Origin of the sequence: Pseudomonas sp. LJDD11 (assembly GCF_024584215.1) — a bacterium.
Lineage (GTDB): Bacteria > Pseudomonadota > Gammaproteobacteria > Pseudomonadales > Pseudomonadaceae > Aquipseudomonas.
This window is the reverse complement of record NZ_JANJFL010000039.1, coordinates 1-41,136: the sequence shown is the minus strand read 5'-3', so window position 1 is coordinate 41,136 and position 41,136 is coordinate 1. Positions and strand designations below refer to the sequence as shown.

40 protein-coding genes and 1 pseudogene are annotated in these 41,136 nt (G+C 62.1%); 25 read left to right on the top strand and 16 right to left on the bottom strand.

The genetic code is table 11. From position 1 onward, the window contains the following. Positions 1–78: 78 nt before the first annotated feature. A complete protein-coding gene (locus NRB16_RS27510) occupies positions 79–582 on the bottom strand; it encodes an SMI1/KNR4 family protein (protein WP_257107426.1) in 504 nt (167 codons plus the stop codon). Between the two features lie 83 nt (positions 583–665). After that, positions 666–1,913, bottom strand: coding sequence for a D-amino acid dehydrogenase (locus NRB16_RS27505; protein WP_257107425.1), 1,248 nt, complete (start codon positions 1,911–1,913; stop codon positions 666–668). Between the two features lie 97 nt (positions 1,914–2,010). On the opposite strand from NRB16_RS27505, the gene NRB16_RS27500 reads away from it, so the two are divergent. The 3 genes and pseudogenes from NRB16_RS27500 to NRB16_RS29895 all read left to right on the top strand — a co-directional run bounded on the left by NRB16_RS27500 (position 2,011) and on the right by NRB16_RS29895 (position 5,050). Next, complete coding sequence (locus NRB16_RS27500) at positions 2,011–2,874, top strand: LysR substrate-binding domain-containing protein (RefSeq protein ID WP_257107424.1); 864 nt, start codon at positions 2,011–2,013, stop codon at positions 2,872–2,874. Positions 2,875–2,989: 115 nt separating this feature from the next. Beyond that, positions 2,990–4,192, top strand: a pseudogene (locus NRB16_RS29900) (methyl-accepting chemotaxis protein); the annotation flags it as partial. Continuing rightward, a complete protein-coding gene (locus tag NRB16_RS29895; protein ID WP_373568518.1) occupies positions 4,178–5,050 on the top strand; it encodes a methyl-accepting chemotaxis protein in 873 nt (290 codons plus the stop codon). The pseudogene NRB16_RS29900 and the gene NRB16_RS29895, both read left to right, overlap by 15 nt. A 112-nt stretch (positions 5,051–5,162) precedes the next feature. Here the strand turns inward: NRB16_RS29895 and NRB16_RS27490 are convergent, their stop codons facing one another. Together NRB16_RS27490 and NRB16_RS27485 are read right to left on the bottom strand one after the other, a co-directional pair. Beyond that, positions 5,163–5,792: a glutathione S-transferase family protein gene (locus NRB16_RS27490; protein WP_253142550.1), complete on the bottom strand. Its 630-nt coding sequence runs from the start codon at positions 5,790–5,792 to the stop codon at positions 5,163–5,165. A 104-nt stretch (positions 5,793–5,896) separates the two neighbouring features. Then, positions 5,897–6,730, bottom strand: a complete 834-nt coding sequence (locus tag NRB16_RS27485) for an EamA family transporter (RefSeq protein WP_257107422.1) — start codon at positions 6,728–6,730, stop codon at positions 5,897–5,899. A gap of 108 nt (positions 6,731–6,838) precedes the next feature. On the opposite strand from NRB16_RS27485, the gene NRB16_RS27480 reads away from it, so the two are divergent. Continuing rightward, positions 6,839–7,315, top strand: coding sequence for an Lrp/AsnC family transcriptional regulator (locus NRB16_RS27480; protein ID WP_257107420.1), 477 nt, complete (start codon positions 6,839–6,841; stop codon positions 7,313–7,315). A 53-nt stretch (positions 7,316–7,368) separates the two neighbouring features. Then, on the top strand, positions 7,369–7,845 hold the full coding sequence (locus NRB16_RS27475) for a hypothetical protein (RefSeq protein ID WP_257107419.1): 477 nt from the start codon (positions 7,369–7,371) through the stop codon (positions 7,843–7,845). Between the two features lie 95 nt (positions 7,846–7,940). Here the strand turns inward: NRB16_RS27475 and mqo are convergent, their stop codons facing one another. Then, positions 7,941–9,587, bottom strand: a complete 1,647-nt coding sequence (mqo, locus tag NRB16_RS27470) for a malate dehydrogenase (quinone) (protein ID WP_257107418.1) — start codon at positions 9,585–9,587, stop codon at positions 7,941–7,943. Positions 9,588–9,925: 338 nt separating this feature from the next. Between mqo and NRB16_RS27465 the strand changes: the two genes are divergently transcribed. Together NRB16_RS27465 and NRB16_RS27460 are read left to right on the top strand one after the other, a co-directional pair. Then, positions 9,926–10,096 carry a hypothetical protein gene (locus NRB16_RS27465; RefSeq protein WP_173426702.1) on the top strand — a complete coding sequence of 57 codons (171 nt, stop codon included), beginning with the start codon at positions 9,926–9,928 and terminating at the stop codon, positions 10,094–10,096. A gap of 59 nt (positions 10,097–10,155) precedes the next feature. After that, on the top strand, positions 10,156–10,530 hold the full coding sequence (locus NRB16_RS27460) for a hypothetical protein (protein ID WP_052483517.1): 375 nt from the start codon (positions 10,156–10,158) through the stop codon (positions 10,528–10,530). A gap of 241 nt (positions 10,531–10,771) precedes the next feature. Here the strand turns inward: NRB16_RS27460 and NRB16_RS27455 are convergent, their stop codons facing one another. Continuing rightward, the gene (locus NRB16_RS27455; RefSeq protein ID WP_045492176.1) at positions 10,772–12,412 is read right to left on the bottom strand and encodes a methyl-accepting chemotaxis protein; all 1,641 of its coding nucleotides are present in this window, start codon (positions 12,410–12,412) and stop codon (positions 10,772–10,774) included. Between the two features lie 174 nt (positions 12,413–12,586). After that, positions 12,587–13,627 carry a zinc-dependent alcohol dehydrogenase family protein gene (locus NRB16_RS27450; protein ID WP_253116674.1) on the bottom strand — a complete coding sequence of 347 codons (1,041 nt, stop codon included), beginning with the start codon at positions 13,625–13,627 and terminating at the stop codon, positions 12,587–12,589. Positions 13,628–13,772: 145 nt separating this feature from the next. Here NRB16_RS27450 and NRB16_RS27445 point away from each other — a divergent pair, with 145 nt between their 5' ends. From NRB16_RS27445 to NRB16_RS27430, 4 genes are all read left to right on the top strand, one after another. Then, on the top strand, positions 13,773–14,255 hold the full coding sequence (locus tag NRB16_RS27445) for an Lrp/AsnC family transcriptional regulator (protein WP_045492180.1): 483 nt from the start codon (positions 13,773–13,775) through the stop codon (positions 14,253–14,255). Between the two features lie 96 nt (positions 14,256–14,351). Further along, positions 14,352–15,062, top strand: coding sequence for an AzlC family ABC transporter permease (locus NRB16_RS27440; RefSeq protein WP_257107427.1), 711 nt, complete (start codon positions 14,352–14,354; stop codon positions 15,060–15,062). After that, positions 15,059–15,370: an AzlD domain-containing protein gene (locus NRB16_RS27435; RefSeq protein WP_253116675.1), complete on the top strand. Its 312-nt coding sequence runs from the start codon at positions 15,059–15,061 to the stop codon at positions 15,368–15,370. Before NRB16_RS27440 ends, NRB16_RS27435 begins: the two co-directional genes overlap by 4 nt. Before the next feature lie 10 nt (positions 15,371–15,380). Next, positions 15,381–16,214, top strand: coding sequence for an AraC family transcriptional regulator (locus NRB16_RS27430; protein ID WP_257107417.1), 834 nt, complete (start codon positions 15,381–15,383; stop codon positions 16,212–16,214). A 21-nt stretch (positions 16,215–16,235) separates the two neighbouring features. Here NRB16_RS27430 and NRB16_RS27425 read toward each other — a convergent pair whose 3' ends face one another. Beyond that, complete coding sequence (locus NRB16_RS27425; RefSeq protein ID WP_257107416.1) at positions 16,236–17,573, bottom strand: OprD family porin; 1,338 nt, start codon at positions 17,571–17,573, stop codon at positions 16,236–16,238. 326 nt (positions 17,574–17,899) lie between these two features. On the opposite strand from NRB16_RS27425, the gene accB reads away from it, so the two are divergent. The 10 genes from accB (at position 17,900) to NRB16_RS27375 (ending at position 26,394) form a co-directional block, all read left to right on the top strand. Further along, a complete protein-coding gene (gene accB / locus NRB16_RS27420; protein ID WP_257107415.1) occupies positions 17,900–18,370 on the top strand; it encodes an acetyl-CoA carboxylase biotin carboxyl carrier protein in 471 nt (156 codons plus the stop codon). 5 nt (positions 18,371–18,375) lie between these two features. Then, positions 18,376–19,731, top strand: a complete 1,356-nt coding sequence (gene accC / locus NRB16_RS27415; protein WP_257107414.1) for an acetyl-CoA carboxylase biotin carboxylase subunit — start codon at positions 18,376–18,378, stop codon at positions 19,729–19,731. A 1-nt stretch (position 19,732) separates the two neighbouring features. Then, positions 19,733–20,158, top strand: coding sequence for a hypothetical protein (locus NRB16_RS27410; RefSeq protein WP_253142558.1), 426 nt, complete (start codon positions 19,733–19,735; stop codon positions 20,156–20,158). 4 nt (positions 20,159–20,162) lie between these two features. Continuing rightward, positions 20,163–20,930 carry a LamB/YcsF family protein gene (locus NRB16_RS27405; RefSeq protein ID WP_253116687.1) on the top strand — a complete coding sequence of 256 codons (768 nt, stop codon included), beginning with the start codon at positions 20,163–20,165 and terminating at the stop codon, positions 20,928–20,930. A gap of 131 nt (positions 20,931–21,061) precedes the next feature. Then, positions 21,062–21,805 (top strand): SDR family oxidoreductase, encoded by a 744-nt coding sequence (locus tag NRB16_RS27400; protein ID WP_045492194.1) that lies wholly within the window; start codon positions 21,062–21,064, stop codon positions 21,803–21,805. A 100-nt stretch (positions 21,806–21,905) separates the two neighbouring features. Further along, positions 21,906–22,607, top strand: coding sequence for an amino acid ABC transporter permease (locus NRB16_RS27395; protein ID WP_045494901.1), 702 nt, complete (start codon positions 21,906–21,908; stop codon positions 22,605–22,607). Positions 22,608–22,613: 6 nt separating this feature from the next. After that, positions 22,614–23,372, top strand: coding sequence for an amino acid ABC transporter permease (locus NRB16_RS27390; protein ID WP_257107413.1), 759 nt, complete (start codon positions 22,614–22,616; stop codon positions 23,370–23,372). A 14-nt stretch (positions 23,373–23,386) separates the two neighbouring features. Next, entirely contained in the window at positions 23,387–24,115 is a 729-nt protein-coding gene (locus NRB16_RS27385; RefSeq protein WP_045494904.1) for an amino acid ABC transporter ATP-binding protein, read from the top strand. Between the two features lie 74 nt (positions 24,116–24,189). Next, positions 24,190–25,023 (top strand): transporter substrate-binding domain-containing protein, encoded by an 834-nt coding sequence (locus tag NRB16_RS27380; protein ID WP_045492198.1) that lies wholly within the window; start codon positions 24,190–24,192, stop codon positions 25,021–25,023. 168 nt (positions 25,024–25,191) lie between these two features. Continuing rightward, the gene (locus NRB16_RS27375) at positions 25,192–26,394 is read left to right on the top strand and encodes a pyridoxal phosphate-dependent aminotransferase (protein WP_257107412.1); all 1,203 of its coding nucleotides are present in this window, start codon (positions 25,192–25,194) and stop codon (positions 26,392–26,394) included. Positions 26,395–26,468: 74 nt separating this feature from the next. On the opposite strand, the gene NRB16_RS27370 is transcribed toward NRB16_RS27375, so the two are convergent. From NRB16_RS27370 to NRB16_RS27360, 3 genes are read right to left on the bottom strand one after another with little or no spacing between them, the layout of a single operon-like run. Next, entirely contained in the window at positions 26,469–27,437 is a 969-nt protein-coding gene (locus NRB16_RS27370; protein ID WP_257107411.1) for a biotin-dependent carboxyltransferase family protein, read from the bottom strand. Beyond that, a complete protein-coding gene (gene pxpB, locus NRB16_RS27365) occupies positions 27,434–28,135 on the bottom strand; it encodes a 5-oxoprolinase subunit PxpB (protein ID WP_045492205.1) in 702 nt (233 codons plus the stop codon). Before pxpB ends, NRB16_RS27370 begins: the two co-directional genes overlap by 4 nt. A gap of 36 nt (positions 28,136–28,171) precedes the next feature. After that, positions 28,172–29,692 (bottom strand): MFS transporter, encoded by a 1,521-nt coding sequence (locus NRB16_RS27360; RefSeq protein WP_257107410.1) that lies wholly within the window; start codon positions 29,690–29,692, stop codon positions 28,172–28,174. Between the two features lie 277 nt (positions 29,693–29,969). Here NRB16_RS27360 and nac point away from each other — a divergent pair, with 277 nt between their 5' ends. Next, the gene (nac, locus tag NRB16_RS27355; RefSeq protein ID WP_253116697.1) at positions 29,970–30,887 is read left to right on the top strand and encodes a nitrogen assimilation transcriptional regulator NAC; all 918 of its coding nucleotides are present in this window, start codon (positions 29,970–29,972) and stop codon (positions 30,885–30,887) included. A 33-nt stretch (positions 30,888–30,920) separates the two neighbouring features. Here the strand turns inward: nac and NRB16_RS27350 are convergent, their stop codons facing one another. Then, entirely contained in the window at positions 30,921–31,934 is a 1,014-nt protein-coding gene (locus NRB16_RS27350) for a bile acid:sodium symporter family protein (protein WP_253116700.1), read from the bottom strand. A gap of 238 nt (positions 31,935–32,172) precedes the next feature. On the opposite strand from NRB16_RS27350, the gene NRB16_RS27345 reads away from it, so the two are divergent. Together NRB16_RS27345 and NRB16_RS27340 are read left to right on the top strand one after the other, a co-directional pair. After that, positions 32,173–32,874 carry a DUF3053 domain-containing protein gene (locus NRB16_RS27345; RefSeq protein ID WP_257107409.1) on the top strand — a complete coding sequence of 234 codons (702 nt, stop codon included), beginning with the start codon at positions 32,173–32,175 and terminating at the stop codon, positions 32,872–32,874. A gap of 135 nt (positions 32,875–33,009) precedes the next feature. Next, positions 33,010–34,089, top strand: coding sequence for a metal-dependent hydrolase (locus NRB16_RS27340; protein WP_253142564.1), 1,080 nt, complete (start codon positions 33,010–33,012; stop codon positions 34,087–34,089). A gap of 28 nt (positions 34,090–34,117) precedes the next feature. On the opposite strand, the gene NRB16_RS27335 is transcribed toward NRB16_RS27340, so the two are convergent. From NRB16_RS27335 to NRB16_RS27320, 4 genes are all read right to left on the bottom strand, one after another. Continuing rightward, a complete protein-coding gene (locus NRB16_RS27335; protein WP_257107408.1) occupies positions 34,118–35,764 on the bottom strand; it encodes a BCCT family transporter in 1,647 nt (548 codons plus the stop codon). Positions 35,765–35,940: 176 nt separating this feature from the next. After that, positions 35,941–37,083, bottom strand: a complete 1,143-nt coding sequence (locus NRB16_RS27330) for a hybrid-cluster NAD(P)-dependent oxidoreductase (protein ID WP_257107407.1) — start codon at positions 37,081–37,083, stop codon at positions 35,941–35,943. 6 nt (positions 37,084–37,089) lie between these two features. Then, positions 37,090–38,346, bottom strand: coding sequence for an aromatic ring-hydroxylating dioxygenase subunit alpha (locus NRB16_RS27325; RefSeq protein WP_257107406.1), 1,257 nt, complete (start codon positions 38,344–38,346; stop codon positions 37,090–37,092). A gap of 118 nt (positions 38,347–38,464) precedes the next feature. Continuing rightward, on the bottom strand, positions 38,465–39,421 hold the full coding sequence (locus NRB16_RS27320) for a LysR substrate-binding domain-containing protein (RefSeq protein WP_257107405.1): 957 nt from the start codon (positions 39,419–39,421) through the stop codon (positions 38,465–38,467). Between the two features lie 562 nt (positions 39,422–39,983). Here NRB16_RS27320 and proV point away from each other — a divergent pair. Further along, on the top strand, positions 39,984–41,136 hold a 1,153-nt coding region (gene proV / locus NRB16_RS27315), incomplete at its 3' end, for a glycine betaine/L-proline ABC transporter ATP-binding protein ProV (protein WP_257107404.1).

Below are 41,136 nucleotides of genomic sequence, written 5' to 3'. Positions count from 1 at the left end.
TTTCATTTCAGTCATGAAACACAGAATAGGGGCGGTTTTTGGGGTTTTAACCCCTATGATCGCTTCGCGGTAGCGCTTTCATCCCCCACCTGAAGGAAGGGGCTTTTCGCGCCAGCTTGGTAAATCCAGGTTGCCATTGAACGAGTCCGCCAGCACCACGTATTCATCGCCTTGCTGGCGGCGACCGGTCCAGGCCGGCAAGCCGGCGACCATCGCGCCCACCTCCTGACGCCCTTCGCGCAGATCGAGCAGCAACACGCTGGCCCCGCCATCACGACCGATGGGCAGCAGGCCGGTGGGTGGATAGCCGTCCTGTTCGCGTAGCTGTTCGAGTTCGAAGGGGTTGGACTCGTATTGCTCGGTGGGGTCTAGGCCATACAGCGCGAAGCTCATCAGTTCTTTGTCGCCATTGCTCAGGGTGGCGATGACGTCGTATTCCAGATAGCCGCCGTTGCAGGTTTTCAGGAACTGGCGGTAGTCGTCGGGCAGGCGGGCGCCAAGACTGCTTTCCAGTTGGGCGATGGCGTCGTCGGTCGCGCCTTCGCGGGTGTCGTCAAGGATGAGGCCGCGGTACTCGGTCATAGGTGGGCTCGTTATGAGTGTTGTATGGATTTTGATGCCGCCCTCGCGAGCGAGCTCGCTCCCGCAAGAGCGGCCAAAACCGGTTATGCCAGGCGAAACGGTGCCGTGTCGATCTGCGCAGGCTGGCCAGTCACCAGGCTCGCGGTCAATTCAGCACTGGCGCAGGCCAGGGTGAAGCCCAGTGCGCCGTGGCCAACATTGAGCCACAGATTGCTCAGCGGCCCTGCCCGGTCGATGATCGGTTTACTGCCAGGGGTCGCCGGTCGCAGGCCGGCCCAAGGGCTGGCAGCGGCCAGCTCAAGTGCCGGGAAGACCTCCAGCGCCTGGCGCTTGAGCTGTGCGATGCGTTTGGGGTCGACCACCGCGCCGGGTTGCCCCATGTCGACCATCGCGGCGATGCGCAGTTCATCGCCAAGCGGTGCGTAGACCACCTTGCGTTCGGCGTCGGTCACGCTCAATTCGGGGCGTTTGCACCCGGCTGGCAGAGCACACGTCAGGCTGTAGCCGCGCAGGCCGTAAAGCGGCAGCGACAGCCCCAAGGGCGCAGTGAGGCGCAGGCTGTCCAGGCCGGCGGCGATGACAAAAGCGTCGGCTTCGACATCCCCGTCAGGCAGACGCACCGCGGTAATCCCGGCGCCGCGACGGACCAACTTCAGGATCGGCTGGCCCAGCAGTAACTGCACATTGGGCAGGCCCTGCAGCATCGAGAACAGGCTTTCACAGAACAGGCGGCAATCGCCGGTGGCCTCGGTCGGCGTGTAGATGCCGCCCGCGATGGAGGACGCTACAGCGGCCAGCGCCGGCTCCAGCGCCAGACACTCGGCCGCGTTCAGCAGACGTTGATCGCTGCCCAGTGAACGCTGGTACTCGACGCCCCCGGCGGCGGCAGCAAGGCTGCTGGCGGTGCGATGCATCACCAGTTTGCCGGTGCGCTTGAGTTTGAATGGCAGCTCGTGTTGTGCCAGCAGCTCATCCAGCAACTGGCGGCTGTGCATCGACAGCTGGAGCATTTCCCAAGTGGTCTGCGCCACCTGGCGGCGGTTGCAAGCCTTGAGAAAGGCGTAGCACCAGCGCCATTGGTCCGGGTCCAGCCGGGGCCGAAAACGCAGCGGCGAATCGGCGTTGAGCAGCCAGCCCGGCAGCTTGGGCAGCACCGCCGGGTCGGCCAGCGGGGTCACGAAGTCATAACTTAACTGGCCGCCATTGGCGAAGCTGGTTTCCCGCGCCACCTGTGGCTGGCGGTCGATCAGGGTCACTTGCACGCCTTGGCGGGCGAGATACCAGGCGCTGGTCAGGCCCACTACGCCGGTGCCGATGATGATTACGTGCATCTCTCACCTCCTGTTATGAGCCGGCCGATTGTGAGCCGATGGCATGCCCCGGCGCCAAGGCGTATAACGGCAGCATCCATAACCTTTGGTAATACGCGTGCGAACACGTCACATCGAGATTTTCCGGGCAGCACATCGCACCGGGTCGCTGACCAAGGCCGCCGAGTGGCTGTGTATCTCCCAGCCGGCGGCCAGCAAACTGCTCGCCCATGCCGAAGCGAGCCTGGGCTTTCGGCTGTTTGATCGGGTCAAGGGGCGCCTGCAACTGACCCGTGAAGGTGAGGCGCTGGTGCCTGCGGTTGAGCGGATGTACCGCGAACTCGAAGAAATCAAACGCCTGTCACGCAGCCTGCGCGCCAACCCACAAGGCCAGCTCAAGCTCGGTTGTATCCCGACCCTGGGCCTGAAGGTGCTGCCGCGCACCCTGGCCGCCACTCAACAGGCCAACCCCGGCGTAACGCTGGAGCTGACCACCGCGCACAGCGAGCAACTCGCCCAGGCGCTGCTGACCCGCGAAATGTCCATGGCGGTGGTGTTCAACCCGCGCCCCTACCCTGGCTTGAAGGCCATTGAAGTGGGCAGCATCGAGCTGGTCTGCGTCGATGGTACGAATGCCAGAACGCCGGTCGCGCTGGATCAGCTCGACCCCGCCAGAGTGATCGCCCTGCCGGCAGAAGACCCGCTGGGCACTCTGGTCCAGACCCTGCTCCCCGAACAAAACAGCGCGCTCAAGGTGCAGACCTATTACGTGGCCTGCGCCCTCGCCCAGTCCGGGGCCGGTGTGGCAATCATCGATGAACTGACCGCCCAGGCGTTGCTGGAGCCGGATCAGCATGCGCGGGCGCTGCTGCCGTCGATCCGTATCAGCGTGGCGGTGCTGGTGCATGAGGCGGCTGTGCTGTCGGTGCTGGAAACGCAGGTTCTGGACCGGCTCAGGGCCGTACTGCAAGCGCGAGACTGATAAATCCAGCCGTTACCTCTGTCGACACACACATTCACCCAAAAATGTATAGAACCAATGTGCCATCACTTGGTCTGTGTTGAGTCTCCAGCGCCAGCAAAGCGCCATTACCGCAATGATCAGGCGTGAGGCGGTGTTGTGCCTGCTGCCAGGCGCGGCGCAGGACATTGAGCGTCATGAACGCCTATTCGATAAGAAACCGCTCTGCCACCCCGTTAAACCTTCAGGGGTTTGCACTCCGGGCTCCATTCAGGAAATCAACATGCAAGATAAACGCTCGAATTTTCTAAGTGACATCAGCGTCAGGTCCAAACTGATCCTGGGTTTTTCGCTGCTCATGTGCATGATCCTGTTGATGACCTACACCGGTTGGTATGCCACCGACACCCTGCGCGACCGCAGCGAGCGGATGATCGATATCGCCACGTTCAGCACTGCGACCCGCGATATGCGCATTGAGCGGCTGGTCTACCTCACCAAAGCCGATGACGTGCAGGCCGCAAAGTGGCAAGCCAAGATGGACGAAACCACTCGCCACCTCACCAGCATCGCGCCGAACTTCCAGTCGCCGGCCAATATTCAGTTGCTGGCCGACGCAGATGGCAACCTCAATCACTATCGCGGCTTTTACAACCAGGCGGTCGCCGCGACCCGCGAGCGCGAGGCGTCACGCCTGGCGGCTACCGGGTTGGCAGAGGCGGTCAATGCCGAACTCAAGCGTCTTGCAGCCATCGCCAATGCCGAAACCGGCACGCCACAAAGCCGTGCGGCGCTGACCGAGACCTTTCTCGCCACGCAGAAGATGCTCGCAAGCTTTAGCAGCTATACCGCACTCCCCAGCCCGGCGACGGACGCCGAGGCACACAAGGCAATCGCTGAAGTGATGGCCTTGGTCAACAGCCTCACCGGCACCGCCATACCGGCCCGCGACGTGCAGCAGCTAAGCGCTGAACTGCAACGGTACGAAGCGCAGCTCAACACCATGGTGGCGACCCAGGCCCGTATCGACCAGGCCCAGGCGGGGATTACGCTGACTGTCAGTAATCTGCTGGACATCGCCGGCAAGATGACCGCCATACAGCGGCAGAACCGCGAAGACGATGTCGCCAGCGTCAGGCAGATGCTGGGGCTGTGGATGGTCCTGGCATTGATCTGCGGCATCGTGGCCGCCTGGCTGATTACCCGCTCGATCGTGACCCCGCTCAAGGAGACTGTCGCCATCGCCGAGAAGGTGGCAGACGGTGATTTCACCGCCACGGTGGTGGTCAACCGCAAGGACGAACTGGGCGCCCTGCAGTCGTCCATGCAGCGCATGACCGTGGCCCTGCGCGGGCTGGTCAGCGAGGTCAAACACGGCATCATTCAACTGGCCAGCGCTGCCGAGGAGCTGTCGGCGGTGACCGAGCAAACCAGCGCCGGGGTCAACTCGCAAAAGGTGGCAACCGACCAGATCGCCACGGCCATGCAACAGATGACCGCCACCACCCACGACGTGGCACATAACGCCAGCCAGGCGGCCAAGTCCGCTGTCAGCGCCAGTGACAAGGCCGCGCAGGGCGACAAGGTGGTCAGTCAGGCCGTCGAACAGATCGAAACCCTGTCCAGTGATATGCAAGTGACCAAGGAGGCAATGACTGAGCTGCGCGCCAACACCGAGAGCATCGGCGGCGTGCTGGACGTGATCAAGGCGGTGTCTGACCAGACCAACCTGCTGGCCTTGAACGCCGCCATCGAGGCCGCGCGCGCCGGGGAAGCCGGCCGCGGCTTTGCGGTGGTCGCTGACGAGGTTCGCGGGCTGGCGTTGCGCACGCGGACCTCAGCCGACGAAATCGCTCAGCTCATCGAACGCCTGCAAGCCAGCACCCATCAGATGACATCGGCGCTGGAGCAGAACATCGCGCTGACCGGTAAAAGCGTCGAGCACTCCCGCGATGCGCGCACCATGCTTGGCAGCATCATCGAGTCGGTCAGGGATATCGAGCGGATGAACGAGCAGATTGCTTGCGCCTCGGAACAACAAAGCTCGGCTGGCGCAGAAATAGCCCGCAGCGTGACCGAAGTACGGGACATCTCGGATCAGACCGCAGCGGCCAGCGAAGAAACCGCCTCCTCCAGCATGGAGCTGGCAAGAATCGGCGTACAACTGCAAGCGATGGTCGAGCGCTTCAAGGTGTAATGGCTGGCAACCATGGGACCTGCAGGAGCGGATTTATTCGCGAAGCTTCAGCCGCTAATTCGCCGCTAAAGCGGCTCCTGCAGGTCCTGATGGCCAACCATCACCGCCCGCTTCAGAGGCCGGTCGGCCCCGGCATCAGCTCATATGGATGCTGCCAGCCCGGCAGCTCCTGAATGCGCTTTTTCCAGGCCTGGATATGCGGATAAGCCTCCATCGACAGCCCGGTTTCTTCAGGCATGAACACATAACCGGCCAGCGACAGGTCAGCGATGGTCACACGCTCGCCGACCAGCCATGGCGTCTTGCTCAGGTGGGTATCAACCACCTGATAGGCCGCTGCAGCGCGGTCACGCAGAAAACGCGTCACTTCAGTGTCACCGGTTTTCTGGATGCCATACAAAAAGCGCAGCGTGGCGTAGTAGCTGGTGAATTTGTGATTGTCGAAAAGCATCCAGCGCCAGATTTCCTGTTTTTCTTCCGCCGTGCGGCCGCCAAACTGGCCGGTGTAATCGGCCAGGTAGTCGAGAATCAGCGCCGACTGGGTGAGGCTTTTGCCCTGATGCTCCAGTACCGGGACTTCGCCCTGTTCGTTGACCGTATCGCGCCACTGCCGGGTGCGGGTCTGGCCGTTGAGAAAGTCGACGAACACCGGTTGCCAGGTCTGCCGGGACAGCGCCAGAAACAGCGCGACCTTATAAGCGTTGCCTGATAGGGCAAAGCAGTGCAGTTTGAATTCGGACATTTTCCCGCCTTATCGTTATTGATCCCTGAGCATTGCATAACAATGCCAGCACAGTATCAGGGCTATAAAGACTACAGACCAGCACCAAGCCGTAACCACACTAATCACTGCCTGCGCCCGACCAGCGCCGCTCCCGCACAGGCCGCGGCAATCGCCGCCACTCCGGCACACTGCAACAGGCTCAAGGCCTCGCCCAGCACCAGCCAGCCGGCCAGCGCGGCCATGGCCGGTGAAGCACTGAGCAGAATGCCGAACACCTGCGCCGGCAAATGGCGCATGGCGTACATGTCCAGCAGGTAAGGCACCATGCTCGACAACAGCGCCACACTCAGGCCAATCGCCAATACCCAAGGTTGCAATAGCTGCTCACCCGCCTGCACCACGCCCAGCGGCGCGCCAAACAGCGCCGCCACCAGCATGCCCGAAGCCACCGCCTGCTTGCCGTGGATGGCCACCCGGGTGCCAAGCTTCACATACAACCCCCAGGCCGCCGCCGCGCCCAAGGCGTAGGCAATGCCACGCGGATCAAGCCCTTGCTGGCCACTGCCCCAAGGCAGCAACACCAGGCCGAGCAGCGACAGGCCGATCCAGAGTAAATCGATCCGCCGCCGCGACGCCAGCAAGGCCACCGCCAGCGGCCCGACCACTTCGATGGACACCGCCACGCCCACCGGAATGTAGAGCATGGCGCGGTAGATCAGCAGGTTCATCGCCCCCATCATCACCCCGTAGCCGATCAGGCCCGGCAGGTTGGCGGGTTGCCAGATCCGCCAGGGCCGCAGCAGCACCAGCATGACCAGCGCCGAGATGCCCAGACGCAGTGCCGCGACACCTTCCGGACCGACCAGAGTGAAAATGGATTTGCCCACCGCCGCGCCGGTCTGGACCGAAATGATCCCCAGCATGGCGGCAAGAATGGAAGTGCTTTGCAGGTTCACGGAAAACTCCAGCCCAAGTGCGTGGCAGGATTCTAGGCTTTGCCGTGCGGGCGGTTTGCTGTATATCGCTGCGCAGGACGAGTGAATTGCTTGATTTAGGCCGTAAAAATGAATGAATCACCCAAGCGTGCGCTGGACAGCTTCGATCAGGCAATCCTGCGCATGCTGCAACAGGACAACAAGACCTCCCAACGCGTGATTGCCGAAGCCATCGGCCTGTCGACCCCGGCAGTGCAACGGCGCATCGCGCAACTGGAAGACAGCGGCGTGATTGTCAGCAACACCGCCGTGATCGCCCCGGAGAGCGTCGGCCAGCAGATCACCGCGATTGTCGAGTCACGCCTGTGCGACGACCGCGCCGTGGTGATGAACCGCGCCAAACGCTACTTCGCCGGGGTAAGTGAGGTGCAGCAGTGCTATTTCGTCAGCGGCGGGGTGTCGTTCATCATCGTCATGCTGGCCCGGGACATCGCGCATTTCGATCAACTGGTGCAGCAGCATTTTGCCGGGAATGAGGATATTCATACCTACCGCACACTGATTGTGCTGGACAAGGTCAAGGTGGGGCTGACGGTGCCGTTATAGATGGCGGCGCAAAGCCTTCACCAGCCTCCTCTCTTTCATAGGAAATGAAAATCTTGAATACCCAGCAATGGCTTGCCCTGTTTGAATCGGCATTTCGCGAGATGGATAAAAACCTTGAACAGGTGTTGCTGCTCAGCAGTTGCCGCGAACACTGGATTCAGGCGCAAATCAGTCTGCATGCCTGGTCTGTTCATGGCGTGGACATATGGACAGACCTGCCCATCGGTAACCGACGCAAGGCTGATCTGTATTCGCTCAACGAGGCTGAAGAGCCGGTGATGGTCGCGGAGGTCAAATGCCTGGGAGACTTGTATCAGGCCAAATGTCTGGATGGCGCGTGGTCGGTTCGGGCTGATATCGAGCGGCTACGCTCGTTCCCGTGTCCAGCGCGGCTGTTCGTGCTGGTAATTGCCAAAGACGGTCCGGAAACAGCAATCGGTCGACGTCTTCGTGAGGACGACTGGGACATCACAGAGCCAAGCACCGATGTCGAGTTGGGCCACGCCCGCATTCGTATGTGGTCTCTGTAGGAGCGAGCTTGCTCGCGAAAGGGCCAGTGAACCCACAGCCTCTGTTGTGAATGTCACGCCGCCTTCGCGAGGTCGCTCCTACAGGTTGAACACCCTCAAGGTTTCAGATCCGGATCGCTGTCCTGATTGTCCTGCCCCAACGGGTCGATATCGTCCGGATTGCGTGGATCCTGGCGCGTGTCGATGCCCGGTGCCGGGGCCAGTTGCAAGACCTCGTTGGTGTAGGCCCAAGTCTTTTGCACCTCATCGGGGCGGTCGTTCAGGTGAAAACCATACGAGGGGATAATCTGTTTGATCTTGCTCTGCCAGGCCGGGGTGGCGAGCTGGTCCTTGAACACTTTGCCCAGCAGGTCGAGCATGATCGGCGGTGCAGTGGAGGCTCCTGGCGAGGCGCCCAGCAGGCCGGCGATACTGCGGTCAGCCGAGACCACCACTTCGGTGCCGAGTTTGAGTACCCCGCCCTGGTCTTGATCCTTCTTGATGATCTGCACCCGCTGGCCAGCCTGCCACAGGCGCCAGTCTTCCTTCTTCGCCTGCGGAAAGTAGGTTTGCAACGCGGCAAAGCGATCATCGTCGGACTGGATGACCTGGCCGATCAGGTATTGCACCAGGTCAAACTCACGTACGCCGACCCGCACCATCGGCCAGGTGTTATGCAGGTTCATGCTGCCGACCAGGTCAAACAGTGAACCTTGCTTGAGAAACTTGGTGGAAAAGGTCGCAAAGGGTCCAAACAGAATCATGCGCTTACCGTCCAGCACGCGGGTGTCAAGGTGCGGCACAGACATCGGCGGTGCGCCGGTGGCGGCGATGCCGTAGGCCTTGGCCATGTGCTGCTGGGCGATGGTCGGGTTGTCGGTCACCAGAAACGAGCCGCCCACCGGGAAACCGGCATAGGCTTTGGCTTCTTCGATACCGGACGCTTGCAACAGCGGCAAGGCTGCACCGCCCGCCCCGACGAACAAAAACTTCGCGTCGGTGGCGCCGCTAGTACCGTCCTTGAGGTTTTTGTACTCCACGTGCCAGGAGCCATCGGCGTTGCGGGTGATGTCACGCACTTCGGTCGACAGCTTCAGGTCGAAGTTGGGTCGGCTCTGTAAGTAGCCCACATACTGGCGGGTGATTTCACCGAAGTTGACGTCGGTGCCAATCGGCGTCCAGGTCGCGGCCAGCTTCTGGCTCGGATCGCGGCCTTCCATCATCAGCGGCACCCATTGGCGAATCTGCGCCGGGTCTTCGGAATACTGCATGGGCCGGAACAGCGGGCTGGCTTGCAGCGCCTCGTAGCGTTTCTTGAGAAAACGGATGTTGTCGTCCCCCCATACGAAACTCATGTGCGGCGTGCTGTTGATGAACGAACGCGGGTTCTTCAACACGCCCTGCCTGACCTGCCAGGCCAGGAACTGCCGGGTGATCTGGAACGATTCGTTGATCTCCACCGCCTTGGTGATGTCGATCTTGCCGTCCTTTTCAGGCGTGTAATTCAGCTCGGCCAACGCCGAATGCCCGGTGCCGGCGTTGTTCCAGCCGTTGGAGCTTTCCTCGGCGACCTTGTCGAGGCGCTCGACCATTTCCATCGACCAGCCCGGCTCCAGTTCATTGAGCCACACAGCCAGGGTCGAGCTCATGATCCCGCCACCCACCAACAGCACATCCACACGCCGGGTCTCGGCGGCTTGTGCACTGAGCAGGCCACATGCGAATGCGGTCAATGCCCACTTCAGCCCGGTTTGGTACTTCATATCTGCTCCCGCGAGGCCTTGGCCCCTGTCTGAATACTCCGCCAGCCACGAGGCGGCTGGCTGATGAGCCAGGACACGACATCGGGCGCCAGCACGGGCTGCTGACAAGCAATCAGTGCACATCGGGCCAGCCCTCGCTTGATGGTTCGAGGCACAAAGGCGATCGCAGTTCAACCCGTCGGCCAAGCGGGCGCTTAACGGCACCTGGTTGTATCAGCCAAGTAACACGGCGCGTACCGCAGACCATTTATCCGCCGGGCGATCAGCCGGTTGAACCTCTGCACCGGCGCAATGGCCTTCTGTTTTGTGAGCGGCAACAGCAATATTTCGGAGGCCACATGAACAACACTCCCCGGGAACCGCGTCAGGATTCCAAGCAACCTGAACATACCGGCGAAGCCGAACGCGACAACGACGCCCTGCGTCCGGACGGCTCGACCGGCACGCAGCACGACTCGACCGCGCAGAAAACTGCGCGCGGCAAGGGCAAGCCGCCGGGTACTCGTTGAACCCGATGAGCCTTTGACCGTCTTATCAGGGCGACCCAACTGCCTTTGTGGAGGCCCTGATGAAGTGTTTGAGCGCCGTATTATTGGCCTGTCTGAGCAGCGCTGCGCTGGCCGCCCCACCCGCGCTGGACCTGCCCAGCTGCAACCTGGCCGAGCAACGCGCTTTGCCTGGGGAAACCGGTGGCTCGGTAAAAGATGTCGGCCACGCACATATCTCGGAACGCGCCAATGTGCTGGTGGCCGACATCGGTGCTTCGCGCAAGGCCCGGCACATTACCCAGGATCAGGCGGCGAAGCTGACCAAACGGATTGAATCAGTGCGTGCGCAGACCGAAGGGTTCGTCAAGCAACAGGGGTTTCTCAGTGCAGGAGAACGGGCCAGTTTTGACCGGGAATTTGATGCGATAGCCCACAAGCTGTGCAAGCCTGCGTGATCGCAGACACCCGCAAGAGCGGCTTTAGCCGCGAAGATTCAGCGTCAGAAACCTTTCGCAGCCAAAGCCAACACTATGCCCATGTGGGAGCGAGCTCTGCTCGCGAAGAGGCCAGTAAAAACATTACATCTGCTGTGAATGTGCCGCCGTCTTCGCCAGCAGAGCTGCCTCTCACCGAGATGTGTGTACTTAACCGAACAGTATTGAAGCTAAAGCGGCTCCTACAAGGTAATACCCCGGCCTAACCCACCTTGAACATCGCGACCTTCTCGCTCAGGCGGCTGGCCAGTTCGGCCAGTTCGCTGCTGGCCGAGGCCACTTGCGACGAACCGCTGGCGGTGTGGACGGTCAGTTCGTGAATACGGCTGATGTTCTTCGAAACGTCCTCGGCGACGCTGCTTTGTTGTACCGCCGCACTGGCGATCTGCGCGTTCATGTCGTTGATCGCGCCTACCTCATGGCTCACTTTGGCCAGCGCCGCCTGGGCGTTACGGGTCTGCTCCACGGTGCGGGTGGCCAGTTCGCAGCTGTTGCGCATGTTCTGCGCGGCGGCCTCGGTGCCGCTTTGCAGGGTGCTGATCATTTCACGGATTTCCTGGGTCGACTGCTGGGTGCGGTTGGCCAGCGAGCGCACTTCATCGGCCACCACCGCAAAGCCGCGACCGTGCTCGCCGGCCCGCGCCGCTTCAATCGCAGCGTTGAGGGCCAGCAGGTTGGTCTGCGCGGCAATCGAGTTGATCACCTCAATCACCGACTCAATGTTTTCACTGTCGCGCGACACCTGCTCGACCGTGTCGGTGGTCTGGGTCAGGGTGACTGCCAATTGCTCGATCGATTGCGACGTATCAGTCACCAGGCGGTTACCGCTCTCCACCCCGACATCCGCCTGTTTGGTTGCACTGGCGGCCTGCACGGCGTAGCCAGAGACTTCATTGACGGTCGACGCCATTTGCGTGATGGCGGTGGCAATCTGCTCGGCTTCGCGGGTCTGGCGGCTGATGTGTTCGTTGTTCTGTGCCGAGGTGGCGGTCAGTTGCGCCGACGCATGACTGACCTCGTGGGCGGCGGCACGCACTTGGGTAATGGTCTGCGACAAACGCGCCAGCGCAGACTTGAGCACGCCCATGACGCTGGCCGGGTGCCGGGTGGTCAGGTTTTGCTGCAAATCACCGGCCGCCAGGCGCTCGATCGCTTGCGCCACCTCGGTCGGTTCGGCGCCGAGGGTCGAAGTCACAAAGCCGATGATCTGCCGGGCCAGCAGGATACTCAGCAACAACGCCACACCGCTGGCCAGCAGCATCAGGCCGCGAAACGAACTGGCGGTGTCCTGCACGTCGTTGAGCTTGGCCCTGATCAGCACTTCTTCCGAGTCGATCAGCGCGTTGACGCGCTTGAGCCACTCGCTATACAGGCCAGCGGTGCGTTGCAGCAACAGTGCCTGACTGGCGGCGATATCACCGCTGCGGCGCAGCTCGATCAGGGTCTTGGCCGAGGCCTGGGTCTGCTGTTCGATGTCCTTGATCGCCGCCAGCAGCTTGCGCTCCTCCGGGGTCACGTCGCGGGTGCTGAACAACTGATCCATGCTGACCGCAGCGTCAGCGTAGGCCTTTTCCAGACGGCTGATTTCGGCCAGATGCAGCTCCAGGCTCTGGTTGTTATCGACCAGCACCGCATCGCGGATGGCAATCGCCCGATCGTGCACGCTGCCCCGGAAATTGATCGCATAACGCTGCACCATTGCGGCGTTGTCGCTGACATTGGCCAGGGTGCTGTCGATGTAGCCGACGCGCTGAATCCCCACCGCGGTAATCATCAGCAGCAGCGAGACAATCGCGCCGAAACCGAGGCCGATGCGGGTCGAGAGGGCAAGAGGTTTTTTCATTCGCAGGACTCGGCTGGGCGTCAGGGGAGAAAGATCACGTATATCAGAGTGACATCACTCTACCAAGCGACCATAGCCGATAGCGAAAAGAAATCTGTCATTAATATTTCTTAATGACCCCATAGCTGAACTTGACCTGCCCTGGCATGCATCGGTCGGCGGCGGCCGTAATGATCAGAACTGCGTCACCACCGTCACCCCGGCAGTTTCAAAGCGGTCCATATTGACCAGCGCGTCAATCGACTGCTCCAGGCTGATGGTCTTGCCCACCAGTTTTTCGGGAGCCAGTTTGCCGGAGCTGATCATGTCGAGCATCGCGCCATAGCGGTGCGCCTGCATGCCGTGGCTGCCATAGATTTCCAGCTCATGGGCGATCACCTTGCTCATCGGGATGGCTGGCGTGCTGTGGTCGGCGAGCATCAGCCCGACCTGCACGTGCTTGCCGCGGCGGCGCAGGTTGTTGATGGAGTTGAAACAGGTGGTCGGGTGGCCTAGGGCATCGAGTGACACATGCACGCCGCCGCCGCTGATGTCCTGCACCGCTTCGGTGACGTTGGCCACCTGCCGGGCATTGACCGTGGCCACCGCCCCCAGCGAACGCGCCAGGGCCAGTTTGTGGTCGGCAATGTCGATGGCAATCACGTTGGCACCAATCGCGTGGGCGATCATCACCGCCGACAGCCCCACCCCGCCACAACCATGCACCGCCACCCATTGCCCGGCGCTGACCTTGCCCTGATCGACCACCGCGCGGAACGAGGTGACAAACCGGCAGCCAAGGCTGGCTGCGGTGGCGAAATCCATGCTCTCTGGCAGCGCCACCAGGTTCAGGTCGGCCTGATGAATGCCGACATATTCGGCAAACGACCCCCAGTGGGTGAAGCCCGGCTGGAACTGGCTGTAGCACACTTGCTGGTTGCCGCTGTTGCACTCCGGGCACGCGCCGCAGCCGCCCACGAACGGCACAGTGACGCGATCACCGACTTTCCAGCGGGTCACGTGCCGGCCCACTGCCGCGATGACACCGGCCAGCTCGTGGCCGGGGATGTGCGGCAACTGGATATCCGGGTCGTGGCCCTTCCAGCCGTGCCAGTCGCTGCGGCATACACCCGTGCCGAGCACTTGCACCACGACACCGTGCGCCTCAGGCGTCGGGTCATCGACCGTCATCAGCCGCGGGGCGGCGTTAAAGGCTTCATAGACAACAGCTTTCATGGCAATTCCTCAAGCGGGTGACAGGTCATGACGATGCGAAGAATTATGACCAAACGGCCTGAAATTACTTTTCAGATTACCGTTGACGATCGCGCCCAACTGAAAATAGCCTTCAGTCAACCAGGCAAAAATGAAGAGACCCTCCATGCTGAACCCCCTCGACAAGCTGGATCTTGCAATCACTGACCGCCTGCAACGTGATGGTCGATTATCGAACGTCAAACTCGCCGAGCAGTTGGCAATGAGCGAAGCCTCGTGCTGGCGCAAGCAGAAGCGCCTTGAAGACAGCGGCGTGATCGAGGGTTATCAGGCAATCCTCAATCGCAAGAAACTCGGCCTCGGCGTCATGGCCTTCGTGCAGATTTCCTGCGCCGACCACAGCGAAGAAACCACCGCGCAGTTCGAAAAAATCATTGAGTCGGCCCCGCAGGTGCTGGCCTGCCACAACACCACCGGCGAAGCGGACTTTCTGTTGCAGGTGGTGGCCCGTGACCTGGACCACTACAGCCGCTTCGTCGAGAAGGTGCTGCGCAAATTGCCGGGGGTGACCAGCATTCGTTCGAACCTGTCGCTGCGCGAGCTGAAAACCACCAATCGCTTGCCGGTGACTGACCTGCTGAACATCTGAACAGCACCGCAAGATCGTTCAAGACAGCGCCGTGAGCTCTATAGCACCATCGCTGCCCCGCCCGCTTTGAAGGTTGTGATACACGTGTTGAATACGATGCTGGTTGATTGCAACGCCAACCGGGCGTTCTACAAAGGCGCGATGGCGGTGCTGCCACTGTCGTTTGCCTGCGCCCCCTGGGGTTTGCTGGTCGGCTCGCTGGCCATCGGTGCCGGTTTCAGCCCGCTGCAAGGCCAGAGCTTCTCGCTGATTGTGTTTGCCGGCGCGGCGCAACTGGTGGCGATCGGCATGATCAAGAGCGGCGCCAGCTTGCTGTCGATCCTGATCACCACCCTGCTGCTCACCTCGCAGCATCTGCTGTACGCCCTGCATATGCGCCCGAGCATCGCCCCCCTGTCATCACGCTGGCGACTGGGCCTGGGCTTTCTGCTCACCGATGAGTTCTTTGCCCTCAACAGCCAGCAACGCAGCGCGGCCTTTGACCGCTGGTATGCCCTCGGGGCGGGTTTTACCTTCTACGTGGCGTGGAACATCTTCACCCTGATTGGCCTGCTGCTGGGCCGCAGCATTCCAGACCTTGAGTCGCTGGGCCTGGAGTTTTCGATTGCCGCGACCTTTGTCGCGCTGGTCACCCCCTTGGTCAAATCGGTGCCGGTGGTGGTCTGCGTGGCGGTGTCGCTGATGTGTTCGGTGTGGTTTTCCTGGCTGGGCTGGCAATCGGCACTGGTGCTGTCGGGGGTGGCCGGGATGCTGGCCGGCTTCAGCGTCAAATGCCTGATGCAGGACACGACGGAGCGTCAGCCATGATCTGGGTGGTGATTGTGGGCATGGGTGCGATTGTGTTCTTCAACCGCTATGTGTTTCTTGAACCGCGCCTGCCGCTGCGGCTGGGCAAACACACCCGTGATTTTCTCGGTTTCGCGGTCCCGGGGATGCTCACTGCGATCTGCGGCCCGCTGATTTTCATGCCCGGCCAGCAACTGGACCTGTCGCTGTTCAACCCGTACCTTGTCGGCAGCCTGTGCGCGATCATCTGCATGCTCTGCACACGCCGGGTACTGACCAGCGTGGTGTTGAGCATGGGCGTGTTTTACTTGCTGCGCTGGCTGGGCTGACAGGATCTGTATGACGCTAAACGCTGAACAGACACGCTTCTGGCAATCCCCGGTACTGGGCGGGGTCGAGCTGCTGCGCGCGCAGTATGTGCAGCAGAAATTCGCCCCCCATGTGCATGACAGCTTCGTCTTCACGGTCATCGAGTCCGGGGCCCAGCGGTTCAGGCATCGTGGCGCTGACCACCTGGTGAGCACCGGCGGTATGGTGCTGATCAACCCGGATGAAACCCATACCGGCGCCACCGCCCATGAACAAGGCTGGCGCTATCGGGGCTTCTACCCGCAGCAGGTGCAACTGGCCGGGATCCTCGCGGAGCTGGACATTGCCTGCCCTGGCACGGCGGGGTTTGCATCGAGCGTCGTGATGGACACCGAGGTGGCTGCGGCGTTTTTGCAGGTTCATCGGCTGGCTGAACAGCAGGCCAGCGCCCTGCAATTGCAAACGCTGTGGCGCGAAGCGGTGTTCAGCTTGTTCAAGCGCCATGCCCGCCTCGGTTCGGCCTTGCAGCCTGGCAAAGAACCGCTGGCAGTGCGCCGTGCCCAAGAACTGTTGCTGGCCCGCCTGGCCGACCCGCCGTCGCTGCAAGCGCTGGCCGCGGAGGTCAACCTGTCGCCGTTTCACTTTGCCAGGGTGTTCAGCGCCGCCACCGGCGTCAGCCCGCACCATTGGCTGATGCAGCAACGCCTGGCCGGTGCACTGAACCTGCTCAGAAGCGGCGCGCTGCCAGCGGTGGTGGCGGCCGAACTGGGCTTTGCCGACCAGAGCCACCTGACCCGCCAGTTCAAACGCGCCTACGGCATCGGGCCGGGCGCGTTTCGGGCCGGGCTGGCCGGCACACGTTAGCCTTGCGGCAAGCGGTATGGGTCAGAACAGGTTGACCGGATAATCGATGATCACCCGATACTCATCGGTGTCACGCTGCATGTCGGTGCGAAACACGCCATAACGCAGTTGGGTGTTCAGCCCCTTGGCCGGGCCGCTCTGTACCACGTAGCCCAGGGTTGCGTCGCGGGCCCATTCCTGCCTGTCGCCGGTGGCGGTCTTGATGTGATCGCCATTGTAGTAGGTCGTACGGAACGTCAGCCCCGGCACGCCCAACCCGGAGAAGTCATAGGCATAGCGCACTTGCCAGGAACGCTCGCCGGCCCGCTGGAACTTGCCCGACATGGTTTCGGTGATGAAGTTACTGGTGGTGCCGGCCCCTTCGTTGACCCACACCGCATCGCTGTCACCGTTGACCTGCTGATAACCGGCACCAAACAGATGACCGCCCAGTGCGTAGGTGAACAAGATACTGCTCAAGCGGCTGTCAACTTCACCACGGGTGCGACCATTACCGTAATAACCGCTGCTGTAGTAATCCGGGTCATTGCCATTGGCGCCGGACGAGCTGTTATTGTAATGACGAATATCGGTGGTCAAACGACCCGGCCCCAGCGGCAAGGTGTAAACGGCACCGAGAAAGTGCTGATTATAAAAATCTTCCAGTTGCGCGAAGTAATACTGCAGGCTCAGATCCGGTGTCGCTTTATAAGTACCACCGGCATACAGAAACTGGTTTACATGGGTGCTGCGGGCAGTGTTGATACCGGGGTTGACCGGGTCGACGGTGGCGTTGGAACCGGCGATCGACAGCCCTTCCCAGTCGGTCGAACCACGTTCCTTGACATGGTCGATGCGCCCTGCTGTGAGGGTCAGTTTGTCGATGTCTTTCGACTCCACCTGAAAGCCATTGAAGGTCTGAAACACCAGGCGATCACTGGCGATCAGAATCGGCAGGCGGGGCTGCAACGTACCGTAGCGAAACTCGGTCTTACCGATGCGCGCCTTGAGCGTCGGGCCCAGGCTGGCGAAGTCGTCCACCGCCCGGCCGTCGCTGTCGGTGGGGAAAATATTGCCGTTGCTGGCACTGCTGGTGGGGTTGTAATGACGGCCCTTGCCCGAGTCCAGACGAATGCCGAGCATGCCCACCGCATCAAGACCAAAACCGATCGGCCCTTCGGTAAAACCGGAGCTGTAGTTGAGCACGAAGCCCTGCCCCCATTCCTGGGTGTAGTTGGGATCGGCCGCACCATCGCGATTATCGACCTGGCTGAAAAAGTTGCGCACCAACAACGTGGCGTGACTGTCGTCGATAAACCCTGCTGCCTGGCTTTGTTGTGCAATACATAATGCCAATAGACCCAACGAATATTTTTTCATCGTGGACTCCCCGCCCCATTATAAGAAGTTTGTACTGGCAGGCTGCGCGAACGCAGCAAAGTGGAAATATCCGCCTGTTATGTAATAGATAAGTTGCCGGTTGGTCCTGGCTTGTCAGCGGTATTTACACGCTACTCAGGCAGCGCTGGGCAGCGTTAAGACAAAGTTCTTCTGATTGGATAGGAAACACTTATGACCGGAAAACCGCGAATGTCATAAGTCGTGCTTATCACCCCACCTGCAAAGCCTCTTGGCCCTGCCCGCTGCGCGCTGGATAGAGTGGCGTCATTCCTGCATTTTTGCGCCAGCCGCCAAAGGGCCCAACGATGGATCAACACCGTATCAAAGACCTGATCGACCTTATTGGTGCGTCAGACCTGACCGAACTGAGCCTCAGCGAAGGCGGCAGCCACCTGCACCTGGCGCGCCACGGCCGCCGGGCTGAAACCCGCAGCGCGCCGCTGCACTCATCCACCGCCGCCCCTCAACCCACCCAGGCCCCGAGCGCCTGCTCGGGCACTGAGGCCACGCCGCAGCCCTCCATCGCCGCCACCCACGAAGAGGTGCCCTCGCCCCTGTATGGCGTGCTGCACCTGACGCCCTCGCCTGATGAACCGGCGTTCGTTCAGCCGGGCGATACCGTCAGCGCCGGCCAGACCCTGTGCATTGTCGAGGCCATGAAAATGTTCCATCAGGTCAGCGCGCCGGCGGCCGGCACGGTTAAAACGGTGCTGGGGCAGTCCGGCACGGAAGTCGAACGCGGCCAGCCGCTGTTTCACATCGTCACGGCAGGATGACCAACATGTTCGATACCGTTCTGATCGCCAACCGGGGCGAAATCGCCCTGCGCATTCAGCGCGCCTGTCATCAACTGGGCCTGAAGACCGTGATGGTCTACTCCCAAGGCGATGCCGGCGCGGCCTATCTGCAACATGCCGACCAGGCGCTGTGCATCGGTCCTGCGGCCCCCGGACAAAGCTATCTGGACAGTCGGGCTGTTATTTATGCCGCGCTGGCCAGTGGTGCCCAGGCCGTGCATCCGGGCTATGGCTTTTTGTCGGAGAACGCCGCCTTCAGCCAGGCCGTGAGCGATGCCGGCCTGACCTTCATCGGCCCGGACGCCGCGTGCATCCGGCGCATGGGCGACAAGGTGGCGGCCAAACGCGCCATGCTTGAGGCCGGCGTACCCTGCGTACCCGGCCCACAAGGGGCGCTGCCCGAGGAGCGCGAGCGCATTGAAGCGATTGCCCTGGAGATCGGCTACCCGGTGATCATCAAGGCTGCCGGCGGCGGTGGTGGCCGGGGCATGCGTGTGGTGCACAGTGCCGCCGAGCTGCTGCCTGCCGTCAGCCTGACCCGCGAAGAAGCCCGCCGCGCCTTTGGCAACCCCGAGCTGTACATGGAGAAATTTCTCGGCCACCCGCGCCATGTCGAGATCCAGGTGTTGTGCGACCGCCACGGTAACGGTGTGTGGCTGGGCAGCCGCGACTGCTCGCTGCAACGTCGTCACCAGAAGGTGCTGGAAGAGGCACCGGCACCGGGTATCGATGCCCAGGCACTGGCGCGGGTGGGCCAGCGCTGCGTCGAAGCCTGCCGCCTGATCGGCTATCAGGGTGTGGGCACCTTCGAGTTTCTCTATGAAGACGGCGAGTTTTTTTTCATCGAGATGAACACCCGTCTGCAGGTCGAACACCCGGTCACCGAGATGACCACCGGCATCGACATCGTCGAACAGCAACTGCGCATGGCCATGGGTGAAGTGCTCAGCCTGCGCCAATCCGACATCGTCACCCAGGGGCACGCTCTGGAATGCCGGATCAACGCCGAAGACCCGCAAACCTTCATCCCGACTCCCGGCACGGTGACCCGCTGGGACCTGCCGGGGGGTATCGGCGTGCGTATCGACTCGCATGTGTGCGCAGGCTACAAGGTGCCGCCCTACTACGACTCGATGATCGCCAAGGTCATTACCCACGGCGCCACCCGCGAACAGGCGCTGGCCCGCATGCGTACCGCCCTGGCGCAGTTTGCGGTCGAGGGCATCAGCACCAACCTGCCGCTGCACCGGCAGATCGTCACCGACAACGCCTTTGTCGCCGGTAGCGTGGACATTCATCACCTGGAGCGCTGGCTGAGTACACGCCAGGCGGAGAGCTGAAATGCGCATTGAGACAATCCGCCAACTGGCCGGCTGGATGAGCCAGGCCGGGCTGAGCAGCCTGGAGTTCAAGCAAGACGGTTTCGAGTTGCGTCTGGTACGCCCGGCCAGCCAACCGGCCCTGGCCGCCAATCCGCCCATCAGCGACGCGCCAGCCGCTGCGCCGATAGCGGCTGCAGCCAAGCCTGAAGTGGCCGCCATGGCGACCCTGTGCGGGCACTTCCACGCCCGTCATCCGGCCCGCGAGCAGCCACTGGTGACGCCCGGACAAACCGTGAACGTCGGCGACACCGTCGGCGTGATCGCGGTCGGCAGCCTGTTGCTGCCGGTGACCGTACAGCACGCCGGCATTGCCGGCGATTACCTGATCGAAGATGGCGAGCGGGTGGAATACGCCACCCCGGTGCTCGCCCTGGCGGGAGAGTGACTTCATGAAAATCGACTTGAATGCAGACCTGGGCGAAGGCTTCGGCCCCTGGACAATGGGCGAAGACGATGCCCTGATGGAGATCATCTCGTCCGCCAATGTCGCCTGCGGCTTTCACGCCGGCGACCCGCTGATCATGGACAAGACCGCGCGCCGGGCGCTGGCCGCAGGCATCGACCTGGGAGCCCACGTCGGCTACCCCGACCTGCTCGGCTTCGGTCGCCGGCCGATCCAGGTCGACACTGCTGAATTGCAAACCTGGGTGACCTACCAATTGGCCGCCCTGGCGGGCATGGCCAGGGTTGCCGGGCACCGGATGACCCACATGAGTTTCCACGGCGCACTGGGCAACCGGGTGGCCGCCGACGCGGCGCTGGCCGACGCCCTGCTGGGCACAGTGGCCGCCTTCGACCGCGAGCTGATCGTCAGTTCCTCGACCAGCGTGGCCATGCAACAGGCCGCCGACCGCCATGGCCTGCGCCTTGCACTGACCTTTCTGGCCGACCGCGCCTGCGACAAGGACGGCCTGCTGGTGCCCCGCGCCCTGCCCGACGCGGTGATCAAGGACCCGCAGCGCGTGCGCGAACGGGTCCGGCAATTTCTCCAGCAAGGCACCGTCACCTGTTACACCGGTGAAATCATTGAGGTCCCGGCCTGTTCGATCCTGCTGCACGGCGACACCGCCAACGCCCTTGAGCTGGCGCGCAGCATCCGCACCGAAATCGAGCATGCCGGCGGGGTGATTGCCCCGATTTCGCACCTGATGGCGTGACAGGCCGGTAACGATAAGAAAGCCTTATCACCCAACAGCCAAACCCTCTTGGCGCCCGTTTCAGCAGCTCCTTACAGTCACTGCATGCCCGTTGGCAGTGACCCAGACAATTATTCGATGAGGAACCGGCCATGCCATTTTCCGACTACACCACTGCGCTGGTCACCGGCGCATCTTCCGGCATCGGCGCCGCCACGGTCGAGCGCCTGAGCCGCGAAGGTATCAAGGTGCATGCACTGGCCCGCAGTGCCGACAAACTGGCCGAACTGGCCGAGCGCACCGGCTGTGTCGTCCACGCCGTGGACGTCGCCGACCTGGATGCGCTAACCCGCACTGTCGAAGGCCTGCAGATCGATATTCTGGTCAACAACGCCGGTGTCGACCGGCCCGGCTCGATTCTCAATGCGACCGCCGAGGGTATTGACGCGCTGATCGACGTCAACCTGCGCGCCGTACTGCACTTGACCCGCCTGCTGGTGCCGGGCATGGCCGAGCGTGACCGGGGCCATGTGATCAACATCAGCTCGATTGCGGCGGCCTACAATTTCGGCGGCAACAGCACCTACCACGCCACCAAGGCCGCCGTGAGCATGCTGTCGCGCAACCTGCGCATCGACCTGTTCGGCAAGCGCGTGCGGGTCACCGAGATCTGCCCCGGCCGGGTCGCCACCGACATCTTCGAACACGTGCACGGCAACGCCGCCGAAACCCGCGCCAGGTTCATTGACGGCTTCGAGTTACCGGTGGCCGAGGACATTGCCGGGGCGATTGCCTTCGCCATTGCCGCACCGGTTGCGATGAACGTCGGGCACATGGAAATCACCCCAACGCTGCAAGTACCAGGCGGCCTGCAAACCACCCGCCCGCAGCACTGAAACCCGCGCCATTACCGGACAAGAGCGGCCACCTTGAGTGAGCCGCCACCCCACCGGTGAAGAATTCGCTTACTGCCCCGGACCCGACTGGGTGACCTTTATGATGAAAGACTTCGACCTGGGGCCAATCCTGACGGGCGAGTACGCCGAGCTGCTGCTCAAGGGCGCGGCCATGACCCTGCAGTTGATGCTGTATGCCTGGTTGCTGGCGATGTCGCTGGCGTTTGTACTGGTAGTGATCCGCCTGACCGGCAAGGCGCTGCCCGAACGCCTGGTGGCCGGCTACGTGTCGTACCACCGCAACGTGCCGACCCTGGTGCAACTGATGCTCTGGTACTTCGGCGTGCCGACCCTGCTGCCTGAATCAACCCAACTGTGGCTGGCCAATTTCAGCACCGAGTTCATCTTTGCGGTGATTGCGCTGGGCCTGTGCCAGGCAGCGTACTTCTGTGAAGACCTGCGCGCCGGACTGCGCGCCATTCCGGACGGCCAGAATGAAGCGGCTCGTGCGCTGGGCATGGGCTACCTGCGCTCGATGCGCTACGTGATCCTGCCGCAAGGGGTGCGCAACGCCCTGCCCTCGCTGATCAACCACACCGTACTGCTGTTCAAGAACACCAGCCTGGCCATGGCCATCGGCGTCGTTGAACTGACCTACGCGACCCGCGAGGTCGAGAACTACACCTTCCGCACCTTCGAATCCTTCCTGGTCGCCACCTTGGGCTACCTGGCGGTGTCGCTGTTGCTAATGGGTATCGGCGCGCTGATCGCGCGGCGTTTCGATCTGGCCAAGGCGAGGTAATCCGGCATGTTCGAGGTATTCAAAATCGTTCACGAGCACTGGGAACTGCTGCTCATCGGCCAGTACCCGCACGGCCCGATCGGCGGCCTGGTCAATACCCTGATGCTCTCGGCGCTGGCCCTGCTGCTGGCGTTTCCGTTGGGCATCGTGCTGGCCATCGCACGCATCTCGCCGTTCGCCTGGCTGCGTGCGCCGGCCACCGTGTGGGTTTACGTGCTGCGCGGCATCCCGCTGATCATGGTGATCTTCTGGACCTACTTTCTGGTGCCCTTGCTGATCGGCCACAACATCAGCGGCTTCGCCACCATGCTGTGCACCCTGGTGATCTACCAGAGCGCCTACCTGGCGGAGATCGTGCGCGCCGGGATCGAGGGCCTGCCAAAGGGCCAGTTCGAGGCTTCGCGGGCCCTGGGCATGGGCTATTTCCGCACGCTGGGCTGGGTGATCCTGCCACAGGCGCTGTACAACGCCTTGCCCAGCCTGATCAGCCAATTCGTGTCGATCATCAAGGAAACCACCCTGGGCTACATGATCAACGTGCAGGAGATGACCTTCGCCGCCAACCAGATCAACAACCAATTACTGACCAAGCCGTTCCAGGTCTACGCGATTCTGGCGGTCACCTACTACTGCCTGTGCTACAGCCTGACCCGCCTGGCCACCCATGTGGAGCGACGCATCGAACGCAAGCGCCAGGGCGACCGTGGCCAGACACCCGGCGCCGCGCTCAGCACTGCGCTGCCTTCTTCCCCAGCTTCGAGATAACCGCCATGAAACCACTGATCATGTTTGCCAATGTCGACAAGTGGTACGGCGAGTACCGCGCGCTGACCACCATCAACGCCGAAATCCGCCAGGGTGAAGTGGTGGTGGTGTGCGGCCCGTCCGGGTCGGGCAAGTCGACGCTGATCCGCACCGTCAACCGTCTGGAAGCCATCCAGAGCGGCCAGATTCTGTTCGAAGGCCACGACATCCATGGCACCGACGCCAACCTCAACCGGCTGCGCAGCCGCATCGGTTTTGTGTTCCAGAGCTTCAACCTGTTCCCGCACCTGTCGGTGCTCGACAACATCATCCTCGCCCCGACCAAGGTCAAGGGCCTCAAGGGTGCAGCCGCCAGACAGCGGGCCATGCAACTGCTCGACCGGGTCGGTATGGCGCACAAGGCCGGCAGTTATCCGGGCCAGTTGTCCGGCGGCCAGCAGCAACGGGTGGCGATCGCCCGGGCGCTGGCCATGGAGCCGCCGGTGATGCTGTTCGACGAGCCGACCAGCGCGCTGGACCCGGAAATGGTCGGTGAAGTGCTGCAGGTCATGCGCGGCCTGGCCAAGGACGGCATGACCATGATGTGCGTGACCCACGAGATGAACTTCGCCCGCGAGGTCGCCGACACCATCTGGTTCATGGACGCCGGCCAGATCCTGGAGCGCGCCACCCCCGAGGTGTTTTTCAGCAAACCGCAACATCCACGGGCGCAGCGCTTTATCAGCGACCTGCGCGCTCACTGAGTTCCCCGAGTCGCCACAGAGCGACCACGCCCTACCCCCACTGCCGGCCATTGTCTTATTCGAGGATCATTGCGATGCGTATCAAACAAGCCCCGTTGGCCCTGATGTTGCTCCCCCTGCTGGCCGCCACCGCCCACGCCGACCAATGGGCCGATATCCAGGCCAAACAGTCGATCAGCTGTGGCGTGTACTCCGACGTGCCGCCCTTTGCCTCGCCCAACCCGCAAAGCCGTGCACTGGAAGGCATGGATGTCGACCTGTGCACTGCGCTGGCCAAACACCTGGGCGTCAAACTGGAGCTCAAGCCGCTGTCGGGTGAAGCCCGGGTGCCTGAGGTGAAGATGGGCCGCGTCGATGTGGTGATCGCCAACCTGGCCTACACCAAGACCCGCGCCCAGCAGATCCAGTACTCCGACCCCTACTACGTGGCCAAGGAAGTGCTGGTGGTCAAGGCGCCGCTGGCTGACAAGCCGCGTTCGTACTTTGCCGGCAAGCGCATCAGCGCCACCAAGGGTTCGACCTCGGAGCAATCGATTCGCCTGGCCGACGCGGTACCGGTGACCTTCCAGGACACCGGCTCCGCCTACCTGGCAGTGCAGCAGAACAAGGTGCTGGGCGTGGTGACCAACACCATGTCGGCGAAAAAACTGGTGAGCCAGGCCAAGGCCGGCGGGGTCGACCTGGGCATCGTTGCCGAGCCGATGGCCCTGGAGCCGGTGGGCGTGGGCATGAAGCTCGAAGAGCCGGCGCTGCTGGCCAAGGTCAACGATGCGTTGTACGCCATGGACAAGGCCGGCGAGATCGACCAGATCTGGAGCAAATGGATCGGCCCGGCCACCGAGTACAACATGGTCCGTGAAGAGCGCGTGCAGAAGCTCGCCGACATGCAGTTCCAGGCCCTGGAATAACCCCGCCCAGCTCCGACACCCCGGCGCAAGGCCGGGGGTGTTTGCTGTTGGCGACCTGCACACAGCCATCCAGAAATCTTATGACCCGACAACAAAGCGCTATTGGAGCCTGCCGACAGGCCGCTCTTATGCTGTGCCTTGCCCGTTAACCCCCTCAAGAAGCCGCCCATGCCCACTTTTGCCGATCGTTTGAAAAACGTCTCTGTGTCCGCCTCTGTCGCCATGACCCAGAAAGCCCGTGAACTCACCGCCCAGGGCGTCAAGGTCATCAGCCTGTCGTCGGGCGAGCCGGACTTCCCCACCCCGCCCCACGCCATTGCGGCCGCCCATGCCGCCGCGCTGGCCGGTGACACCAAATACCCGGCCATCGAAGGGACCCCGGCGCTGAAAATGGCCATCCAGCGCAAGTTCCAGCGTGATAACCAACTGACCTATGAGCCGAACCAGATCCTCGTCGCCGGGGGCGGCAAGCAGGTGATCTTCAATGCCATGCTCGCCACCCTCAACTCCGGCGATGAAGTGGTGATCCCGACCCCGGCGTGGATCAGCTACGCCGACATCGTCAAGTTCGCCGGTGGGGTACCGGTGCCGGTGCCGTGCAGCCAGGCCAACAACTTCAAACTGCAGCCTGAAGACCTCAACGCCGCCATCACCCCACGCACCAAATGGCTGCTACTCAACTACCCCAGCAACCCCACCGGCTCCGCCTGCTCGCGCGCCGAAATGGCCGCCATCGCCGAGGTCATGCTGCACCACCCCGAGGTGTGGATCATGACCGACGACATGTACGAGCACTTGATCTACGACGGCTTCGAGTTCTGCACCATCGCCGCTGTCGAGCCGCGCCTTTACGAACGCACCCTGACCGTCAACGGCGTGTCCAAGGCCTATGCCATGACTGGCTGGCGGATGGGCTACTGTGGCGGCCCGCAAGAACTGATTCGCGCCGTAAGTAACGTCAACACGCAAAACAGCGGCGGCGTCTGCACCCTGACCCAGGCCGCTGCCACCGCAGTGCTCAACGGCCCACAGGAGCTGCTGGCCGAGCGCGCCGGGGTCTACCAGCAACGTCGCGACTACGTGCTGGGCCGCCTGGCCGACATCCAGGGCCTGAGCTGCCACAAGCCCGAAGGGGCGTTCTACCTGTTCCCCAACATCGCCGAATTTATTGGCCGCACCAGCCGCGGCGGACGCAAGATCGGCAACGACACCGACTTCTGCATGGCGCTGATGGAAGAGCACCACGTAGCAACGGTACAAGGCGCGGCCTACGGCCTGTCGCCCTTCGTGCGGCTGTCCTATGCCACCAGCCAGGCCATGCTGGAGCAAGGCTGCGACCGCATCGCCGAGTTCTGCGCCGGCCTGCGCTGATCGGCAAGCACAAAAAAACGCCGGTATCGGCGGTTTTTTGTGCTTTCCAAACGCTGCCGACAACCGGCACGGCGTCAGAACATCGCCCGCAACCGCTGCACATCCTCCAGATAAGCCTCGATGGCCTGCTCGGCGGCAATCGCCTCTTGGGGACCTGCCTCGACAAACCGGATACGACTGCCGATGGCGGCCTGGCCGAGTCGCCACAGATCGGCGTCGATGACCCCGGCAATCTTCGGATAACCGCCGGCGGTGTTGGCGTCGCTGAGCTGGATGATCGGCTCGCCTCCCGGCGGCACCTGCACCACGCCTGGCACCAACCCGTAAGAGCGCATCTCCATGGTGGTGTGCGGCACGATCGGCTCGCCGCTCAGGCGGTAGCCGGTACGGTTGCTCTGCGCCGAGATTTTCCAGGGCTGACGCCAGAAACGCTGCTGGTCGCGTTCGAACAACCCATATTCACCGGCGGGTATAGCGCGCAGCAACACGGTGCCGTCCGGGTCGCTGGCAAAGACCTCGGCCATGGCCTGCACGGGGGGCCGCACGCCAAGCCCACCTGCCGGCAGCGGTAAGGCCGCCGTGGCGCCTGTTGCCAGCACATCACCGGCCTGCAACACGCGGCCTTCGAAGCCACCAAAGCCGCCGCGCAACGAGGTGCTGCGCGAGCCCATCAGCTCCGGCACATCGATGCCGCCGGCCACACACAGGTAGACCCGCGCGCCGCTGCGCGGGTAGCTGATACTCAGGGTCTGACCGGCCTTGACCGTTACCGCCCACCACGGCAACAGCGGTTGATCATCCAGTTGCGCCTGACCATCGGCACCGGTCAGCGCGATTGCGGTATCGGCGCCAAATCGCACTCGTAACGGGAAGGTCTGCACCTCCAGCGCCGCCAGGCCGTCGGGGTTGCCCAGCAAGCGGTTGCCGACCCGCAACGCCAGGCCGTCCATGGCGCCGCTGATCGCCACGCCAATATTGCGATACAGCGAGCGCCCGAGGTCCTGCACGGTATTTTGCGGGCCGGTGGTTAGCACTTCGATCACAGTTCAATCCTCTCGGGCACGAAACGCAGGGTGTCACCCGGGGCCAGCAACGCAGGTTGCGCGGCCTGGGGGTCGAACATCGGGGTATGGGCAAAGCCGATCGAGTTCCAGCCATTGGGGCCATCCAGCACGGCAATACCCGACTGCATACCGCCAATGGTGACCATGCCTTTGAGCATGTTCAGTGACGGGACCTTCTTGCGCGGCATGTAGATGGCCGGGTCCAGCCCCCCGAGATAACCAAAGCCCGGCGCGCTGGCGACGGCAAACACGCTGTATTGGCCCTGGTGATGGCGGCGAATCACTTCGGCGTCGCTCAGGCCGCTGAAGTCACACAGCGCCGGCAGATCAATCGCGTGCTCGCCGCCGTAGACCACCGGCACCTCGATCAACCGGCCACTGCGATGCAACGGGTCGGCCTCGCGCCACAGCTGCTGCAACTCGGCAAACACCGCTTGCGGCTGCAAGGGTATGGCGCTGAACACCACCAGCAGGTTGGTCATACCAGCGATGGTGGCTTGCACATCACCGCGTTGTTCCAATGACTGCGCCAGGGCCCAGATACGCCGCTGGGTTTCAAGTTCCAGCGCGCCTGGGGCCTCCAGCAGGTAGGCCCGGGCACCGATCATCGAAACACGGGCAAGCGCTTCGGGCAGATGGGCCGCAGGCGTCGATACGACCTGCGCGGTTAGCGTCATGATTCACTCCTTGGGCGAGAACGATAATGGGGTAACTCAACGCAGGGCGCGGCGCTCGCCAAGGTCAACCGCCGGCAGCCGGCTCATCACCAGCAAAGCCAGCAAGGCGCACAAGGCGCAGCCCAGCAGCCCGCTACCCAGCGCCTGAACCAGCGCCTGGCGGGCCAGTTGCAGCTCAGCCATCGGCAACTCGCCGGCCGCGCTCATCAACACCTGAGGATCGGCCAGCCGGGCCAGCGCGTGCAGATCGCCGCTGGCCTGCAGGGCGACCTGCACGTAGCGGGCGTAGAGCAGGTTGACCAACGAGGCCATCAGCGCAGTACCGAGCAGGCCGCCGACCAGGCGCAGCGACTGCTGCAGCGCCGTGGCGATGCCCAAGTATTGGCGCTCGGCGAGGGTCTGGGTGAACACCGTGAGGTTGAGAAATACAAAACCCAGGCCAAGGCCGGCCAGCAGAATCAGCCCCAGCAAGGTATTGAACCCGGCCTCTCGCCCCACTGCGGCCAGTGCGGCGCAGGCACACAACAACGCGGTAAAACCGCCCAGCGGCAGCCAGTTGGGGTTGGCCAGACGGGTCATCAGCCGGCTGTTGACGATGGCCCCCAGAGTGATGCTCAGGGCCAGCGGGGTGATCAGCAGCCCCGCCTCTGCCGGGCTGTAGCCGTAGCCGCCCTGCAGCAACAGCGGCAGGTAAAACAGCAAGGTAAACATCACCCCACCGGCCAACACCGCCAGCACAAACAACAGGCGTACGCTGCGGTCGGCAAACAACGCTCCCGGCAGCAGCGGATTGGGGCAGCGTCGCTGCTGCCAGACCAGCCCCAGCCAGGCCGCCAGGGTGATGGCTGCCAGGACCAGGCTGGTGGCCGCACTGCCATTGCTCAGGTGCTCGACGAACAGTTGCAAGCCGCCCAGGCTGAGCACCACCAACAGCGCCCCGAGCCAGTCCAGACGCACCGGCGCGCTGCGCTGTGGCCGGTACCAGGGCAGATAGCGCCAGGCAAAAAACAGCGCTAGCGCGCCCAGCGGCAGGTTCAGCCAGAACACCGAGCGCCAGCCGAACTGCCCGGTCAGGTAGCCACCCAGGCCCGGGCCGATCGAGTTGATCACGCTGAACATCGTACTGAGCAGCATCTGCCAGCGCAGACGCTGTGCGGTATCCGGGAACAGCTCGGGCACACAGGCAAACGCGGTCCCCACCAGCATGCCGCCACCGATGCCCTGCATGACTCGCCCGGCCACCAGCCACGGCATGCTCGGGGCCAGCGCACAGACCAGCGAAGCCAGGGTAAACAGGACGGTGGCCGCCAGCACGAACGGTTTGCGGCCAAAATAGTCGCCGAGGCGGCCAAACACCGGGATGGTCACGATGGACGCCAGCAGGTAGCCGGTGGCAACCCAGGCATAGAGTTCAAAGCCCTGCAGCTGGGCGACGATACTCGGCAAGGCATTGCCAATCACGGTCTGATCCAGTGCCGAGAGCATCAGCACCAGCGACACCCCCAGCATGGCGAGCAGGGCTTGGCGAAAAGTCAGGGCAGCAGGTTCGGCGATCATCGAGTACTCGGGCCAGCGGCAGAAAAACGGTCACCTGGCCACGTTACGGACCCCGGAGCCGGAGGCAAAAGAGGAGTTCGCTCTGTACGGATAAGCCAGCCTTATGACCGCCCGCAGCCGCCTGTCAGGCGGCATGCGTTGTGCACGCTGACGGGCACGCCCCGCGCTGGCGCCCGACAATGGCGCACCGGGTGCCATAGGCAGCGCTTATGACCGCCTCAGGGGCTGGCCCGCTGCTTGCTACGCGTACCGGACCGTATACGCGAGTACTGCTGACATGAACCTGCGCCGCCTCAAATATTTCGTGAAGATCGTCGATATCGGCAGCATGACCCAGGCCGCCGACATTCTGCACATCGCCCAGCCGGCCCTGAGCCAGCAACTGGTGACGCTGGAGGCCGAGATGCAGCAGCAATTGCTGATTCGCACCAAGCGCGGCGTGACGCCCACCGAAGCCGGCAAGGTGCTCTACGCCCATGCTCAGTTGATTCTGCGTCAGTGCGACCAGGCCATGAGCGATGTCACCTCCAGCAGCCGTGCCCTGTGCGGCAACGTCTCGGTCGGGCTGGCGCCTGGCACCGCGGCCTCAAGCCTGTCAGTACCGCTGATGCGCCGGGTACGCGAACTGCATCCGGGCATCACCCTGTACCTGAACGAAAACTTCGGCACCACCCTCAGCGAACTGATCATGAACGGTCGCATGGACATGGCCGTGCTGTACGGCGGCCGCGAGATTCATGGCTTGTCATTCGCCCCGCTGCTGCGCGAGCAGTTGTACCTGGTCAGCGGTGAGGCGCGCTTTGCCGACCTGCCGCAGATTCCACTGGCAGCGGTGGCCGGGCTGGACCTGCTGCTGCCACGCCCCTACAACGTGATGCGCCGCCTGGTCGACGAGGCGTTCAGCCAGGCCGGGCTGAGTGCCACGGTGATCGCTGAAGTGGAGTCGGCCACCACCTTGGCCAGCGCAGTGGGCGAATGCTTTGCCTCGACCATCCTGCCGGAGTCTGCGGCACGCGCGCTCAGTGAGCATCAGGACGTTCATCTTTGCCGCATCGTCGACCCCGGCATCGAAGCACCGCTGACCCTGTGCCTGTCAGGCCATCTGCCGCTGTCGGTGCCGGCCCAGGCCGTCAAGGGTATCCTGCTGGAATTGATCGCACAGATGCGCGGCACCCTGAGCAGCGCCCGGGACTGAGCGCTGCGCAGGGCGTGGAGGTCAAGCGTGAGGTCAGCCCTTGACCGCGCTTGCGGGTACCTTGTCAGCCACTACCAGCGGCGCTTCAGGCCGACGTGCGTAGCGCTGCGCCAGCCAGGCGCAGACCATCAACTGGATCTGGTGGAACAGCATCACCGGCAGAATCAGCAAGCCGATCGTGCTACCGGCAAACAGTACCTGGGCCATGGGTACGCCGGTGGCCAGGCTCTTTTTCGAGCCGCAGAACAAAATGGTGATACGGTCTTCAACACTGAAGCCCAGCAATTTGCCCAGCAGCGCAGTGATGCCCAGGGCGATGGCGAGCAGTACGCAGCACCCCAGCACCACCCAGAGCAGCATCACAGGCGGCACCTGTTGCCACAAACCACCAATCACGGCAGCACTGAATGCCGAGTAGACCACCAGCAGGATCGAGCTCTGGTCGACGTACTTGAGCCAGTTCTTGTTGCGCCCCACCCAGTTGCCGATCCAGCGCCGGGCGATCTGACCGGCAATGAACGGCACCAGCAGTTGCAGGCTGATCTTGCGGATCGCTTCCAGGGTCGAGCCACTGTCACCGTGTACGTTCATCAGCAAGGCCACCAGCAACGGCGTGAGGAAGATACCGATCAGGCTGGAGGCTGCCGCACTGCAAATGGCCGCCGGGATATTGCCCCGTGCCAGGGACGTAAAGGCAATCGCCGACTGCACGGTAGCCGGCAGCGCACAGAGGTACAGAAAGCCCAAGTACAGCTCAGTACCCACCAGCGGTTGCAACACCGGCTTCATTGCCAGCCCGAGCAGCGGGAACAGGACGAAGGTGCAGCAGAACACCAGCAAATGCAGGCGCCAGTGGCCGGCACCGGCCAGAATGGCTTCGCGTGACAGCTTGGCGCCGTGCAGGAAGAACAACAGGGCGATGGCGATGTTGGTGATCCAGTCGAACGCTACGGCAACCTGGCCACTGGCCGGCAGGAAGGTGGCGGCGACGACCACCGCAAGCAACGTGAGCGTGAAGTTGTCCGGCAAGAAACGCGAACGGGCCATGGGTAAAGGTCCTTATGAGCAAAATAGCCTGCACACCTTAACGCTGATTGGATGTTCCGGCTAACGCGACAATGGCATCAAATGTCGATTAACGGACAATCTGCGCAGTTTGATGGCCTTATGGAACCTAACAACGGCACCTGCGTCCTATGCCCGACAACCGGCAAGCACCCGGTTGACCCTGCGCAGGCACGCCGTTGCCGCGCCTGTGCCACATCCCACTGGAGTCATCATCGACATGAACGTCTCGTTCCGCCCGCACTGGCTGCTCGCCCTCGCCCTGCCCCTGGCCCTGATCGCCTGCGGCAATGACGAACCCAAGCAGCGCGCAGCTTTTACCGAGTTCCTGCAAACCCGCATCGTCGACAAACCCGGTGTCCGGGTGCCCAAGCTGACCGCCGAAGAGTCCAAGTCGTTTGGCGACTACACCCGCCATTACGCAGTGATCAGCGATTTCAACGGTGACATGGACGCGGCAGCCAAACCGCTCAGCGGCCTGTTGCAAAAAGGTGCAGTGCGTTCGCTCAACGATGTGATCGACCGCCGCGAAGACATCAAGACCGCGCAGGCCGGTCTCAACGACATGGGCGTGCAGCTCAAGGAGCACAAGGCCAAGGCCGACAGCGCCCACGCCCAGCTCAAGCAGCCAGACGATTTGAAGGTGGTGTATGACAAGGCCTATGCAAAGACCGTGAGCGTGCCGGCCGATACCTTTCTGGAGGTTCTGCCGCAGATCAATGGCACCCTGGACAGCAGCCTGAAAGTTGCTGACTACGTGACCGCGCACAAAGAGCAGATCGATATCAAAGGCCCGGAGGTCACTGTCAAGGATCCGAACGTACAGGCAGAGTTGAATACCCTGCTGCAGGAACTCAACAGCCAGGCGCAAGCCGTGCAGAAGGCCCAGCAGAAGTTGCAGGGTGTGATGCTCGGGCGTTGATTCTCGCACAGCGGCGCTGCGCTGCTGCGCCGTCCTGGCACAGTAGCGCAGTCATAAGCTGTAACGTTCCAGCAATTGCGGTAACGAATCTGCCGTGGGTAGATTTCCGTGAACCTCTATTCAGGAAGCCAACCATTGGACTCTCTCACCCAGGCTGTGCTCGGTGCCGCCATTCAAGGTACGGTCTTGGGCCGCGTACAGGGCAGGCGTTCGTTGCTGTATGGCGCAGCATTAGGCACGCTCCCCGACCTGGATGTGCTGATCAGGTACGCTGACCCCGTGTCGCAGATGACCTTCCATCGCGGCTTCTCGCACTCTGTCTTTGTCCTTACAGCGCTTGCCCTGCTGCTGGCCTGGGGGGTTCATTGGCTAGCCAGGCGGCGCTGGCCGGATAAGGGCTATACCTATACCAGACTGTTCGTGGCCTTCTGGCTGGTACTGCTGACCCATCCGCTGCTCGACTCATTCACGGTCTTTGGAACCCAACTGTTCTGGCCGTTGCAGTGGGTGCCAGAAAGCTGGTCAGCGGTTTTCATCATTGATCCTGTCTACACCGTGCCACTGCTGGCGGCTGTTAGCTACGCGCTGGTCAAAGGTCTTGCCGGACGTGCGACCTATGTCATGGGAACGGCGCTGTTGCTGAGCACGGCTTACCTTGGCTTGTGCCTGGCGGGCCGGGTGGTCATCGAGCAGCGGTTTGCCTCGGTGCTGAGCCAGCAAGGTGTCATCGTAGCTGACGTGCGCGCGGTCCCGATGGCGTTCAACAGCCTGGTATGGCGGGTAATGGCCAAGGCGCCGAATGGGGAGTACTACGAGGGTGTGAGCAGCATCTTTGACCGGGCGCCCCCGGAAATGCAGCGCCATCGTTTCAACCTTGAACTGGCCAAGCCGCTGACCGACGTGCCGTTGCATGATCGGCTGCGCTGGTTCACCGATAACTGGCTGCGGTACGACATCGTTGCCGGGGGCTTGATCGTCACCGACCTGCGCATGGGTACGCCTGGCAACTACACCTTCCGCTTCAAAATGGCCCAGCGCAATGCCGCTGGCAGTTGGGAAGCAATCACCCCCCAGAGGCATCGCAGTGCGGGCCCTGATGCTCTGTTCAATCGCCAGGACCTCAGCCTGATCTGGCAGCGCATCCTCGATCAACAGCCACCGCTGCCTTTGGCAGCATGGACCAGCAGATACCTGGCTGAGACCGAGGGGCAGTGAGCGGCTCCTACGGGGCAATGCCGATCAGTCAGGCGGTCGTCTTGCGCACCGCCGGTTGCTCGAACCGGACGGCTTCAGCAGCCATCAGCGACGCTGAATGGGCCTCAAGCAGTGGCGCATTGGCAAACAGGCTGCGGGTCAGGCTGTAGCCGGTCAGCAGCATGTAGAACGCGATCGGCAGGCCCACCACGATACTTGCCATCTGGATCGCCACCAGCCCGCCAGCAATGATCAGGCTGGCGGCAATCGCCCCTTCCAGTACACACCACAGTACCCGTATCCAGTTCGGCGGGTTGATGCTGCCCAGTGAGTTGAGCATGCACAGCACCTGGGTGCCGGCATCGGCCGCGGTGACGAAGTGCACGGCCAGCAGCAGGCAGACAATCACACTGAGAATACCGCCCACGGTCGGCCCGTCCAGACGCTCAAGCAGGGTGAACATCGCCAGGGTGGTTTCCTTGCGGGTCGCCTCCAGCACCGGGCCACCCTTGAACTCGCCAGCCGCCTGTTGTTCGGCGACCGGCAACTGCGCATAAGCGTGGCGGGCCTGCTGTTCGTCCTTGAGCGACGCGCCGCCGAACACCGCCATCCACAAAATAGTCACCATGGTCGGCACCAGCAGCGCCCCGAACACCAGTTCACGGATGGTCCGGCCCCGGGAAATACGCGCGATGAACAGGCCCACGAACGGCCCCCAGGTCATCCACCACGGCCAGTAGAACGCAGTCCAGCTTTTCTGCCAGTCTGTATTGGCCTGGGTGTCGGTCCAGAAGCTCATGGCGACGATGTTCTGCAGGTAGTCGCCGGTCGATTCGAATGCCAGGTTCATGATGTAGTTGGTTGGCCCCAGGGTCAGCACCACCAGCATCAGGCCGAAGGAGATCCACATGTTCAGGGTCGACAGGCGCTTCATGCCCTTCGACACCCCGGCCACCAGCGAGATCGAGGCAATGATCGTCACCACGGCGATGATCGACAGCTTGAAACCCATGCTCACTGGCACGCCGAACACCTGATGCAGGCCCATGTTGATCTGCTCGACCCCCAGCCCCAGCGATTGGGAAACGCCGAAGGCGGTCACCGCACCGCCGACAATGTCCACGGTATGACCAATCGGCCCGTAGATGCGCTGACCAATCAGCGGATAAAGGATCGAGCGCAGCGCCAGTGGCAGCCCTTCGCGGTAGGCGTAATAGGCCAGGCCCAGGCCGATGATGGTAAAGATTGCCCAAGGGTGCAGACCCCAGTGCAGCAGGGTAATGCGCATGGCCATCGACGCGGCCTGATCGGTCATCCCCGCAGTGAACGGGTTGCTGGCGTAATGCAGCACCGGTTCTGCAACCGACCAGAAGATCAGCCCAACGCCCATCCCGGCGCTGAACAGCATGGCAATCCAGGCGGCAAAGCTGAACTCTGGCGCTTCATCGGGGCGGCCCAGTTTCAGACTCCCGTGGCGGCTGAAGGCGATCACGATCAGCAGCGCCAGGACGCCGCTGACCAAGGCCAGGTAGAACCACTTGAGATTCTCCAGAATGGCGTCGGAAGCGCCTTTGAACACCCCCGCTGCCTGGTCACCATAAGAAGCGCAGAGGATCACGAACGCGACGACGATGGAGATCGACCCCACCGTCACAATAGGGTTGAGGCCTTTGAACAGGCCTTGTTTTGCACGCATCAACGATGTCCTTCTTATTCTTGGAAAATGGGTGAAGCGTCCCCCCTGCGGGAGCGGGCCTGCCGGAGTGCCGGACCACAGCGAAAAGGCCGGGAAATTCACGGCATCTGCTGCGAATGCGCCGCCGTCTTCGCCAGCAAGCTGACTCCCACCGAGCTGCCAGACCAGCAGTGGGCTTACAGATCGACCACCAGGTCCGAGGTCGGGCGGCTGCAGCACAACAGGCGCAGGCCCTTGTCAATTTCACGCTGGCGGATGCCACCGTTGTGGTTCATTTCCACGCTGCCTTCCAGCACCGCGGTCTTGCAAGTGCCGCACACGCCCTGGCTACACGAAGACGGCACCACCGCGCCAGCGGCCTTCGCCGCCGCCAGCACGGTCTGGCTGGCGGTCATGGTGAACTCCTTGCCGGAACGGGCCAGGCGCACGGTAAAGGTGCCCTGCTCCTGGCCTGGAGTGGCGGCTGGCGCAGGCGCTTCGGCCACCACTTCGGCAGTGATATCGAAGCTCTCCTGGTGGTAGCGCTGCATGTCGAAGCCGGCACTGCCGAGCAGCGACTTGACCGCGTCCATATAGCCCTTGGGTCCACAGGTAAAGACTTCACGCTCTTGGTAGTCAGGAATCTGCCGTTGCAACTCTTCGACCGACAGGCGCCCTACCGGCCCGCTCCAGTCCGGCTCGTCACCCAGGCCCTCGCAGAAAAACAGGGTGCGCAAACGTGGCATCGAACGCTCCAGACGCGCCAGCTCATCACGAAAAATGATGTCCTTGGGGGTGCGCGCGCTGTGCACGAAGACAATGTCCAGATCCGCGTGCAGGTCGGCAGCGGCGCGGGTCATGGCCATTACCGGGGTGACCCCGGAACCGGCCGACAGGTACAGCAGTTTGCGCGCCGGTGCCGCCACCGGGGTGAAGATCCCGGCAGGTCCCGAGGCTGCCAGTGCATGACCGGCGCGCAGGTTATCGTGCAACCAGTTGGACACCGCGCCGCCCGGCACCCGCTTGACGGTAATCGAGAAAGTGAACGGCCGGGTCGGCGTCGAGGACAGCGTGTAGCAGCGTGAGACGCTCTGCCCGTCAATGACCGGCGATACGGTGAGGAACTGCCCCGGCTCATAAGCCAGTGCCGAATAATCCGGGCAATGGAAAGTAAAGGTCTTCACGTCGTGGGTTTCATCCACGACGCTCAGGCATTCGATGCGCCTGGTATCGCCGCTGCCCCACTGGGCGCCATAGGCGCTCCAGTGGTCGGTGTCGGCAAAGCGCTGGTCAGCACGCAGGCTGGCCACGTTCTGCTGCAGGTTCTCGAGCATATTCATCGGCGGTCAGACTCCGTGGGCGGCGAGGCGCGCGCGATACCAGCGAGCAAACTGGTCGACATACGGCTCGGTGAATTCGGAATACGGGCCAGGCGCGAACGCCGGGTCCTGAGTGCCGCTCTGGGTGATCGCCACCAGTGCCGCGTCTTGCTGGGTGGTCGCCACCCAGACTTCGGTGAGCCGCTTGAGGTCATAATCGACGCCTTCTACGGCGTCCTGATGCACCAGCCATTTGGTGCGCACCAGAGTGCGGTCCGGCGACAGCGGGAAAATCCAGCTGATCATCGCGTGGTCGCTCATCACGTGCGCCCAGGCGTTGTTGCCCCACATGTGCGTATCGCCCAGATCGTGCCGGGTCAGGTTGCCCAGCAGCTTGGTGCAGGCCACTTTGGTGTCGAGTGTCTGCGACTCGCCGGCGCCTGCGATGATCATCCGCTGGGTGCGAAATTGAGTCGGCGCGTTGTCGTCCAGGTGCTCGACGGTTTCATACAGCAGGCCGTCGCTGGCCCAGCTGGCTTCGATGCCGGCCTTGCGAATCTGATAGGCGTCATAGGAGGCCCGATCGGCTTCGCTCATTTCTTCCAGGCTTACCCCCAGGTCTTCAGACTGATAGGAGACGATCAGTTCCGGGTGGGTGCCTTCGCAGTGGTAGCACTCGCGGTTGTTCTCCATCACCAGTTTCCAGTTGCCGTTTTCGACATAGTCCAGCTCGTAGGCAATCCGGGTTTTGCTCAGGTCAAACGGCTCGAAACGCGGTGCCATCGCCGCCTGTAAATCGGCGATGTCCTCAGGCGGATTGTCGGCCAGGCACACCAGTACATGGGCGCCGACCACTACACAATTGACCGGGATCAGACTGCGGCACTTGGGATCAAAGCCTTTGCCCATGTTCTTGGCATGCTTGAGGCTGCCGTCCAGGTCGTAAGTCCATTGGTGATAAGGACACACCAGCATGCCCACAGTGGACTTGCCGGCCGGTTTGAGGCGTGCGCCACGATGACGGCAGACATTGCGGTAGGCGCGAACCTGCTCATCGTCGTCACGTAACACCAGAATCGAAGTCTTGCCGATATCCACCGCATACACATCACCCGGCTCCGGCACGTCGGCGGTGACCGCAACGGTGATCCAGTGTTTGTGAAAGAACACATCGACATCGGTCTCGAAAACATCCTGGCGACTGTAAAGTTCGCCATCCATGCCAAAACCGGGGCGGCGTGCATCGAGCAATTCGCTATGCGATTTGTTGGGTGAAGTACTCATGTTGACCCTCAGGCACTTTATTTTTTTGTTTGTTAACCCAGCACAGGTTTGAGTGGATTATCAAAGTGCCCCGAAAGTGCGTCAATGCGCTTAATTTTACTTCTCCCATCACTTCAGGTTATTCAGCAATTTCCTGCACCTGAACCGCTTGGGTTTTTACTTGCAGCCATTGCGCAATCGCCAATACATCCGGACTAACACAATGACCATGTGGCACCACCAGGTAATAAGCATCTTTGGGGCGCACGACAAACGGCTCCAGCCGGACCAACGTGCCGGCGTCAATAAAGTGCTCCACCATGCGCCCCCAGCCTAACGCCACACCATAACCGTTCAACGCGGCCTGCACCGCGTCGGTATATAAACTGCAACGCAAGTTGTACTTCAGCCCGGCCAGGTTCACCCCTTCATCCTTGAACCAGCTTTGCCAGGTCACCCAGCCTTCGGAGGTGGCGTCAGCATCCAGCAAACCGGCACCGGCCAGTTCATCGAGGCTCAGCGGTATGGGATTGCGCGCCAGCCAGGCCGGCGAGCACACCGGGAAGACCTCTTCTTCGAATAGCAACAGCGCGTGGCCGTCGTCCCACTCGCCGTTGCCAAAGCGCACATCCAGGTCGAAATCCGGGGTGCGCAGGTTGCCGGTGAACATCTGGGTGGCAAGGCGCAGACGGATATGCGGCAAGGTCTCGCTGAGGCTGGCCAGCCGCGGCATGATCCGGCAATGCGAGAAGGTGGCGGTCGAGCCCAGCACCAGTTCGCGCTTGTCACTGCCCTGGGTGATCTGGTCAAACCCACTGGCAATTTTTTGCAGCGACTCGGAGATGATGGCAAATAACGTCTCGCCGCCTTCGGTCAGGTAGATGCTGCGGTGCAGGCGCTGAAACAGCTGCACGCCGATATTCTCTTCCAGCACCTTGATCTGTTTGCTGACCGCCGCCTGGGTGACGCCCAGCTCCTTGGCGGCCAGGGTAAAGCTGTTCAGCCGTGCGACTGATTCGAACTGTAACAGGGCAGTCATCGACGGGATGATGCGCCGGTAACCCTTCTGGGTACTGCCAGCTTGCTGGGTTTTCATTATTGTTCCGCAATCAGGTTTTAACGAATCAGGTTTTCACGAATCAGGTTTTAACGAACAGCTAGCAATAAACAGGCCGACAACGCATGGAGCCTATCGCTCGGGTCGCCATCGTCCGGTCATCGCGCTCAGGCCGCGGCCAATATAGATATCCGCACACCGCCCTACAATAGCGAAGCCAGGCAGCAGCACCCTGCATAACCTGAACTCATGCAAGAGACACTTTAAGTTATCCAGCCATTGACCACCCCGACACCCGCCAACCCGACCTGCCGCCCGATCATACAATTTGACCCATCCATACAATCAAGCCCTTGCCACCGGGATTAAAGTGAATCAAGTTCTGCAAACACGAGCCTCCCTTAGTGCGCAATGAACGATAATTAATAAAAACAACGCCTTGTTAGCAGGCCATCTTTCAACCCACGCCTGCAACAAATAAATCGCCCTACCTTTTTACTCGCTCACTGTGCTGAGCGGCCTGCCAATCACCAGCCGGCATCCAGAACGTTTAGTTGGGTCTCAGGCATTAATTGGTCACAACTATAATAAAGAGGGTCGTATGAGTGATACCGATGAAATCCTTGCGGTAAAAAACATCTTCAAGGTCTTTGGTCCGAATCCGGACATGGCCATGCAGATGTTGCGCAACGGAGCCGATAAAAACGAAATATTCAGCAAAACCGGCCATGTGGTCGGTGTCTTTGACGCCAGCTTTTCGGTCAAACGCGGCGAAATCTTCGTCATCATGGGCCTGTCCGGTTCGGGCAAGTCGACCATGGTGCGGCTGTTCAACCGGCTGATCGAACCCACCTCCGGCAGCATCCACCTCAATGGCAGGGAAATCACCGGGCTGTCTGATAAAGACCTGCTGGATGTACGTCGGCGGGAAATGGCCATGGTGTTCCAGTCGTTCGCCTTGATGCCGCACATGAGCGTGCTGGAGAACACCGCTTTCGGTCTGGAAATTTCCGGCGTGGCCGAAAAAGAGCGTCACGCCCGTGCCAGTGAAGCGCTGCGCCAGGTCGGCCTGGGCGCCCATGAGCACAGCTACCCGCACCAGTTGTCTGGCGGTATGCAACAACGGGTCGGCCTGGCCCGCGCGCTGGCCAACGACCCGACCATCCTGCTGATGGACGAAGCCTTCTCGGCGCTCGACCCGTTGATTCGTCACGAGATGCAGGGTGAGCTGATCCGCCTGCAGGCCGAGCAGCAACGCACCATCATTTTCATCTCTCATGACATCGAAGAAGCCATCCGGATCGGCCACCGCATCGCGATCATGGAAGGCGGCCGGGTGGTGCAGATCGGCACCCCGCAGGAGCTGATCAACCAGCCGGCCAATGACTACGTACGCACCTTCTTCAAGGGCTTCGACAGCTCGCGGGTGCTCAAGGCCGGTGATGTGGCGCGCCTGGACCCTGGCATCGTGTGCAAACTCAATGGCAAGGCGCCACAGTTCAAAACCGGCAACGATTACGGCTATCTGATCGACGAGCATGGCCACTTGTTGGGCGTGGTCGACACCGATGCGAGCGGTGTTCCGGCGCCAGAACGCTATCGCCTGCATGAACAGCAGCCGGTGTACACCGACACCCCGCTGCACGAAGTGCTCGGCATCGTCGCCCGCCTGCCCTACCCGGCTCCGGTACTGGACCGTGGCGGTGCGTTCAAGGGCACGATTTCCAAGACCCTGTTGCTCCAGACCCTGAGCC

Coding starts and splice junctions, on each gene's coding strand:
- accC (WP_257107414.1), top strand. CDS start 18,376: ATGTTCGATACCGTTCTGATCGCCAACCGGGGCGAAATCGCCCTGCGC.
- NRB16_RS27325 (WP_257107406.1), bottom strand. CDS start 38,346: ATGAGTACTTCACCCAACAAATCGCATAGCGAATTGCTCGATGCACGC.
- NRB16_RS27400 (WP_045492194.1), top strand. CDS start 21,062: ATGCCATTTTCCGACTACACCACTGCGCTGGTCACCGGCGCATCTTCC.
- NRB16_RS27405 (WP_253116687.1), top strand. CDS start 20,163: ATGAAAATCGACTTGAATGCAGACCTGGGCGAAGGCTTCGGCCCCTGG.
- accB (WP_257107415.1), top strand. CDS start 17,900: ATGGATCAACACCGTATCAAAGACCTGATCGACCTTATTGGTGCGTCA.
- NRB16_RS27380 (WP_045492198.1), top strand. CDS start 24,190: ATGCGTATCAAACAAGCCCCGTTGGCCCTGATGTTGCTCCCCCTGCTG.
- NRB16_RS27320 (WP_257107405.1), bottom strand. CDS start 39,421: ATGAAAACCCAGCAAGCTGGCAGTACCCAGAAGGGTTACCGGCGCATC.
- nac (WP_253116697.1), top strand. CDS start 29,970: ATGAACCTGCGCCGCCTCAAATATTTCGTGAAGATCGTCGATATCGGC.
- NRB16_RS27410 (WP_253142558.1), top strand. CDS start 19,733: ATGCGCATTGAGACAATCCGCCAACTGGCCGGCTGGATGAGCCAGGCC.
- NRB16_RS27460 (WP_052483517.1), top strand. CDS start 10,156: ATGAAGTGTTTGAGCGCCGTATTATTGGCCTGTCTGAGCAGCGCTGCG.
- NRB16_RS27345 (WP_257107409.1), top strand. CDS start 32,173: ATGAACGTCTCGTTCCGCCCGCACTGGCTGCTCGCCCTCGCCCTGCCC.
- NRB16_RS27445 (WP_045492180.1), top strand. CDS start 13,773: ATGCTGAACCCCCTCGACAAGCTGGATCTTGCAATCACTGACCGCCTG.
- NRB16_RS27335 (WP_257107408.1), bottom strand. CDS start 35,764: ATGCGTGCAAAACAAGGCCTGTTCAAAGGCCTCAACCCTATTGTGACG.
- NRB16_RS27505 (WP_257107425.1), bottom strand. CDS start 1,913: ATGCACGTAATCATCATCGGCACCGGCGTAGTGGGCCTGACCAGCGCC.
- pxpB (WP_045492205.1), bottom strand. CDS start 28,135: ATGACGCTAACCGCGCAGGTCGTATCGACGCCTGCGGCCCATCTGCCC.
- NRB16_RS27510 (WP_257107426.1), bottom strand. CDS start 582: ATGACCGAGTACCGCGGCCTCATCCTTGACGACACCCGCGAAGGCGCG.
- NRB16_RS27330 (WP_257107407.1), bottom strand. CDS start 37,083: ATGAATATGCTCGAGAACCTGCAGCAGAACGTGGCCAGCCTGCGTGCT.
- NRB16_RS29895 (WP_373568518.1), top strand. CDS start 4,178: ATGCAGCGCATGACCGTGGCCCTGCGCGGGCTGGTCAGCGAGGTCAAA.
- NRB16_RS27465 (WP_173426702.1), top strand. CDS start 9,926: ATGAACAACACTCCCCGGGAACCGCGTCAGGATTCCAAGCAACCTGAA.
- NRB16_RS27480 (WP_257107420.1), top strand. CDS start 6,839: ATGAATGAATCACCCAAGCGTGCGCTGGACAGCTTCGATCAGGCAATC.
- NRB16_RS27455 (WP_045492176.1), bottom strand. CDS start 12,412: ATGAAAAAACCTCTTGCCCTCTCGACCCGCATCGGCCTCGGTTTCGGC.
- NRB16_RS27435 (WP_253116675.1), top strand. CDS start 15,059: ATGATCTGGGTGGTGATTGTGGGCATGGGTGCGATTGTGTTCTTCAAC.
- NRB16_RS27390 (WP_257107413.1), top strand. CDS start 22,614: ATGTTCGAGGTATTCAAAATCGTTCACGAGCACTGGGAACTGCTGCTC.
- NRB16_RS27375 (WP_257107412.1), top strand. CDS start 25,192: ATGCCCACTTTTGCCGATCGTTTGAAAAACGTCTCTGTGTCCGCCTCT.
- mqo (WP_257107418.1), bottom strand. CDS start 9,587: ATGAAGTACCAAACCGGGCTGAAGTGGGCATTGACCGCATTCGCATGT.
- NRB16_RS27450 (WP_253116674.1), bottom strand. CDS start 13,627: ATGAAAGCTGTTGTCTATGAAGCCTTTAACGCCGCCCCGCGGCTGATG.
- NRB16_RS27490 (WP_253142550.1), bottom strand. CDS start 5,792: ATGTCCGAATTCAAACTGCACTGCTTTGCCCTATCAGGCAACGCTTAT.
- NRB16_RS27425 (WP_257107416.1), bottom strand. CDS start 17,573: ATGAAAAAATATTCGTTGGGTCTATTGGCATTATGTATTGCACAACAA.
- NRB16_RS27360 (WP_257107410.1), bottom strand. CDS start 29,692: ATGATCGCCGAACCTGCTGCCCTGACTTTTCGCCAAGCCCTGCTCGCC.
- NRB16_RS27440 (WP_257107427.1), top strand. CDS start 14,352: ATGCTGGTTGATTGCAACGCCAACCGGGCGTTCTACAAAGGCGCGATG.
- NRB16_RS27430 (WP_257107417.1), top strand. CDS start 15,381: ATGACGCTAAACGCTGAACAGACACGCTTCTGGCAATCCCCGGTACTG.
- NRB16_RS27395 (WP_045494901.1), top strand. CDS start 21,906: ATGATGAAAGACTTCGACCTGGGGCCAATCCTGACGGGCGAGTACGCC.
- NRB16_RS27350 (WP_253116700.1), bottom strand. CDS start 31,934: ATGGCCCGTTCGCGTTTCTTGCCGGACAACTTCACGCTCACGTTGCTT.